Source organism: Mangrovibacter plantisponsor (assembly GCF_003182475.1).
In the GTDB taxonomy this organism is placed as follows: Bacteria; Pseudomonadota; Gammaproteobacteria; order Enterobacterales; family Enterobacteriaceae; genus Mangrovibacter; species Mangrovibacter plantisponsor.
The window spans coordinates 57,672-115,342 of record NZ_QGTS01000010.1 but is presented as its reverse complement, the minus strand read 5'-3'; the positions used below and the strand labels follow the sequence as shown (position 1 = coordinate 115,342).

General features: G+C 53.3%; 46 protein-coding genes (2 of these 46 cut by a window edge). 20 read left to right on the top strand and 26 right to left on the bottom strand.

All coding sequences use genetic code 11. The features are described from left to right. Window positions 1-448, bottom strand: partial view of a formate dehydrogenase subunit beta gene (gene fdxH / locus DES37_RS16825; RefSeq protein WP_036110953.1) — the start only. Its footprint begins 470 nt before the window's first position; only the first 448 of its 918 coding nucleotides appear in the window; the start codon lies at window positions 446-448; its stop codon lies beyond the left edge, outside the window. Between the two features lie 12 nt (window positions 449-460). Continuing rightward, window positions 461-3,508, bottom strand: a complete 3,048-nt coding sequence (fdnG, locus tag DES37_RS16820; RefSeq protein ID WP_146211529.1) for a formate dehydrogenase-N subunit alpha — start codon at window positions 3,506-3,508, stop codon at window positions 461-463. Between the two features lie 163 nt (window positions 3,509-3,671). On the opposite strand from fdnG, the gene fdhD reads away from it, so the two are divergent. The 4 genes from fdhD (at window position 3,672) to grxB (ending at window position 8,259) form a co-directional block, all read left to right on the top strand. Further along, a complete protein-coding gene (fdhD, locus tag DES37_RS16810) occupies window positions 3,672-4,505 on the top strand; it encodes a formate dehydrogenase accessory sulfurtransferase FdhD (protein ID WP_110026921.1) in 834 nt (277 codons plus the stop codon). Between the two features lie 106 nt (window positions 4,506-4,611). Further along, on the top strand, window positions 4,612-5,418 hold the full coding sequence (locus tag DES37_RS16805) for a DUF1295 domain-containing protein (RefSeq protein ID WP_170123788.1): 807 nt from the start codon (window positions 4,612-4,614) through the stop codon (window positions 5,416-5,418). Between the two features lie 586 nt (window positions 5,419-6,004). After that, a complete protein-coding gene (locus DES37_RS16800; protein WP_110026917.1) occupies window positions 6,005-6,427 on the top strand; it encodes a GNAT family N-acetyltransferase in 423 nt (140 codons plus the stop codon). Between the two features lie 1,196 nt (window positions 6,428-7,623). Next, window positions 7,624-8,259 carry a glutaredoxin 2 gene (gene grxB, locus DES37_RS16785; protein WP_036106975.1) on the top strand — a complete coding sequence of 212 codons (636 nt, stop codon included), beginning with the start codon at window positions 7,624-7,626 and terminating at the stop codon, window positions 8,257-8,259. A gap of 55 nt (window positions 8,260-8,314) precedes the next feature. Here grxB and rhaM read toward each other — a convergent pair whose 3' ends face one another. The 5 genes from rhaM to rhaB are packed head-to-tail and all read right to left on the bottom strand — an operon-like array spanning window position 8,315 to window position 13,345. Further along, window positions 8,315-8,629: an L-rhamnose mutarotase gene (rhaM, locus tag DES37_RS16780; RefSeq protein WP_036106977.1), complete on the bottom strand. Its 315-nt coding sequence runs from the start codon at window positions 8,627-8,629 to the stop codon at window positions 8,315-8,317. Beyond that, window positions 8,626-9,774 (bottom strand): lactaldehyde reductase, encoded by a 1,149-nt coding sequence (fucO, locus tag DES37_RS16775; protein ID WP_036106980.1) that lies wholly within the window; start codon window positions 9,772-9,774, stop codon window positions 8,626-8,628. Before fucO ends, rhaM begins: the two co-directional genes overlap by 4 nt. An 11-nt stretch (window positions 9,775-9,785) precedes the next feature. After that, window positions 9,786-10,610, bottom strand: a complete 825-nt coding sequence (rhaD, locus tag DES37_RS16770; RefSeq protein WP_036106983.1) for a rhamnulose-1-phosphate aldolase — start codon at window positions 10,608-10,610, stop codon at window positions 9,786-9,788. A gap of 9 nt (window positions 10,611-10,619) precedes the next feature. Next, on the bottom strand, window positions 10,620-11,876 hold the full coding sequence (rhaA, locus tag DES37_RS16765) for an L-rhamnose isomerase (protein ID WP_110026912.1): 1,257 nt from the start codon (window positions 11,874-11,876) through the stop codon (window positions 10,620-10,622). Further along, complete coding sequence (gene rhaB, locus DES37_RS16760) at window positions 11,873-13,345, bottom strand: rhamnulokinase (protein WP_036106989.1); 1,473 nt, start codon at window positions 13,343-13,345, stop codon at window positions 11,873-11,875. The genes rhaA and rhaB overlap by 4 nt, the downstream gene beginning before the upstream one ends. 302 nt (window positions 13,346-13,647) lie before the next feature. On the opposite strand from rhaB, the gene rhaS reads away from it, so the two are divergent. Both rhaS and rhaR read left to right on the top strand, forming a co-directional pair. After that, a complete protein-coding gene (rhaS, locus tag DES37_RS16755; protein ID WP_110026910.1) occupies window positions 13,648-14,484 on the top strand; it encodes an HTH-type transcriptional activator RhaS in 837 nt (278 codons plus the stop codon). Between the two features lie 72 nt (window positions 14,485-14,556). Then, entirely contained in the window at window positions 14,557-15,387 is an 831-nt protein-coding gene (gene rhaR / locus DES37_RS16750) for an HTH-type transcriptional activator RhaR (RefSeq protein ID WP_036106996.1), read from the top strand. Window positions 15,388-15,413: 26 nt separating this feature from the next. On the opposite strand, the gene rhaT is transcribed toward rhaR, so the two are convergent. The 4 genes from rhaT to DES37_RS16730 all read right to left on the bottom strand — a co-directional run bounded on the left by rhaT (window position 15,414) and on the right by DES37_RS16730 (window position 19,521). Continuing rightward, on the bottom strand, window positions 15,414-16,448 hold the full coding sequence (gene rhaT, locus DES37_RS16745) for an L-rhamnose/proton symporter RhaT (RefSeq protein WP_036106999.1): 1,035 nt from the start codon (window positions 16,446-16,448) through the stop codon (window positions 15,414-15,416). 262 nt (window positions 16,449-16,710) lie between these two features. Beyond that, a complete protein-coding gene (locus DES37_RS16740; protein WP_036107002.1) occupies window positions 16,711-18,018 on the bottom strand; it encodes a TRAP transporter large permease in 1,308 nt (435 codons plus the stop codon). Next, window positions 18,011-18,526 (bottom strand): TRAP transporter small permease, encoded by a 516-nt coding sequence (locus DES37_RS16735; RefSeq protein WP_036107006.1) that lies wholly within the window; start codon window positions 18,524-18,526, stop codon window positions 18,011-18,013. Before DES37_RS16735 ends, DES37_RS16740 begins: the two co-directional genes overlap by 8 nt. 17 nt (window positions 18,527-18,543) lie before the next feature. Continuing rightward, window positions 18,544-19,521, bottom strand: coding sequence for a TRAP transporter substrate-binding protein (locus DES37_RS16730; RefSeq protein WP_036107009.1), 978 nt, complete (start codon window positions 19,519-19,521; stop codon window positions 18,544-18,546). A 47-nt stretch (window positions 19,522-19,568) separates the two neighbouring features. Between DES37_RS16730 and DES37_RS25510 the strand changes: the two genes are divergently transcribed. The 3 genes from DES37_RS25510 to yiiM all read left to right on the top strand — a co-directional run bounded on the left by DES37_RS25510 (window position 19,569) and on the right by yiiM (window position 23,384). Continuing rightward, on the top strand, window positions 19,569-19,805 hold the full coding sequence (locus tag DES37_RS25510; protein WP_146211528.1) for a hypothetical protein: 237 nt from the start codon (window positions 19,569-19,571) through the stop codon (window positions 19,803-19,805). Window positions 19,806-19,819: 14 nt separating this feature from the next. Next, on the top strand, window positions 19,820-20,440 hold the full coding sequence (gene sodA / locus DES37_RS16725; RefSeq protein ID WP_036107011.1) for a superoxide dismutase [Mn]: 621 nt from the start codon (window positions 19,820-19,822) through the stop codon (window positions 20,438-20,440). A 2,263-nt stretch (window positions 20,441-22,703) separates the two neighbouring features. After that, the gene (gene yiiM / locus DES37_RS16705; RefSeq protein ID WP_036107020.1) at window positions 22,704-23,384 is read left to right on the top strand and encodes a 6-hydroxyaminopurine reductase; all 681 of its coding nucleotides are present in this window, start codon (window positions 22,704-22,706) and stop codon (window positions 23,382-23,384) included. A gap of 100 nt (window positions 23,385-23,484) precedes the next feature. Here the strand turns inward: yiiM and lldD are convergent, their stop codons facing one another. The 7 genes from lldD to DES37_RS16670 all read right to left on the bottom strand — a co-directional run bounded on the left by lldD (window position 23,485) and on the right by DES37_RS16670 (window position 31,787). Further along, window positions 23,485-24,675 carry an FMN-dependent L-lactate dehydrogenase LldD gene (gene lldD / locus DES37_RS16700; protein ID WP_110026905.1) on the bottom strand — a complete coding sequence of 397 codons (1,191 nt, stop codon included), beginning with the start codon at window positions 24,673-24,675 and terminating at the stop codon, window positions 23,485-23,487. Beyond that, the gene (gene lldR / locus DES37_RS16695) at window positions 24,672-25,460 is read right to left on the bottom strand and encodes a transcriptional regulator LldR (RefSeq protein ID WP_110026903.1); all 789 of its coding nucleotides are present in this window, start codon (window positions 25,458-25,460) and stop codon (window positions 24,672-24,674) included. The genes lldD and lldR overlap by 4 nt, the downstream gene beginning before the upstream one ends. After that, window positions 25,457-27,112, bottom strand: a complete 1,656-nt coding sequence (gene lldP / locus DES37_RS16690) for an L-lactate permease (RefSeq protein ID WP_036107029.1) — start codon at window positions 27,110-27,112, stop codon at window positions 25,457-25,459. Before lldP ends, lldR begins: the two co-directional genes overlap by 4 nt. Before the next feature lie 255 nt (window positions 27,113-27,367). Beyond that, a complete protein-coding gene (locus DES37_RS16685) occupies window positions 27,368-27,730 on the bottom strand; it encodes a YibL family ribosome-associated protein (protein WP_110026901.1) in 363 nt (120 codons plus the stop codon). A gap of 132 nt (window positions 27,731-27,862) precedes the next feature. Next, a complete protein-coding gene (gene mtlR / locus DES37_RS16680; RefSeq protein WP_170123787.1) occupies window positions 27,863-28,480 on the bottom strand; it encodes a mannitol operon repressor MtlR in 618 nt (205 codons plus the stop codon). After that, window positions 28,452-29,591 carry a mannitol-1-phosphate 5-dehydrogenase gene (gene mtlD / locus DES37_RS16675; protein ID WP_110026899.1) on the bottom strand — a complete coding sequence of 380 codons (1,140 nt, stop codon included), beginning with the start codon at window positions 29,589-29,591 and terminating at the stop codon, window positions 28,452-28,454. The genes mtlR and mtlD overlap by 29 nt, the downstream gene beginning before the upstream one ends. A 270-nt stretch (window positions 29,592-29,861) precedes the next feature. After that, entirely contained in the window at window positions 29,862-31,787 is a 1,926-nt protein-coding gene (locus tag DES37_RS16670; protein ID WP_110026898.1) for a PTS mannitol transporter subunit IICBA, read from the bottom strand. Between the two features lie 525 nt (window positions 31,788-32,312). Between DES37_RS16670 and DES37_RS16665 the strand changes: the two genes are divergently transcribed. The 7 genes from DES37_RS16665 (at window position 32,313) to DES37_RS16635 (ending at window position 41,178) form a co-directional block, all read left to right on the top strand. Continuing rightward, window positions 32,313-32,921 (top strand): glutathione S-transferase, encoded by a 609-nt coding sequence (locus DES37_RS16665; RefSeq protein WP_036107041.1) that lies wholly within the window; start codon window positions 32,313-32,315, stop codon window positions 32,919-32,921. A 72-nt stretch (window positions 32,922-32,993) separates the two neighbouring features. After that, window positions 32,994-34,385 carry an L-seryl-tRNA(Sec) selenium transferase gene (gene selA / locus DES37_RS16660; RefSeq protein ID WP_110026896.1) on the top strand — a complete coding sequence of 464 codons (1,392 nt, stop codon included), beginning with the start codon at window positions 32,994-32,996 and terminating at the stop codon, window positions 34,383-34,385. Further along, window positions 34,382-36,235 carry a selenocysteine-specific translation elongation factor gene (gene selB, locus DES37_RS16655; RefSeq protein ID WP_110026894.1) on the top strand — a complete coding sequence of 618 codons (1,854 nt, stop codon included), beginning with the start codon at window positions 34,382-34,384 and terminating at the stop codon, window positions 36,233-36,235. The genes selA and selB overlap by 4 nt, the downstream gene beginning before the upstream one ends. A gap of 142 nt (window positions 36,236-36,377) precedes the next feature. After that, entirely contained in the window at window positions 36,378-37,685 is a 1,308-nt protein-coding gene (locus tag DES37_RS16650) for a T6SS effector BTH_I2691 family protein (protein WP_110026893.1), read from the top strand. Next, window positions 37,645-39,459: a hypothetical protein gene (locus tag DES37_RS16645; protein ID WP_110026891.1), complete on the top strand. Its 1,815-nt coding sequence runs from the start codon at window positions 37,645-37,647 to the stop codon at window positions 39,457-39,459. Before DES37_RS16650 ends, DES37_RS16645 begins: the two co-directional genes overlap by 41 nt. 32 nt (window positions 39,460-39,491) lie before the next feature. Further along, window positions 39,492-40,310, top strand: a complete 819-nt coding sequence (locus tag DES37_RS16640) for a DUF6708 domain-containing protein (protein WP_245930115.1) — start codon at window positions 39,492-39,494, stop codon at window positions 40,308-40,310. Between the two features lie 55 nt (window positions 40,311-40,365). Beyond that, the gene (locus DES37_RS16635; RefSeq protein ID WP_110026889.1) at window positions 40,366-41,178 is read left to right on the top strand and encodes a DUF6708 domain-containing protein; all 813 of its coding nucleotides are present in this window, start codon (window positions 40,366-40,368) and stop codon (window positions 41,176-41,178) included. A gap of 74 nt (window positions 41,179-41,252) precedes the next feature. Here the strand turns inward: DES37_RS16635 and DES37_RS16630 are convergent, their stop codons facing one another. Next, window positions 41,253-43,229, bottom strand: a complete 1,977-nt coding sequence (locus DES37_RS16630) for a glycoside hydrolase family 127 protein (RefSeq protein ID WP_110026887.1) — start codon at window positions 43,227-43,229, stop codon at window positions 41,253-41,255. Between the two features lie 10 nt (window positions 43,230-43,239). Continuing rightward, complete coding sequence (locus tag DES37_RS16625) at window positions 43,240-44,643, bottom strand: MFS transporter (RefSeq protein WP_110026885.1); 1,404 nt, start codon at window positions 44,641-44,643, stop codon at window positions 43,240-43,242. A gap of 260 nt (window positions 44,644-44,903) precedes the next feature. Between DES37_RS16625 and DES37_RS16620 the strand changes: the two genes are divergently transcribed. Both DES37_RS16620 and DES37_RS16615 read left to right on the top strand, forming a co-directional pair. Beyond that, window positions 44,904-45,725: an AraC family transcriptional regulator gene (locus DES37_RS16620; RefSeq protein ID WP_036107054.1), complete on the top strand. Its 822-nt coding sequence runs from the start codon at window positions 44,904-44,906 to the stop codon at window positions 45,723-45,725. A 148-nt stretch (window positions 45,726-45,873) separates the two neighbouring features. Beyond that, complete coding sequence (locus tag DES37_RS16615) at window positions 45,874-46,380, top strand: 4Fe-4S dicluster domain-containing protein (protein ID WP_110026883.1); 507 nt, start codon at window positions 45,874-45,876, stop codon at window positions 46,378-46,380. Between the two features lie 32 nt (window positions 46,381-46,412). On the opposite strand, the gene avtA is transcribed toward DES37_RS16615, so the two are convergent. Next, complete coding sequence (avtA, locus tag DES37_RS16610) at window positions 46,413-47,666, bottom strand: valine--pyruvate transaminase (protein WP_036107060.1); 1,254 nt, start codon at window positions 47,664-47,666, stop codon at window positions 46,413-46,415. Between the two features lie 250 nt (window positions 47,667-47,916). Further along, a complete protein-coding gene (locus tag DES37_RS16605) occupies window positions 47,917-49,947 on the bottom strand; it encodes an alpha-amylase (protein WP_110026882.1) in 2,031 nt (676 codons plus the stop codon). 311 nt (window positions 49,948-50,258) lie between these two features. On the opposite strand from DES37_RS16605, the gene DES37_RS16600 reads away from it, so the two are divergent. Further along, window positions 50,259-51,080, top strand: coding sequence for a protein bax (locus tag DES37_RS16600; protein ID WP_110026880.1), 822 nt, complete (start codon window positions 50,259-50,261; stop codon window positions 51,078-51,080). Between the two features lie 91 nt (window positions 51,081-51,171). On the opposite strand, the gene xylR is transcribed toward DES37_RS16600, so the two are convergent. The 4 genes from xylR to xylF all read right to left on the bottom strand — a co-directional run bounded on the left by xylR (window position 51,172) and on the right by xylF (window position 56,211). Continuing rightward, entirely contained in the window at window positions 51,172-52,347 is a 1,176-nt protein-coding gene (gene xylR, locus DES37_RS16595) for a D-xylose utilization transcriptional activator XylR (protein WP_036107068.1), read from the bottom strand. A gap of 101 nt (window positions 52,348-52,448) precedes the next feature. Further along, complete coding sequence (gene xylH / locus DES37_RS16590; RefSeq protein ID WP_110026878.1) at window positions 52,449-53,630, bottom strand: xylose ABC transporter permease XylH; 1,182 nt, start codon at window positions 53,628-53,630, stop codon at window positions 52,449-52,451. After that, on the bottom strand, window positions 53,608-55,149 hold the full coding sequence (locus DES37_RS16585) for a xylose ABC transporter ATP-binding protein (protein ID WP_110026877.1): 1,542 nt from the start codon (window positions 55,147-55,149) through the stop codon (window positions 53,608-53,610). The genes xylH and DES37_RS16585 overlap by 23 nt, the downstream gene beginning before the upstream one ends. Window positions 55,150-55,215: 66 nt before the next feature. Next, window positions 55,216-56,211, bottom strand: coding sequence for a D-xylose ABC transporter substrate-binding protein (xylF, locus tag DES37_RS16580; RefSeq protein ID WP_036107076.1), 996 nt, complete (start codon window positions 56,209-56,211; stop codon window positions 55,216-55,218). Window positions 56,212-56,581: 370 nt separating this feature from the next. Between xylF and xylA the strand changes: the two genes are divergently transcribed. Next, a protein-coding gene (gene xylA / locus DES37_RS16575) for a xylose isomerase (RefSeq protein WP_036107078.1) crosses the window boundary here: on the top strand, window positions 56,582-57,671 show its 5' portion. 233 nt of this gene lie beyond the right edge of the window; 1,090 of the gene's 1,323 nt are visible here — the first part of the coding sequence; the start codon lies at window positions 56,582-56,584; its stop codon lies beyond the right edge, outside the window.

Genomic DNA, 57,671 nt, shown 5'->3' with positions numbered 1-57,671 from the left:
TGCGCGGGACATCGAACGGGCAACCGGCAATGCAGTAACCACAGCCAATACACTGCTCAGACTGAAAATCCACAATGCCGTTGGCATACTGAATAATAGCACCTTCCGATGGGCAGGCTTTCAGGCAGCCCGGGTCGGCACAGTGCATACAGCCATCTTTGCGGATTAACCACTCCAGTTTGTCGTTCTGCTCCACTTCGGAAAAACGCATCACCGTCCAGGATTTGGCAGTCAAATCTGCGGGGTTGTCGTACACCCCGACGTTGTGACCGATTTCATCCCGGATGTCATTCCATTCAGAACACGCCACCTGGCAGGCTTTACAGCCAATACAGGTGGTGACATCAATAAGCTTCGCCACTTCCTGCTGGTGGTCCCGCGCTTGTGGCGCGGGGGTAACACCGTTGGTTGCGGAACGACGAATGATGTCTTGCGATTGATAAGCCATAAATCGTCTCCGTTACACTTTTTCCACGTTGACCAGGAAGGTTTTGAACTCTGGCGTTTGGGTATTGGCATCGCCCACGAACGGTGTCAGCGTATTGGCGATAAAGCCTTTACGCGCCACACCTTCGTAGCCCCAGTGAATCGGCACACCGATGGTGTCGATGTCTTTGCCATCCACCTTCAGGGTGCGAATACGCTTGGTCACCACCGCTTTGGCTTTGATATAGCCACGGTTAGAGGAGACTTTCACTGTATCGCCATGCGCAATTCCCAGTTTGTTCGCCAGTTTTTCACCAATTTCCACAAACTGTTCTGGCTGCGCGATAGCGTTAAGCAGGGCGTGCTTGGTCCAGTAGTGGAAGTGTTCCGTCAGGCGATATGTAGTGCCGACATACGGGAATTTGTCGGCTTTCCCCATGGCGTCACGGTCGTCGTTAAACAGGCGTGCCGCCGGGTTGGAGACCACATTCGGGTGTAACGGGTTGGTGCCAATTGGCGTTTCAAACGGTTCATAGTGTTCCGGGAACGGCCCTTCTGCCATTTTGTCGATGGCGAACAGGCGGCCCATGCCTTCCGGCTGCATGATGAACGGCCCGACACCACTGCCAGGTGCTGCAGTGCTGTAATCCGCAACATCCACGCCACCCCATTTGGCTCCGTCCCATTTCAACAACTGGCGTTTTGGATCCCACGGGTTGCCCTGTGGGTCTGCAGACGCACGGTTGTAGAGAATGCGGCGGTTAAGCGGCCAGGCCCATGCCCAGCCCAGGGTATTCCCAAGCCCCGAAGGGTCGGCGTTATCACGGCGCGCCATCTGGTTACCTTCTGGTGTCCAGCTACCGGCGAAAATCCAGCAGCCACTTGAGGTGGTGCCGTCATCACGCAGGTGGGCGAAGGTGGACAATTGCTGGCCTTTTTTCACCAGCACATTGCCTTTATCGTCCAGGATATCCGCCAGAGCTTTACCGTTGCTTTCCCGTGCCACTTCTTCGGTATCTGGCGCTTGTGGCGTGAGGTAATTCCAGCTCATGTTCAGCACTGGCTCAGGCACCGTGCCGCCTTCACTGGCGTACATTTCGCGCAGACGCAGGTAAATACCGGCAAGGATTTCGCCATCATTCAGCGCTTCCCCTGGGGCATCTGCACCTTTCCAGTGCCACTGCAGCCAGCGGCCAGAGTTGACGATAGATCCATTCTCTTCTGCAAAGCAGGTAGAGGGCAGGCGGAACACTTCGGTCTGAATAGTGGACGGGTCCACATCATTCGATTCGCCGTGGTTTTGCCAGAATGTCGAGGTTTCGGTGTTCAGTGGGTCGATAGTTATCAGGTATTTCAGCTTCGACAGCGATGCCACGACTTTGTTTTTATTCGGGAACGACGCCACCGGGTTAAAGCCCTGGCAAATGTAGCCATTCACTTTCCCCTGATGCATCATCTCGAAATACTGCAACACGTCGTACATCTTGTCCCATTTGGGCAGCCAGTCGAATCCCCAACTGTTTTCTTTAGTGGCGTGTTCCCCGAAGAAGGCTTTCATCATGGAGACGAAGAATTTCGGGTAGTTGCCCCAGTAGTTTACCTGGCCGGGCAGCGTGGGTTTGGGCGTGCTGGCTTGCAGGTAAGTTTCCAGGCTGGTCTGTTTTTCACTCGGCAACGAGAGGTAGCCAGGCAGGCTCTGCGACAGCAGCCCCAGGTCCGTCAGCCCCTGAATGTTGGAGTGCCCGCGCAGGGCGTTAACCCCGCCACCTGCCATGCCCATATTCCCCAGTAACAACTGGATCATCGCCATGGTGCGGATGTTCTGTGCTCCTACGGAGTGCTGTGTCCAGCCGAGGGCATACAGGAACGAGGTGGTTTTGTCTTTCGCACTGGTTTCGGCAAGGTATTCGCACACCTGCAGGAAATCTGCTTTGGGTGTCCCGCAGATATTTTCCACCATCTCAGGCGTATAGCGTGATACGTGGGTTTTCAGCAGGTTCCAGACACAACGCGGGTGGCTTAATGTGGTATCGCGTTTCGCAAAGCCCTGGTCATCCAGCTCGTAATGCCAGGTGGTTTTGTCGTATTTGCGGGTTTGCTCGTCATAGCCTGAGAACAGACCATCTTCGAAGCTGAAATCTTCACGCACTATCAGGCTGGCGTTAGTGTAGGCTTCGACATACTCGCGGTTAATTTTGTTGTTGGTAATCAGGTACAGCAATACGCCTGACAAGAATGCGATGTCAGTACCGGAACGGATTGGCGTGTAAAAATCAGCGACAGACGCTGTACGGGTAAAACGCGGATCGACAACAATCAGCTTCGCGCCGTTGCGGATTTTGGCTTCCATCGCCCAGCGGAATCCAACCGGATGCGCTTCAGCGGCATTGCCACCCATTACAACGACAAGATCGGCGTTCTTGATATCCACCCAGTGGTTGGTCATGGCACCACGACCAAACGTCGGAGCAAGACTTGCTACCGTTGGTCCGTGTCAGACACGCGCCTGGTTATCGACCGCCAGCATACCCAGCGACCGGGAAAATTTTTGGGTGAGATAGCCCGATTCATTGCTTGAGGCGGATGCGCACAGCATGCCGGTAGTGAGCCAGCGGTTTACTGTGGTGCCCTGATCATTCTGCGCGACAAAGTTAGCGTCGCGGTCTTCCTTCATCAGTTTGGCGATGCGTTCAAACGCCTCTGACCAGGAAATACGCTGCCATTTATCAGAACCTGGTGCGCGGTACTCCGGGTATTTCAGGCGGCTTTCACTGTGGATAAAATCCACCAGACCAGCACCTTTCGGGCACAATGCGCCACGGTTTACCGGGTGATCCGGGTCCCCTTCGATATGGAAAATTGAGGATTTTGCATTTTTTGCGCCGTCGCCGAGGCTGTACATCAACAGCCCACAACCGACTGAACAATATGTGCAGGTATTGCGGGTTTCGCGGCTGCGCAGCAATTTATATTGCCGGGTTTCCGCTAACGCTTCACCTGGGGCAAACCCCAGTGCCGCAGCTGTTGTACCTGCCATACCGCCAGCGCAGATCTTAAAGAACTGCCTTCTGCTGACCTGCATGGTTTACTCCTTGTTCGACATTGTCACGGTTATTTTCTTTTTTGCGGTGTGTGCCGCAAAGGTTCACACTATGCGAATAGTTGAATATCCCTGTATCCATCAAGGATAGTCTGAAAAGAATACCATAATGTTGCTAAGGCTGTTTTATTACGGTTAATACAAAGTGAAAAAAGAAAAGGCTGAATACACAGAAAATGTGGCAGAGCTCTCATCTGCCAGACAGATCCCACTATGGAAACGCAGTGATTTAACACATGCGCAACCTGACTGGCTGGCAGAAGAAGTGCCGGTTGCACTGGTTTACAACGGCATTTCTCACGTGGTGATGATGGCTTCGCCAAAAGACCTGGAATTATTTGCCCTTGGTTTCTCTTTATCGGAAGGGATTATTGAAACTTCACAGGAAATTTATGGCATGGAAGTTGTGCCATCCTGCAATGGTCTTGAAGTCCAGATTGAGCTTTCCAGCCGCCGTTTTATGGGGTTGAAAGAACGCCGCCGGGCGTTGGCCGGGCGCACTGGCTGTGGTGTGTGCGGTGTAGAGCAATTGAATGATATTGGTAAACCGATTACCCCGTTGCCTTTTACTCAAACTTTTGACCTGCGCCACCTGGATACCGGGCTTGGTGGGCTGAAAGCGTTCCAGCCAGTAGGGCAGCTAACTGGCTGTACTCATGTTGCCGCGTGGATGATGCCGGATGGCGTTCTGGCTGGCGGGCACGAAGATGTGGGCCGCCATGTGGCGCTGGATAAACTGCTGGGGCGCCGCAGCCGTGAGCACTGGCCACAGGGCGCGGTGCTGGTGTCCAGCCGGGCCAGTTACGAGATGGTGCAAAAATCAGCCATGTGCGGTGTGGAGATTTTGTTTGCTGTTTCTGCAGCAACCACACTGGCCGTTGAAGTGGCAGAACGCTGTAATCTGACGCTGGTGGGGTTCAGTAAGCCCGGTCGTGCTACGGTGTATACCCATCCGCAACGGTTAGTTGCTGTGGAGTAGTCACGACCCTTTTTATCCCACAGTCTGATCCTTTCTTTTTTTGGTTGTTGTCATAATGCCAGAACCCCGCCACCGGCCGGGTTTCTGCATACGGGGCAATATCACTATGGTGCAATGGTTCAACCTTCCCTGGCCTGACCTCGCGGTTGGTTTTGGGCTGTGTTTATTGATTTCTGCATTGGGCTTTTTGCGGACAGACTGGTTTATCAGTATTGGTTACGGTGCGTCTGTCAGTGCGCTGGCGGTGTGGTTTGCGTGGGCGGCACCGCCTTCAGCAGCCGGTTCCTGGTTGCAGGCGGGTTTATTGTGCCTGTATGGTTTGCGGCTTTCAGGGTATTTGATTGCCCGGGAACGTTCAGCCAGTTTTGCCCGGGAGCTTGAAGCCTCCAAAGCGCGGAGTGCGCATATTACCAGCCCGGCCAGGCTGGGGATTTGGTTTAGTGTGAGTGCGTTGTATGTTGCAATGGCGGCGCCATTACTGTTTGTTTTACTGGCTGGCGATACGCCGCTACTTTGGCCTGGTGTAGTGGTTATGGCAGCAGGGCTGGGGCTGGAGATAACAGCAGACTGGCAGAAATCGGCCAGTAAAAAGCGAGCACCGAACAAATTTGTGCACCGGGGTGTTTACTGCTGGTGTCGTTACCCGAACTATTTGGGAGAGATTCTGTTCTGGTTGGGAAATGTGATTGCTGGTGTGGGGGTGTACCACACAGTGCTGAGCTGGGGTGTCGTTCTGGTTGGTTTTATTTGTATTTTTCTGATTATGCTTGGGTCGGCTCGCAGGCTGGAGCTGAAGCAAGGATCGCGTTATGGGGATGACCCTGAGTACCAGGTGTGGGTGAGCCAGGTGCCGGTGTTGTTTCCTTTTGTTCCGGTGTATTCGTTGCGGCGGTTGAGGGTTTATTTGGGGTGAGTGTTCCGTTCCCTCGGGCTGGTGTGACTATTCCGTTTACTTGTAGTGTGGTTGTTTCCGTTCACTTTGCATAGTGTCATGTGTGGTTGTTTCCGTTCACTTCCAGTGGAGTGGTTAATGTGGCTTCACAGCCTGTGAACGGGCGAAAGGGGGCTCGCCCCCTTTGCAATCCCCGTTTTCGCGGGCAACCGGTGCTGCGCACTGCGTTCACCTCCGGGCAGTCAGCCTGCGGCCGGCTCGACTCGGCATCCATGCCTCGGTTCGCCTTATTCCGCCGTCCGGGCGGAATAACCTTGTCTTCCTTTCTGCGGTTCACCGGTCTTACGCGAGCAGGCCTCGCTGCAAGTAGCTGTTTTCTTGTGTGGTTTGGTGTAGCTGCGGGTTCTGGATGTGGTCTGTTTTCTTTGTGTTCTGCTGGAGCTTACAGGCGGAAAAGGTGGACTGTGAGCTGGTGCCAGCTGTTGTTTCTTATATATTCATGAATCTATGTATCTGTTTCTTTTTCCTGATGTTGCGGAGTGCTTTGTTTGTTTGATTTACTTATCAGGCGTTTTATTTTTCGGGAAAATATTCAGGAGGAATACCCATGGCTTTAGTAAAAACCGATACACCCACTGAGCAACAAATCGCGCAACTGACTGGGGGATTACGTTCTTACAATATTCAGTTTGTTGAACCGGAGATGTTTCGCCCTTTTGCAGTATTTGATACCGATGAACAGGGCGTTATTCAGGCCGGGATTAGTGGTAAACAACAAGGTGAATGGTTGTCGATTGAATTTTTGTGGGTGGGAGAGTCGCTGCGTGGAACAGGATTAGGCGGGCGTTTAGTTGCTGCTGCGGAAGAGATAGCAGTTGAGCGTGGGAGCCGGTATTTACTGGTGGATACGTTCAGTTTTCAGGCGCTCGGTTTTTATCAGAAGCAAGGTTTTGTATTGCAAATGTCGCTGGATAATTATCCGCATACCGGGCAGCAGCGGCATTATTTAACCAGGTCGCTGGTTGGGTGAGTGTTCCGTTCACTCGGGCTGGTGTGACTATTCCGTTCACCTGAAGTGATGTGGTTAATGTGGCTTCACTGCCAGTGAACGGGCTAAAGGGGGCTCGCCCCCTTTGCAATCCCCGTTTTCGCGGGCGACCGGTGCTGCGCACTGCGTTCACCTCCGGGCAGTCAGCCTGCGGCCGGCTCGACTCGGCATCCCTGCCTCGGTTCGCCTTATTCCGCCATCCGGGCGGAATAACCTTGTCTTCCTTTCTCCGGTTCCCCGGTCTTACGCGATACAACCCTCGCTGCGAGTAACTGTTTTGTTGTGTTGTGTTGAGTGGCTGTAAGTCCTGTGCCCGGTAGATCTTTTTGATGTTTTTTGCTGTGAGCATACAGGCGGGTGTGGGGTGTGGCCTCTAAATCGTTGAGGCGTGCCTGGCGGGCCGGGGCTGCCTGCAGGACGCAGGCAGAGCGACGGGAGGCAGGAAGCCGACTCGGAGCGGTACCCGAACAGGCCGCCGGGGTAAGCCGAATGTCCGCGCAGCGGCGATTTTGCCGGCCACAAAAGGGGGGGCAGGGGGCCAGTGCCCCCTGCGGGCGCCGGGCGCTGGTGGTGAGAGAAAGCAGTGTGGTTACCACGGCGCGCAATTTGCTCAGTACAGGCAGATTACTGTGTCAGTGTGGTGAAAGTTCCGTTCACTTGCAGTGTGGTTGTTTCCGTTCACCGGAAGTGATGTAGTTAATGTGGCTTCACAGCCAGTGAACGGGCTAAAGGGGGCTCGCCCCTTTGCAATCCCCGTTTTCGCGGGCGACCGGTGCTGCGCACTGCGTTCACCTCCGGGCAGTCAGCCTGCGGCCGGCTCGACTCGGCATCCATGCCTCGGTTCGCCTTATTCCGCCGTCCGGGCGGAATAACCTTGTCTTCCTTTCTGCGGTTCACCGGTCTTACGCGAACAGGCCTCGCTGCAAGTAGCAGGGATTTTTGTGCTGTCAGGTGTGGCTGTGGGTTCTGTACCCGGTACGTCTTTTTGATGTTTTTTGCTGAGATATTACAGGCGGGTGTGGGGTGTGGCCTCTGAATCGTTGAGGCGTGCCTGGTGGGTCCTTTACATCCCCCTGCTTCCTGCCCCACAATGGTTAGATTGCTAACTGATTCTTGTTTGCGTTCTGTCTCTCTGGCCTTTCCGGCCATATACCTGATTCTGTTTTGTGAGGCGAGTTATGAAGCTTTTTATTTACCAACATTGTCCGTTTTGTTTGCGTGCGCAGATGATTGTCGGGCTGAAAAGTTTGCCCGTCGATATCGATATCATTATGGAAGGCGATGCTGAAACCCCAACCCGCATGGTGGGGCGCAAAGTGGTGCCTATTTTGCAAAAAGAAGATGGCAGTTATATGCCAGAAAGTATGGATATTGTGCACTATCTTGACAGCAAGCAGGCACCTCAGGTGGCAACGGGAACGGTAGATGCGGCGATAGAAGCCTGGTGCAAGCAGGTATCAAAAAGCGCGTTTAACCTTGCTGTGCCGCGTTTTACTAAGGGTGATTTTGCCGAGCTGGCAACCCCGGCTGCTCGTGAGGCTTACCGCCTGCGTGAAGAAAAAGCATTTGGCGACCTGGAGCAACTGATTGCTGATACACCCGCGTTACTGGCAGATGTGGAGCCTCAACTGGCTGCACTTGAACCACTGGTTGCTGAACGTGACACCATTGATGTTACTGATTTTATTCTGTTCCCGGTATTGCGCAGCCTGACCATTGTAAAAAATATCCACTTTGGTGACCAGGTGCAGGCCTACCTGGCTCGTGTTGCGGGTGCAACAGGTGTCAGCCTGCTGACTGAGCAGGCCATATAACGCCCAACGCAACCAGGCCGCAACACTGTGCGGCCTGGTTGTTATCCCTGAACACTCAGGGCAAATAAAACACCGGTTTGAGCGTATCGCTTAACGGGCTGTTATCTGAGTGAGTTGGCATTACATCCCGCATATGCTTCCACCACCGCTGGCAAACCTCAGTTTGTGCAACGGCGTCCCAACGTTCTTCTGATTCAATCTCTACCGTGGCAAACAGGAGATGGCGCTCAGCATCGAGATAAATAGCATAGTGATGAGCACCGTGCTGTTTAAGAACCGTTTCCAGCTCAGGCCAAATCGGCGAATGGCGTTGTTGATACTCTTCATGTGCATCGGGGTTCACCTGCATAACAAATGCTTTACGGATCATAATGCCTCCAGATAAAGCGCCCGCACTTCTTCTCGTGTCGCGGTGCGTGGGTTACACGGCGCACAAGGGTCTGCCAGAGCTTTATCCAGCCAGCCTTCAATATCTTCCTGGGTAACACCCAGTTTGCTGAACCCGGTGGGAATGCCAACGCGGGCAGACAATTCGCGAATCGCTTCTATCGCTTTCTCACTGGCTAACTCTTCACTCATTCCCTGAGTGTTTACACCCATGGCTTCGGCAACGCGCACAAAACGGGCTGCGGCCGCCGGGCGGTTAAAGTTTTCAATGACAGGCAGAAGAATCGCATTGCACACACCATGTGGCAGGTCGTGAGTTGCGCCTGGCTGGTGTGCCAGTGCATGTACCAGCCCCAGCCCGGCGCTGTTAAATGCCATGCCCGCCAGGTACTGGCCATAGGCCATCATTTCCCGGGCTTCCAGGTCTTTGCCGTTATCAACTGCTTTTGGCAACCAGGTGCTGATCAGGCGAATCGCTTCCAGCGCATTGGCGTCTGTCAGTGGGTGTGCGCCAATCGACACATAGGCTTCAATGGCGTGGGTCAGCGCATCCATCCCGGTAGCGGCGGTAACCGATGCCGGAATGTTGAGCATCACGCTGGCATCATCCACAGCGATATCCGGAATGATATTCGGGTCGATAATCACTTCTTTGACTTTGCGTTCACTGTTGATAATCACCGCGTTGCTGGTCATTTCAGCGGCAGTACCTGCGGTGGTGTTGATTGCCACCAGATGAACGCCCGGGTTTTTCACTTTGCCTACCCCGGAGTAATTGGTCGAAGGTGCCGGGTTGGCAGTCAAAATTTTAATGGCTTTGGCGGTATCAATTGGGCTGCCGCCGCCAAAGGCGATAATAAAATTACATTTTGCGTCCCGGAACGCTTTGAAGCCTTGTTGTACCAGTGCTTCTGTTGGGTTAGGGAATACCGCATCGAATAAATGGTATTCCATATTGTGGTGTTTCATGGCGGCGAACAGGGAATCGAGCAGGCCCAGTTTCACCAGTTGCCCGTCAGTGACTATCAGCGCTTTACCCCACTGTTTTCCTGACACCATATTGACCATGTCCCCAATCGCACCTGCACCATGCAGACTGATTTTGGGTAATGCCAGCATAAAACTCATGATTGTGCTCCTTACGCATTAAGGGCTTCGGCCATTGGCGTGACGCCAAAGCGTTTGCCAAGGGCTATCAGTTGTTCTGTGGTGATGGTTTGTTGCATTCCGCCCATCGACAATACTTTCACCAGAATTTGCGAAGATTTCTCTGCGGTATCTATCAAACCGAATGCTTCGTCTAAATCAGACCCGGTACCGAAGACGCCGTGGTGCGGCCACAGCACCAGGCTGTGAGATTTCATTTGTTCTGCAGTAGCACTGCCAATGCCATCTGTGCCAGGCACCATCCATGGCACAATGCCGATGCCGTCCGGGAACACCACCAGGCATTCTGTGCTGCCTTCCCACAATTTGCGGGTAAAGCTGGCAGCATTGAGCGGCAGAACATAAGTCAGGGCAATCAGATTAGTGGCGTGGCAATGCATGATTACCCGGTCACGGCCACCTGAAAGCTGTTTACGCACGGCATGAGATTGCAGGTGCGCGGCCAGTTCAGAGGTGGGCAGCCCGCCTTCACTCAGGCCCCAGTGAATGTGGTAAGCCATGCCGTCATCGGTAATGCGCAGCAGCACCAGATTCGCTGCCGGGTCAACCTGTACATTACGGAAGAATTTGCCGGAGCCAGTGACCAGGAACCAGCATCCTGCCAGTTCTTTCGCCGGCTGAGTCAGCTCTTCGCAGCGTGGTTCTGCATAGAAATCACTGCGGTAAGCTTCTGCATCCTTAGCGTCCACACGCAGGCTGATATTGCCGCCATTACGCTCATCCCAGCCTTTGAGCCACATATCACTGGTGGCTTTAACCATTCCGGTAACAAACCAGGAAGAAAGAATAGATTGCATGTGAACTCCTTAGCGTTGACGTAAAACGTCGTTTTCATAATGGCGAACGGTGGTGAGCCAGGAGGCATCAGCCGGGGTATCGTGTTGCTGGCAATAACGTTCCCAGACTGCCTGCCATGGCAGCGATTTTTGCTCTTCGAGCAGAGCCAGGCGCGCTGTATAGTCGCCTTCCAGCTCTAACTGGCGCAGTTTGGCTGTAGGTTCCAGTAAGGCGCGCAACAGGGCTTTTTTCATATTGCGGGTGCCAATCACCCAGGCGGCGATACGGTTAATCGAGGCATCAAAGAAATCGAGGCCAATGTGTACGCGGTCGAACAAGTCGTTGCGTACAATTTCACTGGCGATGGCCTGGGTTTCATCATCGAGCAGCACCACGTGGTCGCTGTCCCAGCGTACCGGGCGGCTGACGTGCAGTAACAGGCGTGGCACATACAACATGGCGGCGGAGATTTTGTCGGAGATAACTTCAGTTGGGTGGAAGTGGCCGGCATCCAGGCACAGTGCGGTCTGGCGGCTGGTGGCGTAACCCATGTAGAACTCGCTGGAGCCCACGGTGTAACTTTCTGCGCCAATACCGAACAGTTTGCTTTCCACTGCGTCGATATGGTGAGCCGGGTTGAGTTTTTCGCTGATGATTTCATCCAGCGCGGCCAGTAAACGCTGGCGTGGGGCGAGGCGGTCTACCGTGATGTCTTTCATGCCATCCGGGATCCAGATATTCATCACAGATGGTGTGCCCAACTGTTCGCCAAAATAGGCGGAAATACGGCGGCTGGCTTTGCAGTGATCAATCCAGAACTGGCGGATTTTGTCGTCCGGGTGTGACAGCGTAAAGCCATCTGCACTCAGCGGGTGCGAGAAGCAGGTGGGGTTAAAATCCAGCCCCAGTTTTTGCGCTTTCGCCCAGTTCACCCAGTTGGCGAAATGTTCTGGTTTTATCTCATCGCGTTCAACAGGTGTTGCCGATTCCAGATAAATAGCGTGCAAATTCAGGCGTTTTGGCCCAGGGATCAGGCTCATCGCTTGCTCTAAATCAGCCCGTAATTCTTCGGCGGTGCGTGCTTTTCCGGGGTAATTACCGGTGGCCTGAATGCCGCCAGTCAGCGCGCCTTCAGGGTTTTCAAAACCCACGACATCATCGCCCTGCCAGCAGTGCATGGAAACAGGCAGGCGGTCCAGTTGTTGCAGGGCTTTTTCAGCATCCACACCCGCTGCAGCAAAGCGTTGTTTTGCCAGTTCCCAGGCTTGATCAAGTTGAGTGCTCATGCGCAAAGCTCCTTATTCGGTTGAAGTTGTTGTGGAAACTGCGCGACATAGCGGGCAATTTCACTGTCTGAATCGGGTTGAAAATGGATAAGTGGTTGGCTGCTGAACACCACATAGCGGAAGTCATCGACATCGTGGATGTCATCCAGCGCCATGAGCTGGCAGCCGATATTGCCCAGAGTCGAGGCTTCTGTTGGGCCAGCGATAACAGGTATGCCGCAGGCGTCAGCACAAAGCTGGTTAAGGAAATGGTTCTGGCTGCCACCGCCAACAATATGCAGTGCATCGAACGGGCGGTTGCGCAGGTGAGCCAGTTCACGCAGGGTATCTGCGTAGAGCAACGCCAGGCTGTCGAAAATGCAGCGCGCCAGTTGAGCATCATCTTCCGGAATCGCCTGGTGGGTTTCCCGGCAGGCGGCCTGAATTTCCCGCCCCATATTGTCCGGGTTGATAAAGCGGTCATCGTTAGGGTTTATTAGCGAGCGGCAGGCGGGGAGCGCTTTTGCCCGCTCAATCAGGCCTGGTAAATCAGTAACCTGGTATTCACGGCAGATTCGTTGCAGTAACCACAGGCCCATAATGTTTTTCAGCACCCGGTAGCGCCCTTCAGCACCGCCTTCATTGGTGATGTTTGCGGCCAGTGCTGCCGGGTTGGTCCAGGGGCGACGGCTTTCAAAGCCCATCAGAGACCAGGTGCCAGACGAAATCCATGCGGCGTTTTTGCTTTGCAGCGGCACAGCAAGCACTGCGCTGGCTGTATCATGAGTGGCGACAGAAACCAGCGGAATACGTTTCCCTTCGCGGCACACCCAGTAGCCAATCAGGTTGCCGGGGTGTGTGGGTGCGCCAAACCAGTGGGCTGGCACACCTGCCCAGTCCAGTAGTTCCTGGTCCCAGTTATCGGTGTTGATATTCACCAGCTGTGTAGTTGTGGCGTTGGTGTATTCCCAGTTGAGGTTGCCGGTAAGGCGAAACGCCAGGTAATCGGGGATCAGTAAGGCATGGGCTACCTTGTCCTGCAGTTCCGGTTGTTGTTCAGCCAGTGCTCTTAGTTGGTACAGCGTATTGAATGGCAGAAACTGGATGCCGGTTTTGCGGTAGATAGCTTCTTTACCCAGAGTATGGAATGCTCCGGCCATCACGCCATCTGTGCGGCTGTCACGGTAGGAAACCGGCAGGCCAACCCGCTGGCCGTTGGCGTCAATCAGGACAAAATCCACGCCCCAGGTATCAATGCCAATGCTGTCTACGGTAATGCCGCGGTCGCAGACTTGTTGCAGGCCTGTGCGAATTTCCTGTTCCAGCTTATCCACATCCCAGGTGTCAAAGCCATCAACCGCTTTCAGGCAATTAGTAAAGCGGTGAATTTCTGTTAACGCCACCTGGCGCTGAATGTTGTCGTAAGTTGCCAGCATTACCCGGCCACTTGAGGCGCCCAGGTCAACCGCGACGCAATGGCGAATCGTCATGATGGGTATCCTTTCTGAAGTTGATACCCGCCAGTCTACGGAGTGGCTACCTTTGCCACCTTTTTACCAATGACAACGGAAAATTGGGGCTGGCAAACAGGTAAAGTTGAACGTGAGGCACTTCACAGTTTGCTGTTTATCCGTGAAAAGTCTGGGGTGTGATGCTTTCCACAGTTTCGAAGAATACCGGCTGTTTCTTGAAAAAACGGCGCAGAACCGCGTTTTTCACGTCAAAAACTTAAGGTGACAATAACGGCGCTTATCTACTATCAGTCCACCTTAACTGAGTGTGGGAGGTAATGATGACGGTATTACATAGCGTTGATTTTTTCCCATCGAAGGGGGCTTCAGTTGCCATTGAACCCCGGCTTCCACAGGTGGCGTTTCCGGAACATCACCATGATTTCTGTGAAATTGTGATTGTTGAGCACGGAACTGGCACCCATATCTTTAATGGCCAGCCTTATACCCTGAGTGGTGGTTCGGTGTGTTTTGTGCGTGAGCATGATCGGCATTTATATGAACATACTGAAAACCTGTTTCTGACCAATGTATTGTACCGTTCTGCTGGCGGGTTCAGCTTTATTTCCGGGCTGGAAAAGCTGTTGCCGCAGGAACAGGATGGTTTTTATCCTTCGCACTGGCGCGTCAGCCAGAACGTATTGCAGCAAATAAAACCCTTATTGAGCCAACTGGAACTTGCGGGCGATAACGCGGAAATTAATGCGGTGGCCTGTAGAGAAATGGCGTTTATGCAACTGCTGGTTTTGTTACGCCAGGGCAGCCTTGCTCAGAACCATCCCAGCCCGGACGGCCGGGTGGACCAGCTACTGACCTGGCTGGAGCAGCACTTTGCAGAAGATGTTTGTTGGGATGAACTCGCAGAGCAGCATGCGCTTTCATTGCGCACACTGCACCGCCAGCTTAAACAGCGCACCGGGTTAACTCCCCAGCGCTATTTGAACCGCTTGCGGTTGATCAAGGCGCGCCATTTATTGCGCCATTCTGAAGACAGCATTACTAATATTGCCTACCTGTGCGGGTTTGGTGACAGTAACCATTTTTCGACACTGTTTAAACGTGAGTTCACCTGGTCGCCACGGGATATTCGCCTGGGGCGCGACACACAACTTCAGTAACGCGAAGGTTATCACCGATTTTTTAGTGGGAAGCATCAATAATGCCCGTTGCGTGATAACCGGAGCGGTACTGTGTCCTGCCATTTGATCCTGAAAAAAAATGATTTTTTCACTTCCGCTACTCAGCCTGTCGTAGTGGCGGACCGCTATCCGCAAAATGTCTTTGCCGAACATACCCATGAATTTTGCGAACTGGTGCTGGTGTGGCGCGGCAATGGTCTGCATGTGCTTAACGACCGGCCTTATCGCATTACGTGTGGTGATCTGTTTTATGTCCGGGCGCAGGACCGGCACAGCTATGAAGTGGTAAATGACCTGGTGTTACACAATGTGATTTATTGCCCGGAACGGCTCACGCTGAATGTGAACTGGGGGGAATTACTTCCAGGCGAGAGCGCCACCTGTTCTGATCCTCGCTGGCGGCTGGACAGCCAGGGAATGGCACTGGCAAAGCCACTGATTGACCACCTGGAAAATGAAACCTTGCGCCAGGAAGACAACCTTTCTGGCTATGCCGTAGAGAGTTTGTTTTTGCAATTACTGGTAACGCTGAAACGCCACCGTTACCAGCCAGCCCAAACCCCAAACTCAGGGGAAAACCTCGATTTCCTGATGGCTGCACTGGGTCAGAGCCTGGATTCACCCTTTGATTTAGGTGAATTTTGTAACCGCCACCAGTTATCTGAACGGGCGCTGCGCCAGTTATTTCGCCAGCGCACCGGCATGAGCATCAGCCAGTACTTGCGCCAGCAGCGCCTGTGCCACGCACAATATTTATTACGGAATACGGAGTTGTTAATCAGTGATATTGCCACGCGTTGTGGCTTTGAAGACAGCAACTACTTTTCAGTGGTTTTCACGCGTGAAACAGGCATGACGCCACGGTTGTGGCGCCAGCGTTAAGTTTGCGGCAGGGCCGGATATTCGCTTTATTGCGCCATACCCAGGCCCACAATATTGGCGGCGATGATAATTACCACACAACCCACACTCAGTACACCCACCGGGCGGCGGCCCGCATTGTTCCACTCTTTGAGCACCAGCCCAACCAGCCCACCACACAGCACATAGAAGCTCATATGCAGCATCCAGCTCATGTAGTCGTACTGTGCCGGGATTTTGGCGTGGCCCCAGGCATAGAAGAAGAACTGCAGGTACCACATTAATCCGCCCAACATGGAAAGTAACACGTTGGTGATAATCAGTGGTTTTGCCAGTGAGAAATCGGCTTTCACAGAAAGGTCTTTCACTTTTGCCAGGCGAACAAAGCAGAAGCCAAGGTTCACTACTGCACCACCGCCCATGATGATGACATAGCTCGGCAGGGCAACATATAACGGGTCAACACCCAGTGCCGCTGCGGCTTCATGCATCGGTTTGGCGGCATCCATAGCGAATGACATCCCGGCAGAGAATATCCCGCACATTACGGCGAGGATCAGACCTTTTTTCAGGTTAAAGTCTTCTGCCTTGATGCCCATTTTGCGTTCTTTTAACTGGCCTGCACGGGTAACAATGGCAACGCCAATAACAGCGACCAGAACACCTGCCAGAGTCATTCGGCCGCCTTCAGTCCCAATCAGCACATCAAATTTGCCATTGAGAATAGGCGTCATTAGTGTACCGACAATCAGAGTAATACCGATGGCGATTCCTATCCCCATCGACATGCCCAGGTAGCGCATCGTCAGGCCATAGTTAATGTTCCCGATGCCCCACATTGCGCCGAACAGGAATACTGGCAGCAGTGTCGACAGGCTGAATGAACTGTAATAAGCCCAGAAGTGAGGCAACAAAATAGCGCTGACCAGCCAGGGCAGCACAATCCATGAAACTATCCCGCCGACCGACCACATGGTTTCCCATGACCAGTTTTTTACTTTCTTAAAAGGGGCGTAAAAGCAGGCAGCGCTGGCTGCGCCAACCAGATGCCATAAAATCCCCATGGTAATGGCGTCATTCATCCTCAAACCCTCGTTGTTATTGAATGCCGGGCGCGTAAATGCACCTGATACTGGCGAGTGTATGGGGCGGCGTCATTATGAACCTTCAGGCAAATGACGCGGGGTGATGAAAGCTGGCAAAAATCAGTGGGTGGGCGCGATGAAGATCACAATTCAGTATTTTGGTGAATAATTTGCGGTAAATTCGATGCTTTTCCCAGGCAAAACACGCTCCCCGTTGCCAAAGGGCCCGCCAGTAATATGAGCTGGCGGGCAGCATTCATTACATCACGCCCAGTAAGCGGGGCAGGAATAGTGTGACTTCAGGTACAAAGGTAATCAGCAGCAGCACACCGATGATTGCGGCGTAGAAGGGCATTAACGGGCGGATGACGTCTTCCACTTTTACCCGGCCAACACTGGCACCGACGTACAACCCACTGCCAACGGGTGGCGTGATCGTCCCGATCGCCAGGTTGTAGATCATAATGATCCCAAAATGCACCGGATCGACACCCAGTTTCACCATAATCGGCAACAGGATCGGCGTGAAAATCAGAATGGCCGGGCCGATATCCATAAAAGCGCCAATCACCAGTAAAAATGCAGTAATCACCAGAAGAATAACGATTTTGTTCTCGGATATGCCCAGTAATAATTTGCTGAGCGCCGCCGGAATACTGGTTATCGACATGGAAAACGACATGGCAGAAGAGGTGGCAAGCAGGAACATAATAATGCCGGTCATAACCACGGTTTGTACAAAGACGCCGGGTAAATCTTTCAGTGCCAGGGTTTTGTACAACACCAGGGTCAGAAACAAGGTGTACACCACAGCAATGGCGGAGGCCTCAATGGCGGTAAAAATCCCCATCACAATGCCGCCTACGATAATCACAATCAGCAACAGACTGGGTACGGCCTCCAGCGTTACTTTCCAGGCGACCCCTTTTTGCAGGGCGAAAAAAACACGGTAGTTGTTACGCTTAGCCACCACAAGTGTTACCAGCATGCAGCCCACACCCCACAGGCAACCTGCCACCATACCGCCAGCAAACAAGGCGGCAATAGATGTTCCGCCGCTTGCCAGTGCATAGAGAATGAATGCGGTAGTCGGCGGGATTAGCATCCCCGTGGGCGCGGAAGCAATGTTAACGGCTGAAGCAAAGCCCCGGTTATAGCCTTCTTTCGCGCTCATTGGCACCATCACACCGCCAATAGAAGTAGAAGCGGCAATGGCTGAGCCGGAAATTGCGCCAAACATCATATTGCCAACGATGTTGGTATACGAGAGGGAGCCTGGCAGCCTGCCAGTGAATAGTTTGGCAAAATTTACCAGCCGGGTGGCGATGCCGCCGCTGTTCATGATGACCCCGGAGAGAATAAAGAAAGGGACAGCCAGCAAAGAGAAGCTGTCCAGGCTGGAAAACATTTTCTGTGCGGTGGCAAACATGGCGATATCAAAGGGCAGTACCAGCAGCATGGTGCTGCAGGAGGCCACCACAATACAGATACCAATGGGCGCGCCTAACCCCAGCAACACCACAAACACAGCGATTAACAGCCCGGAGGCCAGCACGGGATCAATCATGGTTTTCCTCCAGCGACGGGGCTGCACTGTGTGGCACGCCACGTAAATTTTTAACGGTCGCAGTAATGTTCAGGATGCTGTAAATGATGATAAGCAGGCCCGAAACCGGCAGGGCGTAGTAGACCTGGCCCATGGGAATTTGCAGTACAGGTGATACCTGGAGCATGGAAATACCGGCGATTTTTAACCCGCCAATAATCAGGATATAGAGTGAGAAGAGCGCAAAAGTCAGTTGCAGCACCAGCATCCACCAGGCACGCAGGTGATCTGGCGCTTTATTAAGCAGCAGTGTCAGGCTGATATGCTCCTGTTTCCCGCACACGTAGGCCATGCCCAGCATCGAGAGCCATACCAAAGAAAAGCGCAGCAGTTCCTCAGTCCAGATACTGGGCGCGCCCATTACATAGCGGCTGATGACCTGCCAGCAAACGACTACCACCATCATGGCGAGCAGTGTGCCACCAACAATTTCCAGACCACGGTCCAGCATGCGTCGGATGTTATTCATAACCCCTTCCTCTTGTGTTATTCCATTGCGCGGATTTGTTGATACAGGTCATTCAACGCAGGCTTGCTCTCCAGGTTTTGGTAAATGGGCTGGACAGCTTGCTGGAATGGCGCGAGGTCAATATCGTTGAACACCACACCAAACTGGCTGACGGCGAGCTGTTTGGTTTCTTCAATGGCTTTGTCCCACGCCGCTTTTTCGAACTCGATTGCGTCTTTCACGGCTTGTTGCACAATCGCCAGTTGTTCCGGGGTAAGCTTTTCTTTGGTGAGGTTGCTCATCAGCAGGATATCGGGAATGCGGGTGTGCATATCGTAGGTGTAATAACGTGCCACTTCGCCGTGGCGGGCGATAGTCAGCGCGAATTCGTTATTCTCGGCACCATCCAGAATGCCTTGCTGGAGCGAGGTGTAAACTTCAGCCTGGCCCATGGCGATGGGTGATGCACCCAGTAGCCGCAACGTGGTGATGGCGGTTTCACTCTGCATTACGCGGATTTTTTTCCCTTTCAGGTCGTTAATGCTGCGAATGGGGCCTTTGCTCATATAAAAATTGCGTGCGCCGGAATCGAACCAGCCAATACCCGTGAACCCTTGTGGCGCGGTGGACTCATACACCGGCCGCATGATGTCCGGGTTGTCCATCACGGCATAGAAATGCGCTTTGCTGTTAAACAGATACGGCAGAGAAAACACGCCGTAGTAAGGCGAAAAGCTTTCCAGTAAACCCGAAGAGACTTTGGTGATGTCCACAACGCCTACCTGTGCCAGCTCCACCAGTTCACGCTCGCCCCCCAGTTGCCCGTCCGGGAACCAGAGCACTTTAATATCTCCATGGGTGCGTTGTTCAATCTGCTCGCCCAGGTAGTGCAGGGCGTCTTTAACTGGCTGGCTGTTTTCTGCATAAGCAATGCGTAACACAGTTTCTGCGTGGCCGGGCAGGGAGAGAAACAGGGCGAACAGGCAAGGTAAGATATTTCTGATATTTGGTTTCATATAAATCAGTCCGTTATTTTATTTTCGCCATTGAGGTGAAATGTACGTTGAAACCGGGGGGAATAACCTTTGTAGTTTTGCCAGCAACAGGTAAAAACTGGCGAGAAAAACAGGGTACTGGCGGGGGTTGTCACACTTTTACTTTTCACTATGCATGGCGTTTTTTTCATCATGGTGATGAAAAACCACACACTCTATACGGCATTGATAATCATTTTCAATATCATTTAAATAACTATAATGACCAAACTGATTACGCGGCGCTAACAGCCGCCCGACAATAATGGAGATGAGAACGATGAGTTATACACTGCCATCCCTGCCTTATGCTTATGACGCGCTGGAACCGCACTTCGACAAAATGACGATGGAAATCCATCACACTAAGCACCATCAGACCTACGTGAATAACGCGAATGCTGCGCTGGAAAGCCTGCCAGAGTTCGCTTCACTGTCTGCTGAAGAGCTGATCACCAAACTGGCTGAATTACCGGCAGACAAGCAAACCTTTCTGCGTAACAACGCGGGTGGCCATGCTAACCACAGCCTGTTCTGGAAAGGCCTGAAAACCGGTACCACTCTGCAGGGCGACCTGAAAGCGGCCATCGAACGTGATTTTGGTAGCGTTGAAAGCTTCCAGGAAACATTTGAAAAAGCCGCTGCAACCCGTTTTGGTTCTGGTTGGGCCTGGCTGGTGGTAAAAGATGGCAAACTGGCCGTGGTTTCTACCGCTAACCAGGACAGCCCGCTGATGGGTGAAGCTATTTCTGGCGCTTCCGGCTTCCCGATTGTTGGTCTGGATGTGTGGGAACACGCTTACTACCTGAAATTCCAGAACCGCCGCCCGGATTACATTAAAGCATTCTGGAACGTAGTTAACTGGGACGAAGCCGCAGCCCGTTTCGCGTCAGTGAAATAATCGCGGTTCAGTGAGACCAGAGCGGTACAGGAACCGGCGTTCGGCACAGTGACAGTACCACAGGGAGTGTGGTGAACGGAACAATTGCACCAGTCAGGGTGAACTGGCCCCGCTCTGTCAGCACAGAGTCAGTTGCGCGCCGTGTCAGCTACACTGCTTTTTCTCACCACCAGCACCCGGCGCCCGCAGGGGGCACTGGCCCCCTGCACCCCCTTTTGTGGCCGGCAAAATCGCCGCTTCGCGGACATTCGGCTTACCCCGGCGGCCTGTTCGGGTACCGCTTCGAGTCGGCCTCCTGCCTCCCGTCGCTCTGCCTGCGTCCTGCAGGCAGCCCCGGCCCGCCAGGCACGCCTCAACGATTTAGAGGCCACACCCACACCCGCCTTTAATATCTCAGCAAAAAACATCAAAAAGACAGACCAGACACAGAACTTACAGCCACACCGGACAACACAAAAAACCCCGCTACTTGCAGCGAGGCCTGTTCGCGTAAGACCGGTGAACCGGAGAAAGGAAGACAAGGTTATTCCGCCCGGACGGCGGAATAAGGCGAACCGAGGCAGGGATGCCGAGTCGAGCCGGCCGCAGGCTGACTGCCCGGAGGTGAACGAAGTGCGCAGCACCGGTCGCCCGCGAAAACGGGGATTGCAAAGGGGGCGAGCCCCCTTTAGCCCGTTCACTGGCTGTGAAGCCACATTAACCACATCACTTCAAGTGAACGGAACTTTCACCACACTGACATCAGGTTCAGTGAACGCAACGCAGCCACAGTAAAATGATCTGCCAGCACAGCGCTGGTTGCGCGCCGTGTCAGCCACACTAGTTTCACTCACCGCCTGCGCCCGGCGCCCGCAGGGGGCACTGGCCCCTGCACCCCCTTTTGTGGCCGGCAAAATCGCCGCTTCGCGGACATTCGGCTTACCCCGGCGGCCTGTTCGGGTACCGCTCCGAGTCGGCCTCCTGCCTCCCGTCGCTCTGCCTGCGTCCTGCAGGCAGCCCCGGCCCGCCAGGCACGCCTCAACGATTCAGAGGCCACACCCACACCCGCCTGTAATATCTCAGCAAAAAACATCAAAAAGACAGACCAGGCACAGAACTTACAGCCACACCGGACAACACAAAAAACCCCGCTACTTGCAGCGAGGCCTGTTCGCGTAAGACCGGTGAACCGGAGAAAGGAAGACAAGGTTATTCCGCCCGGACGGCGGAATAAGGCGAACCGAGGCAGGGATGCCGAGTCGAGCCGGCCGCAGGCTGACTGCCCGGAGGTGAACGCAGTGCGCAGCACCGGTCGCCCGCGAAAACGGGGATTGCAAAGGGGGCGAGCCCCCTTTAGCCCGTTCACCGGCTGTGAAGCCACATTAACCACATCACTTCAAGTGAACGGAACTTTCACCACACTGACATCAGGTTCAGTGAACGCAACGCAGCCACAGTAAAATGATCTGCCAGCACAGCGCTGGTTGCGCGCCGTGTCAGCCACACTAGTTTCACTCACCGCCTGCGCCCGGCGCCCGCAGGGGGCACTGGCCCCTGCCCCCCCTTTTGTGGCCGGCAAAATCGCCGCTTCGCGGACATTCGGCTTACCCCGGCGGCCTGTTCGGGTACCGCTCCGAGTCGGCCTCCTGCCTCCCGTCGCTCTGCCTGCGTCCTGCAGGCAGCCCCGGCCCGCCAGGCACGCCTCAACGATTTAGAGGCCACACCCCACACCCGTTTGTATGCTCACAGCAAAAAACATCAAAAAGACAGACCAGACACAGAACTTACAGCCACTCAGCACAATACAAACAACCCACTACTTGCAGCGAGGGTTGTGTCGCGTAAGACCGGTGAACCGGAGAAAGGAAGACAAGGTTATTCCGCCCGGACGGCGGAATAAGGCGAACCGAGGCAGGGATGCCGAGTCGAGCCGGCCGCAGGCTGACTGCCCGGAGGTGAACGCAGTGCGCAGCACCGGTCGCCCGCGAAAACGGGGATTGCAAAGGGGGCGAGCCCCCTTTAGCCCGTTCACCGGCTGTGAAGCCACATTAACCACATCACTTCAAGTGAACGGAACTTTCACCACACTGACCCAGTGAAAAGTGAACGGAAACAACCACACTGCAAGTGAACGGAATTTTCACCACACAGCCACAGTGAAAAGTTCACCACACTGGCATCAGTGCAAACCCCCCAGAACAATCCCCCACTAAATTCCTGTTGCAATCCATCACCTGACAAGCGAGCCTTTGTGAAGACCGCCCGTGTTTGCAAGGAGAGTAGTATGCGTTACCCCGTTCAGGTTTATACCGGCACCATCAAGGATTACCCCGGCAGCCGCCCCAGTGCGATTGCCAAATACCAGCGTGAAGGTGAACTATTACTGACTCCTTTGGGCCTGGAAGGCGACAGCCAGGCAGAGGTTGGTATTCACGGCGGGCCAGACCGGGCGTTGTGCCACTACCCCCGGGAGCATTATGAAGCCTGGGCTCAGTCTTTCCCGGAACAGGCCGGTGTGTTCGCGCCACCGGCTCTGGGCGAAAACCTTTCCACCACCGGGCTGACCGAGCGCAATGTGCACATTGGCGATATTTTTTGCTGGGGTGATACGCTGATTCAGGTCACGCAGCCCCGTTCGCCATGTTTTAAACTGAACTTTCACTTCGGCATTAGCGACTTTTCCCGGCAAATACAGGAAACCGGGCGCTGTGGCTGGTTGTATCGTGTGGTCAGCCCCGGAAAAGTGTATACGGATAAGCCGCTGGAACTGGTCTCTCGCGTGAGTGATATCTCGGTCTACCAGGCCGCAGCCATTGCCTGGCATATGCCGTTCGATGATGAACAGTACCACCTGTTGCTAAGTGCTGCCGGGTTGTCTGCCTCCTGGACGAACACCCTGCAAAAACGCCGCCTGACAGGAAAGATTGAAGACTTCTCGCGCCGTTTGTGGGGTAAGAAAAGCTGAAATCAGTGGGGGATGTTGTAGCTGATAAGCGCCCGGAGTGGGCATGAGGTTTGTCATCAGACTCAAGCGCCCGGTGCGGGCGCTTTGGAAAAGGTGAGTATCAGGCGGCATCCGGGTGGTGGGGCACACTACTGAACGTATGGCGGATTTCCGCACCAGCCTGCACCAGTGAATCGCGGCTGATATCCTTGATGGTGTTGGCACCAGTCAGTGTCATGGCAACCCGCATCTCTTTTTCAATCAACTGCAACAGGTTTGCCACACCCGCTTCGCCGTGGGTTGCCAGCGCATACAGATAAGCGCGCCCCAGCAAGGTACTGTCGGCACCCAGCGCAATCATGCGTACTACATCCAGACCACTGCGAATGCCACTGTCGGCCAGAATAGTGATATCCCCTTTTACCGCATCGGCAATGGCGGGCAGGGCGCGGGCTGAAGAGAGCACGCCATCCAGTTGGCGTCCGCCATGGTTAGAAACCACAATGCCATCGGCACCAAAACGTACTGCGTCACGGGCATCGTCCGGGTCGAGGATCCCTTTGATAACCATTGGGCCATCCCAGAACTCACGGATCCACTCCAGGTCTTTCCAGCAAATTGACGGGTCGAAATTTTTTGCCAGCCAGCCAATATAATCTTCCAGGCCCGTGGGTTTGCCCAGATAAGCAGAAATATTTCCTAAATCATGAGGGCGGCCAAACAAGCCGACATCCCACGACCAGGACGGGTGTGTTACCGCCTGCCAGTAGCGGCGCAATGCAGCATGGGGGCCGCTCATACCTGAGTGGGCATCTCGGTAGCGCGCACCAGGTGTTGGCATATCTACGGTGAACACCAGCGTGGTGCAGCCTGCAGCTTTGGCTCGCTCCAAAGCATTACGCATAAAGCCGCGGTCTTTTAACACATACAACTGGAACCACATTGGCCGGTTAATCGCCGGGGTGACTTCTTCAATAGGGCACACTGAAACGGTGGAAAGCGTAAACGGAATGCCATGTGCCGCTGCCGCGCGCGCTGCCTGAACTTCGCCACGCCGGGCATACATGCCACACAAGCCCACCGGGCCAAGGGCGACTGGCATGCTGAGGGTCTCGTTGAACAGTTTCGTTTCAAGGCTCAGTTCAGCCATATTGTTCAGTACCCGCTGGCGTAGGGCGACGTCCGATAAGTCTGTGACATTGCGTTTGAGTGTGTGCTCTGCGTAGGCCCCACCATCAATATAGTGAAACAGAAATGGGGGTAGTTTGCGTTGCGCGGCGGCGCGATAGTCGCTGGCGGCGGAAATAATCATGCTTCATTCTCCCTGGGATAATCAGTGTCGGTATCAGGCAGGCGGGTAACCCGTGCCTGACGGGCTTCGTCTTCATCCAGCTGTTTAATAGTGGTATGCACGAAGCCTAAATGGTGAGTGGCGGCTTTGCGCGCAGCTTCCGCGTCACCCTGCAGAATGGCGCCCAGCATCATCTGATGCTGCTCTGTTAACTGGGCGAAAATCGGCGGGTGGGTGTACATCCGCTGGCGGCTTTGCATCACCGAAGATTGCAGTAAATCGAAAAAGCCCCGCATGGTTTGCAGCAACACAACGTTGTGCGACGCTTCTGCCACGGCAAGGTGAAAGCGCAGGTCTGCCTGGGCTGCAAGATTTGGGGCATCGCTCTCTCTAAATTGTAGCGTGGCGTCAAAACAGTATTGCAGGCGTTCTTTATCGGCAGGTGTTGCCCGCATTGCTGCGTGCCAGGCGGTACTGGCTTCAATAGCGTAACGGGCCTCCAGAATATCGTAACGGTAGTCCGGGTCATCGGCCATCAGGTGGCGAATGGGTTGCACAATACGTTGCTCAGACCAGGGCTCAAGTTGATAGCGAATAAAGGTACCGCCCCCGCGCCTGCTTAACAGCAGGCCTTCACTAATCAGCATTTGCAGTGCTTCGCGCAGGGAATTGCGCGAAACACCCAGTTCAACCGCCAGCTGGCGTTCCGCGGGCAAACGCATGCCCGCTTCCAGTTGGTGTTCACGAATATAACCGCGCAGGCGTTCAACCAGTTGCCCGGCGCGGCGGGGTAAAACTAACGTCATGGAATCATCCAGGTTAAGACATAAGCCTGCAGTGTGGTAATCACGCCCACCATGCAGGTGAAAATCAGGCTGTGTTTCACCGTGAAGCGGAACAGGTCAGCTTCTTTACCCACCAGGCCCACTGCCGCACAGGCAATGGCGATGGATTGCGGCGAGATCATCTTGCCCGTAACACCGCCAGTAGTATTGGCTGTCACCATTAACAAGTCAGAGACGCCAATTTGCTGGGCCGCCGTTGCCTGTAATGCGGCAAACAGGGCATTGGATGAAGTGTCTGAGCCTGTCAGGAACACACCAAGCCAGCCCAAAAAGGGTGAAAAGAAGGTGAAGGCAGGCCCGGTGTGGGCGAGTGCCAGTGCCAGGGTGGACGACAAGCCCGAGTAATTCGAGATAAATGCGAAAGCCAGTACCATCCCAATGGAGTAAATCGGGAGCAACAGGTCGCGCACCGTTTCGTTGAAGGTTGCCAGTGCTGCGCGTGGCTTCATTTTCAGCCAGATAATAGAGAGCAACGCGGCGAACAAAATGGCAGTGCCGGTGGCAGACAAGTAATCAAATTTAAACACCGCCGGGTAAGGGGTGCTGCTGGCCACAACGGGTGGCATACGTGCCACCAGGTTATCCAGAAACGGGACAGAAATTTTGACCATCCAGTGTGCCAGTGCGCCATCGGCTGCAAACAGGGCTTTAAAGGGCGGAATGCTCCACAGTGTTACGGTCGCGGTTAAAAACAGAAACGGGGTCCAGGCACGAATCACCTGGCCACGGGTATAATTCTTGCGAGCCAGTGTCTGGTCTACAACAGCGGCAGACACATCGCCGAAGCGGAAAATGCGGGCAGGTTTCCAGCGGCGCAAAAACAGCGTCAGGCACACCAGCGATACCAGTGAAGAGATGATATCCGGCAATTCCGGGCCCAGCAGGTTAGAACTCAGGAACTGGGCAACAGCAAATGACCCACCGGCTACCACAACAGCAGGCCAGGTCTCTTTAATACCGCGCCAGCCATCCATAATCGCCATAATCCAGAACAGCACAATAATGGTCAGGAAAGGTAACTGGCGGCCCACCATCTGGCCGATATGGAAACTGTCCAGCCCGGTTACCTGGCCGGCAACCAGAATTGGAATGCCCATCGCGCCAAATGCTACCGGGGCGGTGTTAACAATCAGGCACAGGCCTGCCGCATACAGTGGGTTAAACCCCAGCCCAACCAGCAATGCTGCGGTAATGGCGACAGGTGCGCCAAACCCGGCAGCCCCTTCCAGAAACGCACCGAAGGAGAAACCAACAATCAGCATTTGCAGGCGCTGATCTGGTGTGATGGAGAGAATCGAGGCCCGGATAATATCGAACTGGCCGGTTTTTTCAGAAATACGGTACACAAATACTGCGGCGATAATTATCCAGGCAATTGGCCACAGGCCATAGAAGAAACCATATCCCACCGAAGCAAGCGCCCGGTCAACGGGCATCCGGTAGAAAAACAGCGCCACGACCAGGGCAATCACCACAGTGAATGTTGCCGCCTGGTAGCCTTTCATTTTGAGTTTTATCAGAGCGAAGAAGAAAAACAGAATCGGCAGCGCGGCTATCAGGCTGGACAGCCAGATATTGCCTGCAGGGTCGTAGTTCTGATGCCATAGATGCATTGCAGGTGTCTCCCGGGAACCCCTTTTTTGCCTTCAGGCTCGCGTTTTACCCAGTGATGCTGGTTACGCTTTTTGTAAAAGTGGTCCCACCAATGTAGGGTTGTAGGTTAAATGCCAATAAATAGTTAACCTTGTGTTAACGGAAAGCAACGCTATTGCGACAGTTTTTTGGCTTATGTGAAGAGGAGAGAATATTCAGGGAGGATTGGTAGGACCAAAACGCCCACTCCATGCAGGACAGAGTGGGCAGATAACTTAGAATTCAGTGCGGGAGAAACCGGTCATCGCTTTCAGGCCCATTTCACGGCCAAGTGCCGTCATTGGGTGCACAACCACCAGGCCCCGGGCGCTTTTTTTGAGTTTGCCCATATCTGCCTGTTCTTTTTTGGTGATTTCACGGCGAAACGGCATACCCAGTAGTTTCTGGGCTTCTTTGCTCAGCTTTTGGTTAACCACCTGGTGTAACCGGGCTATTTCAGTTTCCAGTGTCTCTTTTTCTGCCGCCAGTTCACTGTATTTCTCAGCATCGTTGACCAGAGAAAGACTGGCCTGCTGGTGGTTAATGGCGTCGAGGCGGTCGCTCAGGCGCTTGATTTCGTTTTTTTCTACATCTTTCATGTTGCTTACTCAGGGCTGTCTGGTTTGTGGCAAGAATACACTATTTCCGCACAAGCTGCCTGTTATGGCGCAAGGGAGCGGGAGAACGGTGAAGTGGCGCAGGTGTTGCGGCGCAGTTGAGCCGCAAAGATATTACTTTTTTTGAAAGGCTTTTTTCAGGCTAATGGTGGAAATAAGCTCAGTTAACGAAAGCACCATGGTGGACCGCACCATTTGCTGGTAACGCTGGCGTTGCATGGTCAGCAGGCTGGCATCGGCACCTTCCAGTAACACTGGCGCAGGAGGTAGTGCAGCAACACAGTGTAATTCACCAAACGGGCCGAGAATTTCGTCATCAGTAAAACTGTACTCATTGCCATCGTGGTTCAGCTCTTCACGCAGGGCAATAAGTAGTTCGCAGTCTTCATACTCCAGGCGGTTCAGTACACCCAGACCATAAATCAGCTTTAACCGTACCGCGAGATCGCCCAGCGGACCATCGCCATGCAGCAAGGGTTCCACCGCGTATTTCACAGCATAATCGTCTTTGCGAAAGACCTGGAGCACCAGAATATTGACGGCTTCCGTTAATAACTCAACGGCCGCTATCAAGAAACTTCTTACGGTTTTGCCAGCATTCAGACGCTCAAGCACACGGTTTTCAAATGCCTGTGGTTCTTCCATCTTTGCCTGCATACCTGACAATCTTCCAGGGCGCGTGACCGCGCCCGTTATTTCATCTTCAGGCGTTAAATGCGGCGACGATATCATTGGCGACATCGCTGTTCGCATCGAGCCCGGAAACGTCTGCCAGGGCAGCGCGAGGGCCTTTTTCCGCCAGTAATTTTGCCAACTCCTGGGCTTGCGGGTCCTGTTCACTGTGGTAGTGCATTGCGGCTGCAATACCTTTCACCAGGTTCGGGTGGGGCAAACCATATTCCAGCGTCCCCAGCAGCGGTTTGATCAGGCGGTCACCCGCACTTAATTTACGCAATGGCTGGCGGCCAACACGTTCCACATCATCTTTCAGATACGGGTTCTCAAAACGACCAAGGATTTTCTGGATATAGGCTGCGTGTTTCTCTGCATCAAAGCCGTAACGCTTGATGAGCACCGCGCCGCTCTCTTCCATTGCGCCTTTCACAACAGCGCGGATTGCCGGGTCAAGAATGGCATCACGAATCGTCTGGTGACCCGCCATTTGACCAAGGTAGGCGGTTATAGCATGCCCGGTGTTCAGCGTGAAGAGCTTACGTTCAACAAATGCCATCAGGTTATCAGTTAATTCCATTCCTTTGATGACAGGCAGCTCGCCAACGAACTGGGTTTTGTCCACAATCCATTCGCTGAAGGTTTCAACAGTGACTTCCAGTGGGTCATTGGTGGCTTCGGAAGGGGGAACAATACGGTCCACGGCAGAGTCAACAAAGCCGATGTGGCTTTCTACCCAGGCTTTGTCCTCTCCACCCAGTGCATTGAACACATGGCCTTTCAACTGCGTGGTGCCGCGCACCATGTTTTCACAGGCGATAATGTTGAGTGGGGTATCGTTACCCTGGGTTTTACGTAACACCAGGCCTTTGGCAATAGCTGGTGCGATACGCTCCAGAATTTGTGGGCCTACCGCGGTAGTTACCAGGTCCACACTGGCAATCAGTTTCACTACATCGTCACCGATGCTACTGACGGCATCCACACCGGTAACGGTATCGATTTGCTTTTGTTCGCCAACAACATGCACCTGGTAGCTGTGGCGTGCGTTTAATGCATCCAGTACTACCTGGTTAACATCTGCGAATGTCAGGCTGATACCGGCATCTGCCAGAAGTTTGCCGATAAAGCCACGACCGATATTACCTGCGCCGAAATGTAATGCTTTCATGTGTAAACCTTCTCTAAATTATGGCTCCCGAAGAGGGCTAAGGTGAGTTACGTGAGTCAGGCATCGCCTCACCGTAACCCTCTCCTGTAAAGGAGAGGGGAGATACGTTTTTTATTGCCACCGTAGCGTAACGCCACTTCAGGCTATTATGTTGCTTTGTGCTGGCGAAGGGGTGTGCCATAGCCAGCGGTGCATCTGTTGCGCGTTTACCTGGTGTTGGCTGTTGCGCGATGCGTACTGTATGCGGCGGCGAACCACCGCATACGAGTATTACGCAGCCTGTTTGCCAGACAGCAGGTCCAGTACTTCCTGAACACTGGTGGTGGCAGCAAGGCGCTCAATCACACTCTCATCATCCAGTGCGTTGGTAAGGCTGGTGATAACCTGAATGTGCTCGTTATTGCGGGCAGCAATACCGATAACCAGACGGGCGATATCATCTTCTTCTTCACCAAAACGCACGCCTTCCGGATACTGGCAGAACACCACGCCGGTTTTCAAAACGCGGTCTTTGGCTTCTACTGTACCGTGCGGTACTGCAATAGACTCACCCAGATAAGTCGGGGTCAGTTTTTCACGTTCCAGCATGGCTTCAACGTACTCTGGCTGGACATAGCCTCCTTTCACCAGTTGTTCACCGGCAAAGCGAATGGCTTCTTCTTTGGTGGCAGCTTTGCGGCCAAGGAACACGTTGTCTGCACCCAGGCGGAACAGACCTTCTTCACTGGAGGTGAAGCTGTCTTCCAGGCTGTGCATCACTTTGGTTTCTTTCTCACTCAGGTGCTGGGATTCCAGCAAACGGTCAGTGAGGTTGGCATACAGGCTGCTGTCCAGGAAGTTAGTCAGTGAAATATGCTGTGCCTGAGGAGCCTGGCGCATAGCGCGCTCTGTCAGGTCGCGGTGCGTAATCACAATATCCACATCGTCTGGCAGGCTGTTGATTGCACAGTTGGTTACAGAAATATGGTTCAGACCAGCATTCTGCACTTTCTTACGCAACACGCCCGCGCCCATTGCGCTGGAACCCATACCGGCGTCACAGGCAACAATGATTTTGCGCACATGGCTCAGGTCGTTGCTCAGGCCTGCACCCACAGCCAGCGGCGCACCAGCACCTTTGGACTGTGCTTTCATGTCATGCATACGTGCAGTTGCTGCTTCCAGGTCGTCTTCTTCTTTCACTTTGCTGGTTTTCAGCAGAATAGAAGCAATCACGAAGGAAACGGCCATGGCGGCGAAAATCGCAGCAATGTTAGCGAAGTATGTGCCTTTCGGCGTCATTGCCAGTACCGCCAGAATGGAACCCGGAGATGCCGGAGAAACCAGGCCGCCGTGCAGCACGGTCAGTGTGAACACGCCAGTCATACCACCGAGGATAACAGCCAGCAGCAGACGCGGGTTCATCAGAACATACGGGAAATAAATTTCGTGGATACCACCCAGGAAGTGGATGATAGCAGCACCGCCAGCAGACTGTTTGGCACTACCACGGCCGAAGAACATGTACGCCAGCAGGATACCCATACCCGGGCCCGGGTTGGCTTCAATCAGGAAGAAGATAGATTTCCCGATTTCATGAGATTGCTGGATACCCAACGGTGAGAAGATACCGTGGTTGATGGCGTTGTTGAGGAACAGGATTTTTGCCGGTTCAACAAAGATGGACGCCAGCGGCAGCATGTCGTGCACGACCATGAAGTTAACGCCAGCAGCCAGCACTTTAGACAGCACTTCAACCGCCGGGCCAATGCCGAGGAACGCCAGCATTGCCAGTAACATACCAATGATACCGGCAGAGAAGTTGTTCACCAGCATTTCGAAGCCGGAACGAATCTTACCGTCTACGAAACCATCGAATTTTTTAATGCAGTAACCGCCCAACGGGCCGGCAATCATTGCACCAAGGAACATCGGAATATCGGCGCCAACAATCACGCCCATGGTGGTAATCGCACCCACCACACCACCACGCTCATTGCCCACCAAACGGCCACCGGTGTAACCAATCAACAATGGCAGCAGGTAGGAGATCATCGGCCCTACCAGTTTTGCCATAGTTTCGTTAGGCAGCCAGCCTGTCGGAATGAACAACGCAGTGATAATACCCCAGGCGATAAATGCGCCAATGTTCGGCATTACCATATTGCTGAGAAAACGACCAAAGCTTTGCACCTTGATCTTGATATCGGATGACATAGAACACCCCTTCTTCTGTTTACGCGCTGGGATTCAACCCGGGTTTTATTGTTAACTGTGTCGGCAGAGGTAAGCGCCGAATTGATTCAGTGACGCGAATCTGGCACTTCACCGCGAATCTGTCCAGTCACCGGATATTTGTGTGATCAATATCACTATTTTCCTGGGTGTGCATGGGGGTATTGAGTGATCTTGATCACAAAAAAACAGTGTAAAAAAAACACAATGCGTTAAAAATACGCAAAGTCGGCATGTAAATGTGATGTTAATCACGTTTTAATACGCGTTGTTTGTTTGTATTTTGTGATATTGATCACAATCTATTTTTTGCGGTTTTTCCTGATTGTGATCAATAGCAACCTCGTGGTATGGCCTCGCGGAACTGGGTGAAAGTAAATTACATGTTAAATTTTTTCTGCAGGGCATGCCGTGCTGCAGGGGAATAGCGTATGATTTGAGATAACGCTCACTTTTCATGATGTACTGGCATTTCACAATGCTCATTCACTGATGAGGGTTCTGCGCATGAAACTGGTCGGGAGTTACACAAGCCCTTTTGTTCGTAAAATATCGGTGCTGTTGCTGGAAAAAGGCATAGCCTTCGACTTTGTTAATGACTCGCCGTGGAATGAAAATAACCATGTTGCGCAGTCTAATCCATTAGGGAAAGTACCGGTTCTGATTGCCGATGACGGTGCCTGCTGGTTTGACTCACCGGTTATTGCCTCTTTTTTGGAGCTGACTCAAGGCGTGCCAGCCTGCATTCCATCAGACCCGTATGCGGCTTTGCAGGTGCGCCAGCTCGAAGCACTGGCCGATGGCGTCATGGATGCCGCTATTCTCTCTTTTCGTGAACAGCAGCGCCCGGCAGCACACCAACTGGAAAGTGAACTGGTGCGACAGCGGGAAAAAATACTGCGTGGGTTAGATGCACTGGATGAAGCCGCCAAAAACGGGGCATTCAATACGCAACAACTGGATGTTGCCACTATTGCTGTGGGTTGTGCGATGGGCTACCTGAATTTTCGCCGTATCGCCCCAGGCTGGTGTGTGGACCGCCCGCATCTGGTTAAATTGGTAGAGCAACTCTTTCAGCGTGACAGTTTTGCCCGCACAGAACCGCGCGTCGCTTGATCTCCACTCAGGAAACCGGGGAAATCCCCCGGTACACTTTACTTTTGTCTTTTCAATGGCACTGAACACACTATGACTCAGGATCTCCGTCAGTTATTCAGCCAGATTCCGGCTATTGACCGCTTACTGCATGACCCGCAGATTATTCCGTTGGTGGAGCGGTTTGGGCACACGCAAGTGGTGAATGCACTGCGTGAACGGGTACAGCAGGCCCGGCAATCCATTCTTCAGGAGCAGGTGTTACCTGCCTGGGCACAAAATTGGTCCACTGCCGTAGCGCAATACCTTGAGCAGGCAGGCCAGCCTGCTATTCGCCGCGTATTTAACCTGACAGGCACTGTGCTGCACACCAACCTGGGGCGCGCATTACAGGCCGAAGCGGCAGTACATGCCGTGTGTGATGCCATGCGCTACCCGGTGACGCTGGAGTACAGCCTGGATGGCGCGGGCCGCGGGCACCGGGACCAGGCGGTGGCCGGTTTGCTCTGCCAGCTCACTGGCGCGGAAGATGCCTGTGTGGTCAATAACAATGCCGCTGCGGTGCTACTTATGCTGGCGGCGACCGCCGCAGGGAAAGAAGTGGTGGTGTCTCGTGGGGAACTGGTCGAAATCGGCGGGGCTTTCCGTATCCCCGACGTTATGCGCCAGGCCGGATGCCAGTTGGTGGAAGTGGGGACAACCAACCGTACCCACAGCAAGGATTACCGCCAGGCTGTGACAGAAAACACCGCATTATTAATGAAAGTGCACACCAGTAACTACCAGGTGATGGGCTTTACTGCCAGTGTCAGCGAAGCGCAACTGGTGGCGGAAGCTCAAGCGTACGGCATTCCGGTGGTCACTGATCTTGGCAGTGGTTCGCTGGTGGATATGCGTACCTGTGGTTTACCGCCAGAGCCGATGCCACAGCAACTGATTGCCGATGGGGTTAGCCTGGTGAGCTTCTCAGGCGATAAACTGCTCGGCGGGCCACAGGCCGGGATTATTGTCGGCAAGAAAGAACTGATTACAAAAATCCAGCAACACCCGCTTAAACGCGCCTTGCGTGCCGATAAAATGACGCTTGCCGCTCTGGAAGCCACCCTGCGTTTGTATCTGCAACCCGAAACGTTGTTCGAGAATTTACCTACCCTGCGTTTGCTGCACCGTGATGCGGCGGCGATCCATGAACAGGCGCAGCGCCTGCTACCTGCACTGGCGGCTCATTACAGCCCGGCGTTTACTGTGGCGGTACAGCCTTGCCTGTCTCAGCCCGGGAGTGGTGCTTTGCCAGTAGATTCCCTGCCCAGTGCCGCACTGACTTTCACCCCGGTTTCCGGGCAGGGTAGTGAGCTGGAAGCACTGGCTGCGCGTTGGCGTGGGTTACCGGTGCCGGTAATTGGGCGCATTGCTGGTGGCGGGCTGTGGCTGGATTTGCGTTGCCTGGAAGATGAAGCAGGATTACTGGAGATGCTACTGCAATGATTATTGCCACTGCGGGCCATGTTGACCATGGGAAAACCTCGCTGATTCAGGCGTTGACCGGGGTGAATGCCGACCGTCTGCCTGAAGAAAAACAGCGCGGCATGACAATCGACCTGGGTTTTGCCTACTGGCCGCAACCCGATGGCCGCGTGATTGGGTTTATTGATGTGCCGGGGCACGAAAAATTCCTGGCGAATATGCTGGCAGGTGTGGGCGGTATCGACCATGCCTTGCTGGTGGTCGCCTGCGATGATGGCGTTATGGCGCAAACCCGGGAGCACCTGGCGATTTTACAACTGACCGGGCAGCCCGGTTTAACTGTAGTGCTGACGAAATCAGACCGGGTAAGTGCTGAGCGTATTGAAGATGTGCGTGAAAGTGTGCACCACTTGTTGCTGGCTTACGGCTGGCATGAAGCACAATTTTTTGTCACTTCAGTATCGGATGGCACTGGTATTGATGCGTTACGCGAGCATTTACTGGCTTGTGAAGAACAGTCTCACCGCACGGCCTGGCGCTTTCGCCTGGCCATCGACCGGGCGTTTACCGTTAAAGGTGCTGGCCTGGTGGTAACGGGCACTGCGCTGTCGGGCGCGGTACAGGTTGGTGATACGTTGTGGCTGGCAGGTGCAGATAAACCCATGCGTGTACGTGGGCTGCATGCGCAAAACCAGCCGGTGCAACAGGCTACTGCCGGGCAGCGTATTGCGCTGAACCTGAGTGGCGACGCGCAGAAAGCAGATATCAGCCGTGGCGACTGGTTACTGGAGCACAGCCCGCCGGGCCCGGGCGCTGAGCGTGTTATTGTTACGCTGAGGTGCCACAGCCCGCTCCAGCAGTGGCAACCTCTGCATATTTACCACGGTGCCAGTCATATCACCGGGCGGGTTTCGGTACTGGAAGACGGCCTGGCCGAATTGGTGCTGGACACACCGCTGTTGCTGGCAGACAACGATGACCTGGTGTTGCGGGATATCAGCGCCCGGCAAACCCTGGCCGGGGCACGCGTCTTGCTGCTTAACTCACCCAAACGCGGTAAGCGCCAGCCTGAGTTTCTTGCCTGGCTGAAGCAACTGGCCCGCTGCGAGGACGATGAATCCGTACTAAGGTGCCACCTGCAACGCCATGCTGTCTCACTGGCTGATTTCGCCTGGGCGCGGCAATTGCGCGAGCCTGAAATTACCCAACTGGCACAAGGTACGGCTTTGTGTGTGGAAGGCCAGGTGGTGGGTAGTGGGCTTGCCCGCCGCTGGCAGGAAAAACTGCTGGCAACGCTTGCCGAGTACCACCAAAACCATGACGACCAGCCCGGCCCCGGGCGCGAGCGCTTGCGCCGTATGGCTTTGCCCACAGAGCACGAAGGCCTGGTACTGGGGCTGATTGAACAACTACGCCAGCAAGGTGAGGTTGTCAGCCGCCAGGGCTGGCTGCATTTACCGGGGCATGAACCTGGATTTTCTCCGGCAGCCGAAGCTATCTGGCATAAAGTGGAAGGGTGGTTTGCCGATGACCCCTGGTGGGTGCGCGACCTGGCAAAAAAAGCGGGCGAGGATGAACAAACCATGCGCCAGGTACTGCGCCAGGCGGCACAATTCGGGCTGATCACGGCGATTGTGAAAGATCGTTACTATCGTCAGGAGCGTATTCAGCAGTTTGCTGATCTGATCCGCGCGCTTGATCCCGAAAACGGCTCCACCAGTGCGGCGGATTTCCGCGATCAACTGGGTATTGGCCGCAAACTGGCGGTGCAAATCCTGGAATATTTCGACCGCACCGGCTTCACCCGCCGCCGGGGCAACGACCATTTACTGCGCGACCGGAATTTGTTTCAGGCACCTCCTGCCAGCTAATTTCTCCTCTCATATCACAAACCCACGGAATTTTTTCCGTGGGCATTTTAGGACTGGTTCCACATAATTTCGGTTAAATTCCGCTCGGTTTTCTGTGATGATTATGCCCAATTAACAACATGGAAAATAAGGGAATTATTAAATGGATATTCGTGAGCAGATCATGAGTACTATTGCTGCCAGTAAAGAAGCAGCAGCGGTACCAACCGGGTGCAAAGCCTGTGAACGCAAAGGTATACCTCTTTTCCCACTGCGTGTGGCCGCTGTACCAAAAGGCCTGGTGTCATCAAGCTGGTCCCCGCCTGTTCTTCCCCGGCCAGTTGAGTTATCTGGGGGCGAATTTAAGTATGCTTTGCGGACATTGCGCATGGGGTTTTTGTATGTCCTGCTCGATAAATGCGCCTGGCAGGGGTATGAGGTAACAGCAGATTGCTGCATGCGCTATTTCAACCCCTATGATTCCCGCCCTTCTAACTATGTTGAGCCCTTGTCACCACGGTGCCATACCATAAACCATGACATCAAAACCCGCTTTATCCACATCGATAACAGTTTGTTCAGTGAGGTCTGGCTGGCATTCAGTAGTGATCCATGGAGTAAAGAGGTACTGGAGGGCTATAAAAGTGGTCGCCTGCCGGGTGACCGTTTTACAAAACTGACGGTGTCCAAAGACGGTACAGTACAGGCTGAAGGTGGCCTGGTTGTAGACAGCTCTCTCAGTGCCCTGACAAACAATGTGGCAGAGTTTGCGACGGATTTTTTCCCCAATGTCGCCTGGATGGGAGATGAACTGACCGGGGGAGCCCATGGTTTTCATTCCCTGAAAAACAGAGAAAAACTTTCCTGGATGGGCAAGTATATCAGTGCGTTGGGTTCTCAATACCGTTGTGAGGTCATGGCTGTCCCCATGAACGACCCGGTAGGTATTGTGGAAGAGCTGAACATTGGCCGGTTACATATTTCCGAAGCTCGCGATGCCTATCTGCAACAACCGGGCGTTTTTCATCAGGCGCTGGTATCCGGCGCGATAGCCTGGACGATGAAATCAATACAGAAAAATGCAGAAGCGAGCAGTCAACCCCTGTTTGAACGGCCATCGTCTGGCTACCCCATGGCATTTACCCAGACCAAAACTCAGGAGCAGGTGGCTGAGGACGCCACTGCCCGGCAATACAGCCGCCTGCAGCAAAGCTATGATGAAGAAAAACGTGTTCAGTTTCAGCAGGAACACGACCGCGTTTTGGGCCGTTTCAGCCAGAAGATTGAAGCCATTGGTAAAGATTTAGCTGCCTGGTACCGCAATACTGGCTGGCTGGCGATGATTAATAATGATTATACCCCCGATGTCAGTACAGACAGTTGGGTATGCCAGTTTGCGACTGTTACCGCCTGTATTCAGGGGGGGCGCAATGGACAGCTCAACAAGGGAGGTATGGTTAGAGTGGCTTGAAGATGAAAGTGGCACGGCCCCCGCTTACTCAGGCATGACAGGGTTACACTCTTCTGCTATTGCACCAATTTTGAGTGCCTCACCAGACAACCCATTCGACGCTTATGGGCATTTGAAAACAGTGCTGGGGTCCAGAGAGCTTGCCAGAGCTATGGAGTCTAAATCAGTCCAGGCATTGTGGGTTTCCAGAATGGCAGCACTTACCAGTAGCGCCATAACGCTGTCTGAAAGTATGGGCCCGGAGGCGCATGCTCGTTACAGCAAGATGCTTCAGGCTGGCCTGTATAACTCCACGGGGAACACCATCACGCTGTTTGAAACCAAAACCACCGTTGGCAAATTGCAGGAGATGATTCGCAGAGATGTGAATGCGATGAATGCTGCTTCTGCTGCAGTGAACTCCCAGGTATTGACCGGGGAATTACAGCGTTCTGCCAGCAAGGTAACGACTTCAACTACCGGTTATATCATGGGGTTCACTGACCCACATGATTTGGCGCGCGAAGTCACCGTGCGTATGAGCACTCTGAGAACACCAGAAGAACTGCGCGCGGCCATGGTAAGCACACCGGCATCGGGCCAAATTCCTTCCTCCATGACGATGCCAGGTAACCCATTGGCGCGAAGCCATTATTCAAATGTCGTGGTATCTGATGTTTCTCTGTATGGCCAGGGCCAGCAACACCGCATGGTTGGCCATCTGAGCAGTGAGATGATTGACACGATTCTGGATGAAAATGCCCGGCGTTTTGCTGGCGGGCAGGCCATAGGGCTGGTGCTCTCGTTTTTTATGTTCGCCTTTCAGATACACAACTTGCGCAACAATCTCGCCAGCCTGAACACAGCCTTTGGCGACCAACAATCTGCGCAATTCAAGGCTATCGCCACTGGGTTGATGATGATGGGGGCGGCCAGTGAAGTCGCTGGCTTTGGCCGGGTGCTGATGAATAAAAAAAGCTGGGCGATACTGAGCCCCAATTATGTGCATCCATTGGTTAAGTTGGGAGGGATGATTGCGGGAGGGGCGGCTATGGTGGAAGGGGTCAGGCTTATAATTCAGGGAAGCAATAGTTATAAACAAGGCGGTTCCCAGACAGCGATAGGCTACTTTTTTGCTGGTGGGCTGACAGTTACAGGAGGGGCAATTGGAGCATGGTCTGGATATATTGGCAGCACAGCGTTGTTGGGGCCTGTGGGAATTGCCGCTTTGTTAATTATTACCGGGGCGCTTATTACCCTGGAGGCAGACAGTCAGCGTAGTAACCCACTGGAAGTCTGGCTACGGCGTTGCTGTTTTGGCCGCCCGCGGGGCAGCGATTATCGCTGGCATGCCCGCAGTGAGCAGGATATGGCAGAGTGTATGGACGCCTTTTACGCCATTGTCAAAGGTATGGTGGCAGAAGTGGGGTTTCGCGGGCTGCATGTTAACCAGTATGGGGAACATCTCACCCGGCTGCAGGTCCGGCTGTTACTGCCCGGAGGGAGTGAAGAGCACTCTGCCTGGCAGGTTAACCTGGTGGCGAAAGAGAAAACCGGGCACGAGGTGGTTATGTTCACAGAAAACCACAATGTTCCGGACCAGGCGAATACGCGCCAGGCCGGGGGGATCCACCAGGATGGGGTCTACCGGCGCACTCCCGGGGAAAATAGCCTGGCAATAGAAATACATTTGTGGGTGAACCCCGGGCGTTATCAACAGGCAATTCTGCGGGTGGCGTACTGGCCACATAAATACAACCGGCATGACCAGTTAGGGCTGGTTGTTGAAGCATAGTGATTACTCAATATGGCATACAGGAGGGAACCATGAGCCAGAAATCGCCGTCACGCCAGCGTCGCCGTAAGGCGCACCAACAACCACCAGGCCCGCCACCTGCCGCGCGGCCACCTTATACCATTTATGACCCGGGCTTTTCGCGGTTAAAACCCCAGTCTGAGTACTGGGAAGAAGACCTGCCGGAGCCGGGTGAGCAGCCAATGGCATCCCCCCGGCTGATCCGGCTCAGCGAGCTGAATGATACCTGGATGGAGATCCCACGTTATGAGGATAGAATTTCCTGGTGGGGGGCCTGGGTATTGCTTCCAGTATGTTTTGCGCTGATATGGTTTTTTCTTGACCTTATGATTAACTTCAGTGCAGAACCGAGTTTTGGTCTTATCATTTTTTTGGCATTTAGCTTTGGACTCTATCTTTTCCGAATGGCAGTTTTTGCCCCCCGGGGAAAGCCTGTCCGGCTTAACCGTAAGCGGCAGAAAGTGTATGTCTATGAGCATAAACGGGGCTGGCCCTGGTTCCCCTGGCGCACCACCATCAAGGTGTTCGACTGGGCGGATGTGCGCGGCGAACTGATACGGCGCAGCGATATCTATGCCTCGGGTTATGAGCTGTCCTGCGCAGTCTGTAAACCCGGTACTTACGAGGTGGTGGACCGGTTTTCACTGAATTTTCTGGCTGGCAGTATTCCGCTGAAAAGTGTGTGGAGCCACTGCTGCATGTACATGCAGGGCAGAAGAGTACCGGCGACGCCGGTTATCAGGCATGTGCCGGCGAGCTGGACGCCGGTAAACACCATCCGCTGGCCGGAAGCGCTGGACCGCGAATCCACCACGGCACCGGGTGAATAACCGGCCGCCACAAATTGTCACCACAGGGATATTTCAGCATTAACTGGAGGGAACCATGAGCCATATAACTAAGGTGCAGAAAAAGCGCCTTAAGCCATACAGTGATCCAAACCGGAAACCCAACACATTATTTGACCCAGGGTTTTCGCGATTAAAACCGTCGCTTGATTATTGGGAAGAGGATCTTCCGGATCCTCGTGGGGAGATCCAAAATATCCCATGGATTGTTCAGGTGGATGGATTGAATGATACGTGGATGGAGCTGCCTCGTTACCAAACTAAAACCTGCCCGCGGGGGTTGTGTATTGCATTCTCTCTGATTGCCATTCCACTGTCAGGGATGTTCTGGCAACTCCTTGGCACGAACTATAACCCCTTCGTGATGGTGGTGATGCTCGCTATGTTGGTTATTGTTGTATTTAACACGCGCACCATGGCCTTTCCTCTTCGCAGCACACCTGTCAGGTTCAACCGTAAACGCCAGAAAGTCTATATCTATGAATATGAAAATGATCATGATCTTACACGGATTTCAGGCCCTTCGACTATCCGGGTAGTTGACTGGGCAGATGTGCAAGGGGAACTGGTGTACCGGCAGGGGATTTTTTTCTCGGGTTATGAGCTTTCTTGTGCAATCTGTAAACCAGGAACCTTTCATGTGGTTGAACGTTTCCCATTGAGATATCAGGGAGAAAAACATGAACTCCACCGTTTTTGGAGCTACTGCTGTTACTACATGCAGGGAAACGAATTACTGTATACGCAAGAGATACCCGCGATAACACGCAAAGTGAAACCTATGGATAATATTCACTGGCCGGAAGACATGGAAAGAGAATCCACTACCGCACCAGGCGATGAATGTTGAATAACAAAACCCCGCCAGCCAGCGCCTGCGGGGTTTTTTTATTACGGCAATACTGCGGCAGTTATGTACAAAAATCACGCCGGGCCGGGAGCCTCATTTACCCAGACACGCATTTCCCCTTCGCCACGGTTAGCCCAGGCGAACCAGGGGATGAAGGTCAGTGTTTGGGGAACAGGTGTGGCCGGGTGTGCATCATAGCGCCACAGGGCCTGTTTTTCGGGTTGATTTGCCTGGTAGCGCAGCCCTTCTGCCTGCAAAAGTACTTTATGTGCCAGGCTCGCAGTGCCATCCAGCAGGCGCGGTACGGCGTTTTCTGGCAACCACAGGTTATGCAGTTGTGCGCCGTTATCCGCTTCCTCCAGGCAATACACCACCGGCCCGCGTTGCAGGGCGACTTTCCCGGCCTGGTGGCGCACCAGAGGGTTGCCGTAAACACGCCGTACTGGCATGGGCAGTGTAAGGCACAGCGTGTCGCCTTCCCGCCAGGTGCGTTGCAGGTGCAGGTAGCCGCGCACGACATCGCCCTGAACCGGCTGGCCGTTAAGTGTTACGGAAGGTGACGGGCACCAGTCTGGCAGGCGTAAAGCAAGGGTGTGTGTGACGGGCTCTGGTGAAAGTACAGACAGTGTTACCTGTTCATCCCAGGGGTAGTTGCCGCTCATCCGCAAGCGCAGCCCGGCTGTACCGGCAACCAGCTCTGCCTCGTTGCCCACGTATAAATTCACATACAGCGCATCGCTGCGTGGTGTGTAGATATAGTGGCCAAGAGAGGTTAACAGGCGGGCGATATTTGGCGGACAACAGGCGCACCCGAACCAGCGTTGGCGCACCGGTTTAATATGGTCGTAAACATGGTTAAACGGCACCGCTTTGGGTTGCACTTCCAGCGGGTTTACATAGAAAAAGTGCTTGCCGTCCAGCGCCATACCGCCCAGCACCGTGTTATACAGCGCCCGCTCCATGGCATCGCCGTACTGGCTGTCGGCTTCCATTTCCAGCATACGGCGGGCAAACATCATCAGGCCGATAGACGCACAGCTTTCGGCATAGACCGTGTCGTTGGGTAAGTCGTAATCGCTGCTGAATGCTTCACCGCTGGACTGGGAACCAATACCGCCCGTGATATACATCTGGCGCTGTGCCATATCCTGCCACAGGCGCAGGCAGGACTGGCGCAGGGTTTCATCTTCGCTCAGGCGCGCCAGGTGAGCAACGCCGGTCATCAGGTAGACAAAGCGCACAGCGTGGCCGGTTGCCTGGTTTTGTTCCACCAGGGGAAGGTGTGCCTGGCTGTAGGCTTTATCTTTTACCATCCACGCCGGGCCATAGGTATTCCAGTACGATGTTTTACCGCGCTTTTCATACTCTTCATCGTAATAGTGTGGTGACTGGCCGCGCTGGGTGACAAAGAAATGAGTCAGCTCGCGGTAGCGGGGCTCCTGGGTGACATCGAACAGGCGCATTAACGCCAGTTCAATTTCCGGGTGCCCGGGGTAGCCCTGCAACTGGTTCTCTCCCGGGCCAAACACATGGTCGATATGGTCAGCAAGGCGGCAGACAACGTCCAACAAGCGGCGTTTGCCAGTGGCCTGAAAGAAAGCCACGCCAGCTTCAATCATATGCCCGGCACAATATAACTCATGGCATTCCGCCAGGTTCGACCAGCGCTGTTCCGGTGCTTTGACGGTGAACCAGGTATTCAGGTAGCCGTCTTCGCACTGGGCGGCGGCGACCAGCTCAATTACGCCATCGGCAATGTGTTCCAGTTCAGCATCGAGTTTCTGGCACAAAGACCAGGCAACGGCCTCCAGCCACTTGGCGACATCGCTGTCCTGGAACACCATGCCGTAAAATTCACCAGTTTGCTGGCCTGCCGCGATGCGAAAGTTTTCAATAGCATGGCTGGGCTCGGTATCCGGAATGCGGTCGTTCAGGGCATCCCACTGGTAAGGGATAACCACGTCACGTACCAGGCGCTGGTACTGGCCCAAAAATGTGTCCGTAATCTTCAGGCGGTGTAAATCGACATCAAAAACAACATGCTGAGTCATAACAACCTCTTCAGGATGTGTGTACATGGCGTTGGCGTAAATCGGTTGCGATAGTCGCCATCATGGGGTTATTGAGGCGGCACTTGCGCAGGGCGAGAGCCAGTAACAGGTGAAAAACGGCAGGTAACAGGCTTTCAAGGGCGGTAATACCCTGCAGTGAGGCGGCGGTCTGGTTTTCCATGCCGGGTTTGTAAGCCACAAAGATAAACACCAGGCTGATGATACCGGCACTGGCAGCCCAGGCCAGTTTGATGAAAAACAGGTTGAAAGCGAAGTTCATACCTGAAGAACGCACACCGGTTTTCCATTCACCGTAGTCGTCGGCGAATGCCATGATGGAAAAGTGCAGAGGAAGCGTGAAACCAAGAATAATACCGTTACTGAGAATAATACCGAGCCACAACGTCTGCCATTGTGGGCCGGTGGGCAGAAACCACATGCCCGCGGCACAGGCGGCCAGCACCAGGTTGGTGTAGTAGTAGAGTTTTACTGTATCAATACGGCGGGCAAGTGGGTTCACCAGAATGGCACCGAGAACAGACGCCAGGGTCACCATAGTGAAAAACAGCGAAGCAAAAGCGGCGCTACCGTGCAGGACATAGGTAATAAAATACATATAGCCGCCGCCGCGCAGGTTAAATACGTTGATAAGCAGGAATGACATCACCAGCATCAGTAATAACTGGTCATTTTTGCGCAACCCGGCCAGGTGTTCCCGCAGGCTGAATTTGCCCATCAACGCCAGTGGTACACGCTCACGCACCCAGAAAAAGCAGCACAGGAACATTACCACCGCGATACCACACAGCAGGCCAACCCCAAGCTGGTAACCTTTGGCAGCATTGCCTGCGCCCAGTTCGGCAACCAGCCACGGCAGCCCGACAGACACCAGAAAACCTGCCACGCCGCACAGAATAAAGCGCCAGGACTGGCAGGAAATCACTTCATCATGGCGGGTGGTCATGGTGTTGATAAGCGCGCAGTACGGCACGTTAATGGCGGTGTAACCGACAGATAGCATAAGATAAGTGCCGAACGCCCAGGCTATTTTCATGGTCATGCTGACATCCGGTACGGTGAACGTCAGCACCCCAATAATGCCGATGGGCAGGGCAACCCACAGTTGCCACGGGCGGAACCGGCCCCAGCGGCTTTGCGTGCGGTCTGCCAGAATGCCCATGATGGGGTCGGACACCGCATCAAAAATCCGCAGGCCAATAAATAGCGTACCGACAATTGCCGGGGTCAGGCCGAAGACATCGGTGTAGAAAAAGGTCAGAAAGTTCATGATAAGGCAGGTAATAACTGTCCCGCCGGCATCGCCCAGGCCATAACCGATTTTCTCCCGCAGGGATAATTTCGTGTCAGTGCGCTGAGTGACAATGTCTGTTTGTGATATAGGGGTAGAGGTCATGGTTAACGCCTCGCAGTGTTGCGTTGTCTGTACCCGAAACGAAACCGCTAATAAGCCGGGCTTTGGTTGTTGTTTGCGCAAACACTTTTTATTTTGCACAAGGTTGCCTGACCAACAAGACAAGAGAAAAGTATAAAAAGATGACGATTCCGACCTGGTGAAAATTTTGTGAAGAGGATCGATTCTTGAGAAAAATAAATACTGCTGACAGCAACACTCTGCATAATCAGAGGTGGTGAAGTGGGTGGGTGTTTATTTATATGATTGATTTTAATCTTTCTTTTCCCTTATCTGTACAAAATGGTGGTGTGTTTATTTCCCGTGGAGTGGGAATTCACCCGGAAAGAACACTGACTTCATGGGAAGTGATTTTTGTGGAAAAAGGGACACTTACGATCCAGGAAGACCATAAAGTTTTTGAGGTTAGCGAAGGTGAAAGCCTGGTGTTGTACCCACACCGCAGGCATCGGGGTGTAGGGGTGTTCCCGCCAGATTTAAAATTCTATTGGGTGCATTTTGATGTCCATGATGTGCCTGCTTCTGTTGGGTTGCCACAGGCGAAAATTTCACTCCCCCAACACAGCAAGGTTCCCGACCCTGAACAAGTGATAACCTTGTTTCGCCAGTTTCTTGCTGAGCAGGAAAACATCACCCGCAGTTGTGCGCTTGAGCTGCTATTGCTGCTGATTTTGCAAAAGATCTCCCTGACTGCACCCGCCCGGGATGCACAGACCCGCAGTGGTATTGCTCTGGCCTGGCGGGCACAACAATGCATCCGTACCCAGTATCACCAGGCTATTTCCACTTCATCACTGGCGCAAAACCTGCACTGTAGCGCGGATTATCTGGGAAGGGTTTACCGGCGCGTGTTCCACCTGACAATTACAGACGCCATCCACCGCCAGCGGGTAGTCGCTGCGCAAAAACTCCTGCTCAGTGATTCACTGGCGCTGGTGGAAGTGGCAACACGGTGTGGGTTTCAGGATGTGGGGTATTTCCGGCAAATTTTTCGCAAACAAACGGGCCTGACCCCTGCCGCCTGGCAGCGCCGTTACTGCAAAGAACATATCAATTCCGACTGATTTCCCGGCATTCAGGCAATTGCCTGAATTTCACAGTCATTCTCAGGAAATCATGCCTTTACCTTGTGGGATCAAAGCTGTTGGCTGCCGGTTCGCTTAGGCTGTTATTTCCGCGCCTGGCGGGTAACGCATTATTAAGGGAAATCTCATGCACCGTTTTATTCTGGCCGATGCCACCAAATGTATTGGTTGCCGTACCTGTGAAGTGGCCTGTGCCGTTTCTCACCAGGCGCAGGCAGATTGCGCAGCGCTGTCGCCCGCAACCTTTCAGGCGCGGTTGCAGGTGGAGAAAACAGCCAGTGTGTCTGTACCCGTGATGTGCCGGCAGTGTGAAGATGCACCCTGTGCCCGTGTTTGCCCGACCGGAGCGCTGGTGCGTGGTACGGATTATGTTGCGGTTACCCAGGCGGCGTGTATTGGCTGCAAAACCTGTATGGTGGTGTGCCCTTACGGTGCGATACGTATTGCTAAGGGCGAAGAGAGCCGGGCGCACCCACAAGTGTTGAAATGCGATTTATGTCAGGGGCGTGATGCCGGGCCTGCCTGTGTGGAGGCCTGCCCAACAGGGGCGTTACGGTGTGTGAGTGGTGAAGCGCTGGAAGCGTTAACCCGCCAGCGCCGTTTGCAGGCGGCCGCCAGCCCTCTGCACTTGTAAGTGTGGCTCTGGCGGTTACACCGGGCAACGCTTTACTGCACTTCGTGCCAGGCGCGTTCCACTTCTTCCGCCAGGATTTTCACCCCGGCTTCAATTTTTTCCGGTTCCGGCACATAGTTCATCCGCATGCACTGCTGGGTATGCGGCCAGGGTTTATCCAGCCCAGGGAAGAAAAAGTGCCCGGGCACCATCAGAACCCCGCGTTTTTTCAGGCGCTGGTACAGTACTTCGGTGCTGATGGGCAGGTCTTTAAACCACAACCACAGGAAAATCGCCCCTTCCGGTTTATGGATAAGGCAGCGTTCTTCTGGCAAATAGCGGCGAATTGTTGCGATAGTTTCGGTAACGCGTTGCAAATAGAATGGGCGAATAACGGTTTCAGACAGGCGCAGCAAGTCGTTGCGCTTAATCATTTCACTCGCGATAGCCGGGCCGGTACCGCCTGGCGCCAGGCTGATAATGCCGTTCATATTGCTGATAGCAGAGATTATTTTTTCGTTGGCAATGATGATGCCGCAACGGCTGCCCGGCAGGCCCAGTTTAGACAGGCTCATGCACAACACAATATTGGGGTTCCATAGTGGGCGGGCTTCACTGAAGATAATGCCCGGGAAAGGCACACCGTAAGCGTTATCAATCACCAGTGGAATACCGTGCTGGTTTGCCAGCATGTCGAGCTTCATCAGCTCGTCATCTGTAATGACATTCCCGGTGGGGTTAGTGGGGCGCGACACACAAATCATGCCGGTATCTTCGCCAATATGCAGGTGTTCGAAGTCTACATGGTATTTAAACTGCCCTTCCGGGAGCAGTTCTATATTTGGGCGGGCGGAAACAAACAGCGATTCTTCCAGCCCTGCGTCGGCGTAGCCCAGGTATTCTGGCGCCAGTGGGAAAAGCACCTTTTTGGTGCGGCCGTCAGCACGACGCCCTGCGAATAAGTTGAATAAGTAGAAAAATGCACTCTGGCTACCATTTGTTAGTGCAATATTCTGCGGATCGATATCCCAGCCGAATTCATCGTGCAGCATGCCTGCAAGCGCATCAAGTAGCTCGCTTTTGCCCTGTGGGCCATCATAATTACAAAGCGCATCAGTGAGTTTGCCACTTTTCAGCATATCCGCGAGGAGTTGTTGAAAGTAATCCTGCATGGCGGGGATTTGTGCCGGGTTTCCGCCCCCTAACATAATGGCTCCGGGCGTTCTCAGGCCGTCGTTAAGGTCTTCCATCAGGCGTGTAATGCCGGAATGGCGGGTAAATTTGTCGCCGAAAAGTGAAAACGTCATAGCAGTAAAAGTGTTGTAGGTCTGTTAAAGATGCTAACCATAGCGCCACAGATATCGATGTGCAAACCAGATAACTCTGTTGTCTGGTGAAATAAATGCCGAGGGAATGGGTAAAACCAGCAGAATATATCGTGGAGTCTTTTGCTTAACAAACTTGCTATATCTTCCCCTGCGCTTTTTTTGCCGGTGCGTGATTAGCGGTAAATACCCGCGCCGGCACTTGCCAGCCCGGGTATCGCCTTGTACCCGGTTATTGATTACCGGCCCAGACCACCATCACTTTGTCATCGCCCAGCACACGGTTAAAACTGTAGCCCCGCGCCTGGTGAAGCGTGGTTTGTACCCCGGCACCAATTGCCGGGTGGCGGGCGCGAAATTGCCCCAGCTTTTGCCAGTGCGCCAGGGTCAGCGCCTCTTTGCCATTAATATCCTGCCAGTTCATTTGTGAACGCGTGCCCTGCAGTGGGTCTGAACCGGTTGGGCCGAAGGGGCGCTCGGTTTCATCGCCATAGAAGATTTGTACGGCACCCGGGGCCAGCAGCAACAGCTCTGCATTGCGCTGGCCTGCTTCACGAAACAGGCGGGTATCGTGGGAAGACAGATAACTGAGCACATTGAAGCCCTGCAGTTTTTCGGCCATGTGTTGCCAGGTCATGTCCATAAAGGCCAGGCAGTCTTTGGCACCGGATGCCTGGTCCTGGTAGTCGAAGTTGATCATGGCATCAAAGCCGTTGCGGTAATAATCACTTTGCATAACGCCGTGGCCCCAGGCTTCACCGGTCATCCAGAAAGGGGCATCATCCAGTTTTTTGCTGGGATTAGCCTGTTTCCAGGCTTTGAGCGCATCGGTTGCCTGGTTTTTTAGTTGCTGCCAGGCCGCCATTTCTACATGTTTTGCGGTATCGACCCGAAAGCCATCAATGCCATAATCTCGCACCCACTGGCTGAGCCAGTGAGTCAGGTAGTCGCGTGGTGTGTAACCGGCAATGGCTGTGGCGTGGGTATCCGGCTTATGTGCATAGAAGACCGGTAACCCGGAAGGTGTGGTGGATTCAGTTTTGATATCGGGCAGAAAAGCCAGTGACATGGTCAGGTCGTCATAGCCCGGGCTGTCGTAATCGCCGATATCCGTGCGCACCCAGGCGTTCCCCCACCACTTTTGCCAGGCGTTTTTGTCACTGAAGTTGATGTAGTCATTAAAGCTGTGCCAGGTCTGGCCCGGGCCGGGTGTCCAGTCGGTCCAGTGTTTCCCGAGGATTTTGTCCCGCTCTGCGCCTTTGAGATACAGTGCGCCGAACTGGTATTGCTGCATATCCGCAAGTGTTGCGTAGCCTGTATGGTTCATTACCACATCAAACAGTACCCGAATACCGCGCTGGTGGGCACCGTCTACCAGGTGGCGTAAGTCCTCTTCTGTGCCCATGTTGGCATCCAGCCGGGTCCAGTCCATGGTGTAGTAACCGTGGTACGCATAATGCGGGAAATCACCTTTGGTTCCGCCCCCAACCCAGCCGTGGATTTGCTCCAGTGGTGAGCTTATCCACAGGGCATTCACCCCCAGTTGTTGTAAATAGTCGAGCTTGCTGGCCAGCCCTTTCAGGTCGCCGCCGTGGAAGGTGCCAATTTCCTGCATGCCATCGGATTTGCGCCCATAGCTGTGGTCGTTACTGGGGTCGCCATTAACAAAGCGGTCTGTCAGCACAAAGTAGACGGTTGCGTTATGCCAGGAGAACGGCGCGGTCTGTTGGGTTTCTGCGCTTTCCAGCAGCAGCAGGCCGTTGCTATTGGCGGCAGGCATTAGCGTGACATGGCCCTGGTGGACGGTTGCGGTAGCGCCACTGTAGAAATCACGCACCGTTGAGCCTTCCGGGAAGGTGCTGCTGACATCAACGGTAAGCGGTTTACCATCCCAGCGCGGGCATTGCCGGGTGACATTCTGTGGCGCTGCGGTGGTGCTGTCGATACTGAGCAACAGGGTGGGCGTGCCGGAGCGGGTATCTACCTGCACATGATAGGTGCCATCGCGGAACAGGCGCCATTGTGGCGGTGTGCCTGTGCAGGGTTCCAGCGACAACATCTGGTTTAGCTTGATACTTTCAGCGGGTTGCCAGCACTGGTCACCCTGGTGCAGGGCAAGCGGCAGCGCACCTTTTTTCAGCACACCCTGGCTTTGAAACTGGCCTGGGTGTGTTTCCCTGAATTCAGGTAATCCGGGGGCGTTCCAGCCTGCCAGTGCACTGGTGGCCGGGAAAAGCAGTAGGGCAAGGTATTTTATTTTCATCGGAATATCCTGGTTTTTTCTGCTCAGTCTGGCATGGCGAAAAAAACAACGGTTCATCCTGAAGTAAACGTGAAGGGGGATGAGACGCAAGGGGGAGAACTTCAGACACAATTTTTCGCTATTTATGCGAACTGCCGCCATTTTTTCCCTATTTTTTTCTGCGATAAGATTATTCCTCATAACAACCTTTCGGATTTGTACTATTCCCCGAAGGTGCAAAATTGCGCTACTTTTGCTACAATTTGCTGCTGATTGTTTATTTATTTTAAAAAATAAGGTGTTGGAAAAATGATATCCGACCTGGAGACCTGATGATGTCGACACGTATACGACGATACGGGGCGACGATTCTGATGTGTTTCACCCTGGGATTTTCCGGCGGGGTTCTGGCAAAGAAACATGAAACAACAACGAATCATAAGCCTCATGTAACAAAGGTTCATGGCAGTAAGCAGGCGGTTAGTAGTAAACAAGAGTATTCTCGCAATAGTGCAAGCAGTTCACTTCCTGATTTGCGAAAATACCCTTCCGGAGCAGCAAGAAAGAAAGCATTTCTCCGGACTGTAATGCCGTATATCAACCGCCAGAATGATGTAATTCTTGCTGACCGTGAATGGTTGCAGCAAAAACGCTATGCCGGGCACTGGACGGCTGCCGAGCGCACTCGCCTGAAAGGGCTGGCTCGCCAGTATAATGTGTCCTGGCGGGGTGATACGCGCCGTGTGCCGTGGAATACTTTGCTGGATCGCATTGATATTATCCCGACGAATATGGTGGCAACCATGGCTGCGGCAGAAAGCGGCTGGGGGACATCAAAGCTGGCGCGTGTGAATAATAATCTGTTTGGCATGAAGTGTGGGCGTAGTTGCTCAGGTGCTAAGGGTAAAGTGAAAGGGTATTCACAGTTTTCATCTGTAGATGAATCCGTGCAGGCGTATGTGCGCAACCTGAATACACACCCGGCTTACTCCTCATTCCGTAAGTCACGTTCGCAGTTACGCCGGGCAGACCAGGAGTTAACTGCCGCGAACATGATTCACAAACTGGAAGGTTACTCCACCAAGGGCAGCAGTTATAACAACTACCTGTTTGCTATGTTCCAGAGTAACAAGCAGTTGCTGAATACTTACTGATAACCAGCAACAACAACGCTGATATCTGACATGCCAGCCTCACAGTAATGTGGGCTGGCATTTTCTTTATGTTCACCAGCATAAGCCCGGTTCAGCACATTTCGCTGTGTACATCCCGGTACTCTTTGGGTGTGGTGTCGTAACCCTTTTTAAATACAGAGTAGAAATACTGTAATGACGGGTAACCACATACCTGGGAAATTTCGTTAATCGACAGGCTGGTCGAGATCAGCAGTGTGCGGGCTTTTTCCAGCTTTTCACTGTGAATCACCGAATGGATGGTTTCCCCCACTTCTTCTTTAAAGCGTTTTTCCAGGTTTGAACGGGAAATGCCGACTGCATCCAGCACCTGTTCAACTTTAATTCCCTTGCAGGCATGGTTGCGAATGTAATGCATGGCCTGAATGACTGCCGGGTCATGCAGTGAACGGAAGTCAGTTGAACGCCGGGCAACCACCCGCACTGGTGGCACCAGAATTCGTTGCAGGGGCGGTGTTTCGTGGTCGAGCAGGCGGTGCAGAACCCGGGCTGCCTGGTAGCCCATTTGCCGGGTTCCCTGGGCAACGGATGACAACCCCACGCGCGACAAATAACGTGTCAGTTCTTCGTTATCTATACCAATAACACACAATTTTTCAGGCACCGGAATGTGCAGGTGTTCACAGGCCTGGAGCAGGTGGCGTGCCCGTGCGTCTGTGACGGCGATAATCCCGGTTTGCGGTGGCAGGGTTTGTAACCAGTCCGCCAGCCTGTTTTGTGCGTGTTGCCAGTTTTCTGGCGCAGTTTCCAGACCCTGGTAAATGACACCGCGATATTGCTCTTTTTGCACTAACTGGCGAAAGGCATATTCCCGTTCACTGGCCCAGCGTTTACCGCTGGATGCAGGCAAACCATAAAAAGCAAAACGGTTCACTCCGCGCTCTTTAAGGTGCAGAAAGGCCTGTTCCACTAAAGCGTAGTTATCCGTGGCAATATAGTGCACCGGAGGGTACTGCGCCGGGTCATGGTAAGAGCCACCCACGCCGACAATGGGCACCGTGGTGCCTGCCAGTAATGTTTCGATTTCCGGGTCGTCGAAGTCCGCGATGACGCCATCGCCCAGCCAGTCTTTAATATTATCGATACGGGTACGGAAATCTTCTTCGATAAAAATATCCCATTCAGATTGAGAGGCCTGCAGATATTCACCCACGCCTTCGACGACCTGGCGGTCATAGGCTTTATTGGCATTGAATAACAGCGTAATGCGATGACGTTTCTCAAACATTTTCGTTATTCCTGGTGATAAGTCTTTCCCTGAATACCACAAGACACACAAAGCCGGGGTGAATGCCCAGGCTTTGTGTGATCTTTTGCAGATTAATAAATTTATGCGCGGCGTTTTGTTGCTGAGTCCATCCATACCGCCAGCAGCAAAATGGCACCTTTAACGATGTACTGCCAGAATGTCGGGACATCCATCATGCTCATGCCGTTATCCAGTGCAGACATAATAAATGCCCCCATCACTGCGCCTGCCACACTGCCAATCCCGCCAGCCAGGCTGGTGCCGCCAATCACGCAGGCCGCAATGGCATCAAGTTCGGCAATATTCCCGGCGGAAGGTGAGCCAGCCCCGAGCCTTGAGCTCAGGATAAGACCGGCCACCGCAACCATCAGGCCATTAATGGCAAATACAGCCATTTTGGTGCGCTCAACATTGATACCGGACAGGCGTGCGGCTTCCAGGTTGCCACCAATTGCATAAATCCGGCGACCAAACGCTGTGCGGGTAGCCATAAACATGCCGGCCAGCAGTAGCAGGGTAAGCAACAGCACGGGCGTTGGCACGCCGCGGTAATCATTGAGCAGCCAAATGGCTCCCAGCACAATTACGGCAGTGAACGACTGGCGGCCCACCGCAGATGCTGATGCCGGTACACCCAGGCCCATAGACTGGCGGCGCATACGCCCGCGCCATTGCCAGGCGATAAACGCCATCAGACCCAGGGCTCCGCAGGTAAAGCCAATACCGTCGGGCAAATAGCTCTGGCCAATTTGCGACATGGCATGGCTGGTGGGGGCAACGGTGGTCCCGTTGGTAATACCAATCAGGATCCCACGAAAAGCCAGCATACCGGCCAGGGTAACAATAAATGACGGCACTTTGCGGTAGGCTACCCACCACCCGTTCCAGGCCCCCAGCAGCAGGCCCAGCACCAGAGTGGTGATAATTGTCAGTGGCAGAGGCCAGCCCAGCCAGACATCGCAAATTGCCGCCACACCGCCCAGCAGGCCCATCATGGAGCCGACAGATAAATCAATTTCCGCCGAGATAATCACAAACACCATCCCGACCGCCAGAATACCGGTAATGGCGGTCTGGCGTAACAGGTTGGAGATATTACGGGCACTCAAATATGCGCCATCCGTCATGGCTGTAAAGAACAGCATGATGACGATAATGGCGGCAATCATGACAAAGACTTGCAGGTTCAGTGATTTCAGCCCGGAGAAAGGGGATGAGCCCGGCGCCGTGAGTTTCATTTCAGACGAGTTGCTTTTCGACATGGTGGTCGCTCCTCAGTGCGGCTTCCATGACCTGCTCCTGTGTCAGGTTATGGTTAACCAGGTTTGCTTTGAGTTGCCCTTCATGCATGACCAGCACCCGGTCACTCAGACCGAGCACTTCAGGCAGTTCAGATGAGATAACAATGACGGCGATACCCTGTTGCACCAGGTGGTTAATCAGTTTGTAGATTTCATATTTGGCACCGATATCAATGCCGCGGGTGGGTTCATCCAGTATCAGGATACGTGGGTTGAGTAACAGGCAGCGGGCAATAATCGCCTTTTGCTGGTTACCGCCACTTAACCGGCCAATAGCGAGTTCCGCAGACGAGGTTTTCACTTTCAGGCGCTGGATTGATTGCTCTATACAGTGTTGTTCTGCAGCATCATTCAGGGTGGAGAGCGTGCCTGAGAACTGGCTCAGGGCCGCCAGGGTAATGTTTTGCCCTACCGCCATAACTGGCACGATGCCATCTTTTTTCCGGTCTTCCGGCACCATTGCGATGCCGTGGGCAATGGCCTGTTCACAGCGGCGAATCGCTACTTTGTTCCCTTCAATAAAAATATCGCCCTGCCAGCGCCCGGGCCAGACGCCAAACAGGCACTGTACGGCTTCGGTGCGCCCGGCGCCAACCAGCCCGGCGATGCCCAGTATTTCGCCTTTATGCAGGCTGAAGGAAATATCATTCACCCGCTTGATATGGCGGTTAACCGGGTGCCATGCGGTGAGGTGTTCAACCCGTAAGACTTCTTCGCCGGTCTGGTGAGGTTCACTGGGGTAAAGCGCAGTGAGTTCCCGGCCAACCATCATGGCGATAATGTCGTTTTCTTCTACCTGGTCGGCATCGCGGGTGGCAATATGTTGCCCGTCACGAATCACACAGATGGTGTCAGATATCGCTTTGACTTCATTAAGTTTGTGGGAAATATAAATACAGGCAATACCGTGATTTTGCAGGTCGCGAATTATCCCCAGCAAAATGGCGGTTTCCTGCTCGGTCAGTGACGCTGTGGGTTCGTCCAGAATTAGCAGGCGCACTTGTTTATTCAGGGCTTTGGCAATTTCGACCAGTTGCTGCTGGCCTAACCCCAAATCCCCTACCCGGGTGTCAGGCGAAATAGCCAGGCTCACCTGGTTGAGTAATTTTTCACACTTGACCGTCATCGTGTCGTAATCCATTACGCCATGCTGTGTAATTTCATTACCCAAAAAGATGTTTTCCAGTACGGTCAGGTGTTTTACCAGCGCCAGTTCCTGGTGAATGATGGCAATCCCTTTCTGTTCGGTGTCGCGAATATGGGCGGGTTTGAGTTGCTCGCCAGCAAACCAGATTTCACCCTGCCAGGTGGGGTAAGGGTAAATGCCGCACAACACTTTCATTAATGTGGATTTTCCGGAGCCGTTTTCCCCGCACAACGACATAATTTCACCTGCGTTAAGTGCCAGGCTGACGTTATCCACAGCCTTTACCGTACCGAACGCTTTGGTAATATTTTTCATTTCCAGCAAATAAGGCATGACGCTGTTCCTCGATATGCTTGCCTCAGGCAAAAGCGGTTACCCGCGCATGCGCGGGCCCGGCGTTCAGAGATCGCTTTGTTTGTGGAAACCGTCTTTTATGACTGTGTCTTCAATATTGCTTTTATTCACTGGAATTGGTGTTAATAAACGGGAAGGGACATCTTTCATACCGTTGTTTAATGTAGCGTTTGATTGTGGCTGTTTACCATTACCCAGTTCAACGGCAATTTCCGCAGCGGTATTTGCCAGTTGGGTGATAGGTTTGTAAACCGTCATGGTTTGTGTGCCAGCTACGATACGTTTAACTGCGGCCAGGTCTGCGTCCTGCCCGGAAATGGCGACCTTGCCAGCCAGGCCTTGTGCGGCCAGCGCCTGAATGGCTCCGCCTGCCGTGGCATCGTTAGAGGCAACAACTGCGTTAATGTTATTTTTGTTGGCTGTCAGTGCATTTTCCATAATTTTCAGCGCATTTTCAGGTAGCCATCCATCCACCCACTGGTCGCCAACAATATGAATTTTCCCACTATCAATAAAGGGTTTTAATACCTTCATCTGCCCGGCACGGAACAATTTGGCATTATTGTCTACCGGGGATCCCCCCATCAGAAAATAATTGCCTTGAGGCACTTTATCAACCAGGCTTTGTGCCTGCAGTTCTCCTACTTTTTCATTATCAAAAGAGATGTAAAAATCAATATCGGCATTATTAATCATGCGGTCATAGGCCAAAACTTTAATGCCTTCTTGTTTGGCTTCGGCAACTACATTGCTTAAGACTTGTCCGTTGTAAGGGATAATTACCAGAACATCCACACCGCGATTGATCATATTTTCAATTTGTGACATCTGTGTCTCTTCATTCCCATTGGCGGATTGAACAAATACAGATGCACCTAGGGATTCTGCTTTTTTAACAAAGATATCGCGGTCTTTTTGCCAGCGTTCCAGACGCAAATCGTCAATGGCCATGCCGATTTTTATCTCTTTCGCCAGGCTGTTAAGGCTGGTGGTGAGTAGTACGGAAGCACAGATTGTTAGTAAAATGTTCTTTATCTTCATGGTCTTAATGCCTGTTTGTTTATGTAGGATTGAGGGATTTAAAGAATAATTAACATCTGCAGACGAGGGGAATTGTTATCGTGGAGGCGTAAGCTTGCAATTACCTATTTTTATCTTGCTATTATGTTTTTTGGTTTAATTGTTAGTTTTATGATGGAGATCCTGTTTCATATATTCGCCACAATTATGTTTTCATTTGAAAATAGAAACCGGCTCTCAGGTATTAATAAAGTGTTATTTTGAGAGCTGGCGCACAGTTGGGTATTCTCTTAATCGCAGTGTGAAATAACGTAATTGAGGAAGCTGCCTGGAGTAACCAGGATGAATGCATGGTTGTTAATACCTCCTTTACTTGATTACGGAGTCCACTATGCAAGCTTATTTCGACCAACTTGAACGGGTGCGTTACGAAGGCCCTAAAACCACTAACCCTCTGGCATTTCGCCACTATAACCCTGATGAGCTTGTATTAGGTAAGCGCATGGAAGATCACCTGCGTTTTGCTGCCTGCTACTGGCACACCTTCTGCTGGAATGGCGCAGATATGTTCGGTGTGGGCGCGTTTGACCGCCCGTGGCAGCATCCCGGTGATGCGGTGGCTGTTGCGCGCCAGAAAGCCGATGTCGCCTTCGAGTTTTTCCAAAAGCTGGGTGTGCCTTACTACTGCTTCCATGATGTGGATGTGGTTGCGGAAGGCGATTCGCTTAAGACCTACCAGAGTAATTTCCAGCAAATGGTTGACGTGCTGGCGGAAAAACAGCAACAGAGCGGCGTGAAACTGCTGTGGGGCACCGCCAACTGCTTTACTAACCCGCGCTACGGTGCCGGTGCTGCCACCAACCCGGACCCGGAAGTCTTCGCCTGGGCAGCCACACAGGTTGTTAATGCCATGAACGCCACACATAAGCTGGGTGGCGAAAACTATGTGTTATGGGGTGGGCGTGAAGGTTACGAAACCCTGCTCAACACAGATTTACGCCAGGAGCGTGAACAGATTGGGCGTTTCATGCAAATGGTGGTGGAACATAAACATAAAATTGGTTTCCAGGGAACACTGCTGATTGAACCTAAACCACAGGAACCTACCAAGCACCAGTACGATTACGACGTGGCAACGGTGTATGGCTTCCTCAAACAGTTTGGTCTGGAAAAAGAGATCAAAGTTAACATTGAAGCAAACCATGCCACGCTGGCTGGTCACAGCTTCCACCATGAAATCGCATCGGCTATTGCTCTGGGTATCTTTGGTTCGGTGGATGCTAACCGTGGCGATGCGCAACTGGGCTGGGATACCGATCAGTTCCCGAACAGCGTGGAAGAGAATGCGCTGGTGATGTATGAAATTATCAAAGCGGGTGGCTTTACCACGGGCGGCCTGAACTTTGATGCCAAAGTACGCCGCCAGAGTACCGATAAATATGATTTGTTCTATGGCCATATTGGTGCCATGGATACCATGG

Excerpts from the sequence above, each read along its gene's own strand:
- xylF (WP_036107076.1), bottom strand. The coding sequence starts at position 56,211 with ATGAAGATAAAGAACATTTTACTAACAATCTGTGCTTCCGTACTACTC.
- DES37_RS16670 (WP_110026898.1), bottom strand. The coding sequence starts at position 31,787 with ATGTCATCCGATATCAAGATCAAGGTGCAAAGCTTTGGTCGTTTTCTC.
- xylR (WP_036107068.1), bottom strand. The coding sequence starts at position 52,347 with ATGTTTGAGAAACGTCATCGCATTACGCTGTTATTCAATGCCAATAAA.
- DES37_RS16615 (WP_110026883.1), top strand. The coding sequence starts at position 45,874 with ATGCACCGTTTTATTCTGGCCGATGCCACCAAATGTATTGGTTGCCGT.
- DES37_RS16635 (WP_110026889.1), top strand. The coding sequence starts at position 40,366 with ATGAGCCATATAACTAAGGTGCAGAAAAAGCGCCTTAAGCCATACAGT.
- DES37_RS16620 (WP_036107054.1), top strand. The coding sequence starts at position 44,904 with ATGATTGATTTTAATCTTTCTTTTCCCTTATCTGTACAAAATGGTGGT.
- DES37_RS16600 (WP_110026880.1), top strand. The coding sequence starts at position 50,259 with ATGATGTCGACACGTATACGACGATACGGGGCGACGATTCTGATGTGT.
- rhaT (WP_036106999.1), bottom strand. The coding sequence starts at position 16,448 with ATGAATGACGCCATTACCATGGGGATTTTATGGCATCTGGTTGGCGCA.
- mtlR (WP_170123787.1), bottom strand. The coding sequence starts at position 28,480 with ATGATATCGTCGCCGCATTTAACGCCTGAAGATGAAATAACGGGCGCG.
- DES37_RS16805 (WP_170123788.1), top strand. The coding sequence starts at position 4,612 with ATGGTGCAATGGTTCAACCTTCCCTGGCCTGACCTCGCGGTTGGTTTT.
- xylH (WP_110026878.1), bottom strand. The coding sequence starts at position 53,630 with ATGTCGAAAAGCAACTCGTCTGAAATGAAACTCACGGCGCCGGGCTCA.
- grxB (WP_036106975.1), top strand. The coding sequence starts at position 7,624 with ATGAAGCTTTTTATTTACCAACATTGTCCGTTTTGTTTGCGTGCGCAG.
- DES37_RS16625 (WP_110026885.1), bottom strand. The coding sequence starts at position 44,643 with ATGACCTCTACCCCTATATCACAAACAGACATTGTCACTCAGCGCACT.
- selA (WP_110026896.1), top strand. The coding sequence starts at position 32,994 with ATGACTCAGGATCTCCGTCAGTTATTCAGCCAGATTCCGGCTATTGAC.
- DES37_RS16800 (WP_110026917.1), top strand. The coding sequence starts at position 6,005 with ATGGCTTTAGTAAAAACCGATACACCCACTGAGCAACAAATCGCGCAA.
- DES37_RS16685 (WP_110026901.1), bottom strand. The coding sequence starts at position 27,730 with ATGAAAGATGTAGAAAAAAACGAAATCAAGCGCCTGAGCGACCGCCTC.
- rhaS (WP_110026910.1), top strand. The coding sequence starts at position 13,648 with ATGACGGTATTACATAGCGTTGATTTTTTCCCATCGAAGGGGGCTTCA.
- DES37_RS16735 (WP_036107006.1), bottom strand. The coding sequence starts at position 18,526 with ATGAATAACATCCGACGCATGCTGGACCGTGGTCTGGAAATTGTTGGT.
- yiiM (WP_036107020.1), top strand. The coding sequence starts at position 22,704 with ATGCGTTACCCCGTTCAGGTTTATACCGGCACCATCAAGGATTACCCC.
- avtA (WP_036107060.1), bottom strand. The coding sequence starts at position 47,666 with ATGACGTTTTCACTTTTCGGCGACAAATTTACCCGCCATTCCGGCATT.
- rhaD (WP_036106983.1), bottom strand. The coding sequence starts at position 10,610 with ATGCAATCTATTCTTTCTTCCTGGTTTGTTACCGGAATGGTTAAAGCC.
- DES37_RS16645 (WP_110026891.1), top strand. The coding sequence starts at position 37,645 with ATGGACAGCTCAACAAGGGAGGTATGGTTAGAGTGGCTTGAAGATGAA.
- lldR (WP_110026903.1), bottom strand. The coding sequence starts at position 25,460 with ATGACGTTAGTTTTACCCCGCCGCGCCGGGCAACTGGTTGAACGCCTG.
- DES37_RS16640 (WP_245930115.1), top strand. The coding sequence starts at position 39,492 with ATGAGCCAGAAATCGCCGTCACGCCAGCGTCGCCGTAAGGCGCACCAA.
- selB (WP_110026894.1), top strand. The coding sequence starts at position 34,382 with ATGATTATTGCCACTGCGGGCCATGTTGACCATGGGAAAACCTCGCTG.
- fucO (WP_036106980.1), bottom strand. The coding sequence starts at position 9,774 with ATGAGTTTTATGCTGGCATTACCCAAAATCAGTCTGCATGGTGCAGGT.
- DES37_RS16730 (WP_036107009.1), bottom strand. The coding sequence starts at position 19,521 with ATGAAACCAAATATCAGAAATATCTTACCTTGCCTGTTCGCCCTGTTT.
- rhaA (WP_110026912.1), bottom strand. The coding sequence starts at position 11,876 with ATGAGCACTCAACTTGATCAAGCCTGGGAACTGGCAAAACAACGCTTT.
- lldD (WP_110026905.1), bottom strand. The coding sequence starts at position 24,675 with ATGATTATTTCCGCCGCCAGCGACTATCGCGCCGCCGCGCAACGCAAA.
- rhaM (WP_036106977.1), bottom strand. The coding sequence starts at position 8,629 with ATGATCCGTAAAGCATTTGTTATGCAGGTGAACCCCGATGCACATGAA.
- DES37_RS16585 (WP_110026877.1), bottom strand. The coding sequence starts at position 55,149 with ATGCCTTATTTGCTGGAAATGAAAAATATTACCAAAGCGTTCGGTACG.
- mtlD (WP_110026899.1), bottom strand. The coding sequence starts at position 29,591 with ATGAAAGCATTACATTTCGGCGCAGGTAATATCGGTCGTGGCTTTATC.
- DES37_RS16740 (WP_036107002.1), bottom strand. The coding sequence starts at position 18,018 with ATGATTGATCCCGTGCTGGCCTCCGGGCTGTTAATCGCTGTGTTTGTG.
- lldP (WP_036107029.1), bottom strand. The coding sequence starts at position 27,112 with ATGCATCTATGGCATCAGAACTACGACCCTGCAGGCAATATCTGGCTG.
- sodA (WP_036107011.1), top strand. The coding sequence starts at position 19,820 with ATGAGTTATACACTGCCATCCCTGCCTTATGCTTATGACGCGCTGGAA.
- DES37_RS16650 (WP_110026893.1), top strand. The coding sequence starts at position 36,378 with ATGGATATTCGTGAGCAGATCATGAGTACTATTGCTGCCAGTAAAGAA.
- DES37_RS16630 (WP_110026887.1), bottom strand. The coding sequence starts at position 43,229 with ATGACTCAGCATGTTGTTTTTGATGTCGATTTACACCGCCTGAAGATT.
- rhaB (WP_036106989.1), bottom strand. The coding sequence starts at position 13,345 with ATGACGATTCGCCATTGCGTCGCGGTTGACCTGGGCGCCTCAAGTGGC.
- DES37_RS16665 (WP_036107041.1), top strand. The coding sequence starts at position 32,313 with ATGAAACTGGTCGGGAGTTACACAAGCCCTTTTGTTCGTAAAATATCG.
- DES37_RS16605 (WP_110026882.1), bottom strand. The coding sequence starts at position 49,947 with ATGAAAATAAAATACCTTGCCCTACTGCTTTTCCCGGCCACCAGTGCA.